This window comes from Ruegeria sp. CDSA236 (genome assembly GCF_059611285.1).
This window is the reverse complement of sequence record NZ_JBXWPG010000006.1, coordinates 226,369-282,060: the sequence shown is the minus strand read 5'-3', so window position 1 is coordinate 282,060 and position 55,692 is coordinate 226,369. Positions and strand designations below refer to the sequence as shown.

Annotated in this window: 49 protein-coding genes, 1 tRNA gene and 2 pseudogenes (1 of these 52 only partly in view); 22 read left to right on the top strand and 30 right to left on the bottom strand. The window is 56.3% G+C overall.

Annotated features, from left to right (window positions below):
* The 5 genes from AC2FLB_RS12425 to AC2FLB_RS12405 form a co-directional block, all read right to left on the bottom strand.
* The coding region (locus tag AC2FLB_RS12425) for an ABC transporter permease (RefSeq protein ID WP_496709352.1) at window positions 1–902 on the bottom strand (902 nt) is incomplete at its 3' end.
* 5 nt (window positions 903–907) lie between these two features.
* A complete protein-coding gene (locus AC2FLB_RS12420) occupies window positions 908–2,182 on the bottom strand; it encodes an ABC transporter permease (RefSeq protein WP_142634170.1) in 1,275 nt (424 codons plus the stop codon).
* A 70-nt stretch (window positions 2,183–2,252) separates the two neighbouring features.
* Window positions 2,253–3,341 carry an extracellular solute-binding protein gene (locus AC2FLB_RS12415; RefSeq protein ID WP_142634172.1) on the bottom strand — a complete coding sequence of 363 codons (1,089 nt, stop codon included), beginning with the start codon at window positions 3,339–3,341 and terminating at the stop codon, window positions 2,253–2,255.
* 100 nt (window positions 3,342–3,441) lie between these two features.
* Window positions 3,442–4,533: an ABC transporter ATP-binding protein gene (locus tag AC2FLB_RS12410; protein WP_496709351.1), complete on the bottom strand. Its 1,092-nt coding sequence runs from the start codon at window positions 4,531–4,533 to the stop codon at window positions 3,442–3,444.
* A gap of 576 nt (window positions 4,534–5,109) precedes the next feature.
* Window positions 5,110–6,153 carry a pyridoxal-phosphate dependent enzyme gene (locus AC2FLB_RS12405; protein ID WP_496690648.1) on the bottom strand — a complete coding sequence of 348 codons (1,044 nt, stop codon included), beginning with the start codon at window positions 6,151–6,153 and terminating at the stop codon, window positions 5,110–5,112.
* Window positions 6,154–6,239: 86 nt separating this feature from the next.
* Here AC2FLB_RS12405 and AC2FLB_RS12400 point away from each other — a divergent pair, with 86 nt between their 5' ends.
* The 3 genes and pseudogenes from AC2FLB_RS12400 (at window position 6,240) to argE (ending at window position 7,910) form a co-directional block, all read left to right on the top strand.
* Entirely contained in the window at window positions 6,240–6,440 is a 201-nt protein-coding gene (locus AC2FLB_RS12400; RefSeq protein ID WP_465160558.1) for an aminopeptidase P family N-terminal domain-containing protein, read from the top strand.
* A gap of 70 nt (window positions 6,441–6,510) precedes the next feature.
* A pseudogene (locus AC2FLB_RS12395) lies at window positions 6,511–6,756 on the top strand (ectoine hydrolase DoeA); the annotation flags it as partial.
* Window positions 6,753–7,910: pseudogene (argE, locus tag AC2FLB_RS12390) on the top strand (acetylornithine deacetylase). The pseudogenes AC2FLB_RS12395 and argE, both read left to right, overlap by 4 nt.
* Here argE and AC2FLB_RS12385 read toward each other — a convergent pair.
* The 6 genes from AC2FLB_RS12385 to AC2FLB_RS12360 are packed head-to-tail and all read right to left on the bottom strand — an operon-like array spanning window position 7,907 to window position 13,595.
* Entirely contained in the window at window positions 7,907–8,773 is an 867-nt protein-coding gene (locus AC2FLB_RS12385; RefSeq protein ID WP_496704751.1) for an urea carboxylase-associated family protein, read from the bottom strand. The pseudogene argE and the gene AC2FLB_RS12385 sit on opposite strands and share 4 nt — an antisense overlap.
* Before the next feature lie 32 nt (window positions 8,774–8,805).
* On the bottom strand, window positions 8,806–10,284 hold the full coding sequence (locus AC2FLB_RS12380) for an aldehyde dehydrogenase (RefSeq protein ID WP_496709350.1): 1,479 nt from the start codon (window positions 10,282–10,284) through the stop codon (window positions 8,806–8,808).
* An 8-nt stretch (window positions 10,285–10,292) separates the two neighbouring features.
* Window positions 10,293–11,327, bottom strand: coding sequence for an LLM class flavin-dependent oxidoreductase (locus AC2FLB_RS12375; protein ID WP_496709349.1), 1,035 nt, complete (start codon window positions 11,325–11,327; stop codon window positions 10,293–10,295).
* A 12-nt stretch (window positions 11,328–11,339) separates the two neighbouring features.
* Window positions 11,340–12,248: a flavin reductase family protein gene (locus tag AC2FLB_RS12370; RefSeq protein ID WP_496709348.1), complete on the bottom strand. Its 909-nt coding sequence runs from the start codon at window positions 12,246–12,248 to the stop codon at window positions 11,340–11,342.
* Window positions 12,245–13,024, bottom strand: coding sequence for an alpha/beta fold hydrolase (locus tag AC2FLB_RS12365; RefSeq protein ID WP_496709347.1), 780 nt, complete (start codon window positions 13,022–13,024; stop codon window positions 12,245–12,247). Before AC2FLB_RS12365 ends, AC2FLB_RS12370 begins: the two co-directional genes overlap by 4 nt.
* Window positions 12,996–13,595: an amino acid synthesis family protein gene (locus AC2FLB_RS12360; protein ID WP_496690654.1), complete on the bottom strand. Its 600-nt coding sequence runs from the start codon at window positions 13,593–13,595 to the stop codon at window positions 12,996–12,998. The genes AC2FLB_RS12365 and AC2FLB_RS12360 overlap by 29 nt, the downstream gene beginning before the upstream one ends.
* Window positions 13,596–13,703: 108 nt before the next feature.
* Here AC2FLB_RS12360 and AC2FLB_RS12355 point away from each other — a divergent pair, with 108 nt between their 5' ends.
* From AC2FLB_RS12355 to AC2FLB_RS12335, 5 genes are all read left to right on the top strand, one after another.
* Window positions 13,704–14,552, top strand: a complete 849-nt coding sequence (locus AC2FLB_RS12355; protein ID WP_496704758.1) for a LysR family transcriptional regulator — start codon at window positions 13,704–13,706, stop codon at window positions 14,550–14,552.
* Window positions 14,553–14,637: 85 nt separating this feature from the next.
* Window positions 14,638–15,888 carry a sarcosine oxidase subunit beta family protein gene (locus AC2FLB_RS12350; protein ID WP_496695231.1) on the top strand — a complete coding sequence of 417 codons (1,251 nt, stop codon included), beginning with the start codon at window positions 14,638–14,640 and terminating at the stop codon, window positions 15,886–15,888.
* Window positions 15,889–15,902: 14 nt separating this feature from the next.
* The gene (locus AC2FLB_RS12345; protein ID WP_496690657.1) at window positions 15,903–16,190 is read left to right on the top strand and encodes a sarcosine oxidase subunit delta; all 288 of its coding nucleotides are present in this window, start codon (window positions 15,903–15,905) and stop codon (window positions 16,188–16,190) included.
* Window positions 16,187–19,132 carry a sarcosine oxidase subunit alpha family protein gene (locus AC2FLB_RS12340; RefSeq protein ID WP_496709346.1) on the top strand — a complete coding sequence of 982 codons (2,946 nt, stop codon included), beginning with the start codon at window positions 16,187–16,189 and terminating at the stop codon, window positions 19,130–19,132. The genes AC2FLB_RS12345 and AC2FLB_RS12340 overlap by 4 nt, the downstream gene beginning before the upstream one ends.
* On the top strand, window positions 19,125–19,685 hold the full coding sequence (locus tag AC2FLB_RS12335) for a sarcosine oxidase subunit gamma (protein ID WP_496690659.1): 561 nt from the start codon (window positions 19,125–19,127) through the stop codon (window positions 19,683–19,685). Before AC2FLB_RS12340 ends, AC2FLB_RS12335 begins: the two co-directional genes overlap by 8 nt.
* Before the next feature lie 7 nt (window positions 19,686–19,692).
* On the opposite strand, the gene AC2FLB_RS12330 is transcribed toward AC2FLB_RS12335, so the two are convergent.
* Window positions 19,693–20,697, bottom strand: a complete 1,005-nt coding sequence (locus AC2FLB_RS12330; RefSeq protein WP_496704763.1) for a GlxA family transcriptional regulator — start codon at window positions 20,695–20,697, stop codon at window positions 19,693–19,695.
* A 43-nt stretch (window positions 20,698–20,740) separates the two neighbouring features.
* A complete protein-coding gene (locus tag AC2FLB_RS12325; protein WP_142634203.1) occupies window positions 20,741–20,989 on the bottom strand; it encodes a hypothetical protein in 249 nt (82 codons plus the stop codon).
* Window positions 20,990–21,200: 211 nt separating this feature from the next.
* On the opposite strand from AC2FLB_RS12325, the gene AC2FLB_RS12320 reads away from it, so the two are divergent.
* Window positions 21,201–22,079, top strand: a complete 879-nt coding sequence (locus AC2FLB_RS12320; RefSeq protein WP_496690661.1) for a LysR family transcriptional regulator — start codon at window positions 21,201–21,203, stop codon at window positions 22,077–22,079.
* 3 nt (window positions 22,080–22,082) lie between these two features.
* On the opposite strand, the gene AC2FLB_RS12315 is transcribed toward AC2FLB_RS12320, so the two are convergent.
* From AC2FLB_RS12315 to pyrH, 14 genes are all read right to left on the bottom strand, one after another.
* Window positions 22,083–22,760, bottom strand: a complete 678-nt coding sequence (locus tag AC2FLB_RS12315) for a YrbL family protein (RefSeq protein WP_496709345.1) — start codon at window positions 22,758–22,760, stop codon at window positions 22,083–22,085.
* Between the two features lie 40 nt (window positions 22,761–22,800).
* A complete protein-coding gene (locus tag AC2FLB_RS12310) occupies window positions 22,801–24,210 on the bottom strand; it encodes a hypothetical protein (protein WP_496709344.1) in 1,410 nt (469 codons plus the stop codon).
* Complete coding sequence (locus AC2FLB_RS12305; protein ID WP_282021316.1) at window positions 24,207–24,956, bottom strand: methyltransferase domain-containing protein; 750 nt, start codon at window positions 24,954–24,956, stop codon at window positions 24,207–24,209. Before AC2FLB_RS12305 ends, AC2FLB_RS12310 begins: the two co-directional genes overlap by 4 nt.
* Before the next feature lie 9 nt (window positions 24,957–24,965).
* On the bottom strand, window positions 24,966–25,352 hold the full coding sequence (locus tag AC2FLB_RS12300; RefSeq protein ID WP_496709343.1) for a GtrA family protein: 387 nt from the start codon (window positions 25,350–25,352) through the stop codon (window positions 24,966–24,968).
* Complete coding sequence (locus tag AC2FLB_RS12295) at window positions 25,349–26,308, bottom strand: glycosyltransferase family 2 protein (protein WP_496709342.1); 960 nt, start codon at window positions 26,306–26,308, stop codon at window positions 25,349–25,351. The genes AC2FLB_RS12300 and AC2FLB_RS12295 overlap by 4 nt, the downstream gene beginning before the upstream one ends.
* Before the next feature lie 363 nt (window positions 26,309–26,671).
* Window positions 26,672–26,761, bottom strand: a tRNA-Ser gene (locus AC2FLB_RS12290).
* Window positions 26,762–26,849: 88 nt separating this feature from the next.
* Complete coding sequence (locus tag AC2FLB_RS12285; protein WP_496709341.1) at window positions 26,850–29,276, bottom strand: DUF3772 domain-containing protein; 2,427 nt, start codon at window positions 29,274–29,276, stop codon at window positions 26,850–26,852.
* Complete coding sequence (locus AC2FLB_RS12280; RefSeq protein WP_142634220.1) at window positions 29,276–30,310, bottom strand: cysteine synthase A; 1,035 nt, start codon at window positions 30,308–30,310, stop codon at window positions 29,276–29,278. Before AC2FLB_RS12280 ends, AC2FLB_RS12285 begins: the two co-directional genes overlap by 1 nt.
* 66 nt (window positions 30,311–30,376) lie before the next feature.
* Window positions 30,377–31,495 (bottom strand): NUDIX domain-containing protein, encoded by a 1,119-nt coding sequence (locus AC2FLB_RS12275; RefSeq protein ID WP_496709340.1) that lies wholly within the window; start codon window positions 31,493–31,495, stop codon window positions 30,377–30,379.
* Between the two features lie 28 nt (window positions 31,496–31,523).
* Window positions 31,524–31,964: a TrgA family protein gene (locus tag AC2FLB_RS12270; protein WP_142634225.1), complete on the bottom strand. Its 441-nt coding sequence runs from the start codon at window positions 31,962–31,964 to the stop codon at window positions 31,524–31,526.
* Window positions 31,965–31,980: 16 nt separating this feature from the next.
* A complete protein-coding gene (locus tag AC2FLB_RS12265) occupies window positions 31,981–33,189 on the bottom strand; it encodes a class I SAM-dependent methyltransferase (protein WP_496687748.1) in 1,209 nt (402 codons plus the stop codon).
* A gap of 69 nt (window positions 33,190–33,258) precedes the next feature.
* Entirely contained in the window at window positions 33,259–34,683 is a 1,425-nt protein-coding gene (locus AC2FLB_RS12260; RefSeq protein ID WP_496704773.1) for a cryptochrome/photolyase family protein, read from the bottom strand.
* A 48-nt stretch (window positions 34,684–34,731) separates the two neighbouring features.
* Window positions 34,732–35,958, bottom strand: a complete 1,227-nt coding sequence (locus AC2FLB_RS12255) for an aminotransferase class V-fold PLP-dependent enzyme (protein ID WP_496709339.1) — start codon at window positions 35,956–35,958, stop codon at window positions 34,732–34,734.
* 250 nt (window positions 35,959–36,208) lie between these two features.
* Entirely contained in the window at window positions 36,209–36,961 is a 753-nt protein-coding gene (pyrH, locus tag AC2FLB_RS12250) for a UMP kinase (RefSeq protein WP_142634233.1), read from the bottom strand.
* A 95-nt stretch (window positions 36,962–37,056) separates the two neighbouring features.
* On the opposite strand from pyrH, the gene miaA reads away from it, so the two are divergent.
* The 5 genes from miaA to AC2FLB_RS12225 all read left to right on the top strand — a co-directional run bounded on the left by miaA (window position 37,057) and on the right by AC2FLB_RS12225 (window position 44,761).
* The gene (gene miaA, locus AC2FLB_RS12245) at window positions 37,057–37,950 is read left to right on the top strand and encodes a tRNA (adenosine(37)-N6)-dimethylallyltransferase MiaA (protein ID WP_496709338.1); all 894 of its coding nucleotides are present in this window, start codon (window positions 37,057–37,059) and stop codon (window positions 37,948–37,950) included.
* Window positions 37,951–38,269: 319 nt separating this feature from the next.
* On the top strand, window positions 38,270–39,940 hold the full coding sequence (locus AC2FLB_RS12240) for an ABC transporter substrate-binding protein (protein ID WP_496690672.1): 1,671 nt from the start codon (window positions 38,270–38,272) through the stop codon (window positions 39,938–39,940).
* Between the two features lie 117 nt (window positions 39,941–40,057).
* Entirely contained in the window at window positions 40,058–41,104 is a 1,047-nt protein-coding gene (locus AC2FLB_RS12235; RefSeq protein WP_142634237.1) for an ABC transporter permease, read from the top strand.
* Window positions 41,105–41,117: 13 nt separating this feature from the next.
* On the top strand, window positions 41,118–42,581 hold the full coding sequence (locus AC2FLB_RS12230; RefSeq protein ID WP_142634239.1) for an ABC transporter permease: 1,464 nt from the start codon (window positions 41,118–41,120) through the stop codon (window positions 42,579–42,581).
* Between the two features lie 92 nt (window positions 42,582–42,673).
* Window positions 42,674–44,761 carry a dipeptide ABC transporter ATP-binding protein gene (locus AC2FLB_RS12225; protein WP_496709337.1) on the top strand — a complete coding sequence of 696 codons (2,088 nt, stop codon included), beginning with the start codon at window positions 42,674–42,676 and terminating at the stop codon, window positions 44,759–44,761.
* A gap of 141 nt (window positions 44,762–44,902) precedes the next feature.
* Here the strand turns inward: AC2FLB_RS12225 and AC2FLB_RS12220 are convergent, their stop codons facing one another.
* A complete protein-coding gene (locus AC2FLB_RS12220; protein ID WP_271946701.1) occupies window positions 44,903–45,481 on the bottom strand; it encodes a lytic transglycosylase domain-containing protein in 579 nt (192 codons plus the stop codon).
* A gap of 207 nt (window positions 45,482–45,688) precedes the next feature.
* Here AC2FLB_RS12220 and ssb point away from each other — a divergent pair, with 207 nt between their 5' ends.
* On the top strand, window positions 45,689–46,186 hold the full coding sequence (ssb, locus tag AC2FLB_RS12215; RefSeq protein WP_142634245.1) for a single-stranded DNA-binding protein: 498 nt from the start codon (window positions 45,689–45,691) through the stop codon (window positions 46,184–46,186).
* An 18-nt stretch (window positions 46,187–46,204) separates the two neighbouring features.
* Entirely contained in the window at window positions 46,205–47,275 is a 1,071-nt protein-coding gene (locus tag AC2FLB_RS12210) for a site-2 protease family protein (protein WP_496700173.1), read from the top strand.
* Here AC2FLB_RS12210 and aroB read toward each other — a convergent pair whose 3' ends face one another.
* Window positions 47,276–48,382, bottom strand: a complete 1,107-nt coding sequence (gene aroB, locus AC2FLB_RS12205) for a 3-dehydroquinate synthase (RefSeq protein ID WP_496700172.1) — start codon at window positions 48,380–48,382, stop codon at window positions 47,276–47,278. It abuts the gene before it with no gap.
* Entirely contained in the window at window positions 48,383–48,970 is a 588-nt protein-coding gene (locus AC2FLB_RS12200) for a shikimate kinase (RefSeq protein ID WP_281972216.1), read from the bottom strand. It abuts the gene before it with no gap.
* Between the two features lie 79 nt (window positions 48,971–49,049).
* Here AC2FLB_RS12200 and AC2FLB_RS12195 point away from each other — a divergent pair, with 79 nt between their 5' ends.
* The 6 genes from AC2FLB_RS12195 to AC2FLB_RS12170 all read left to right on the top strand — a co-directional run.
* Window positions 49,050–49,199 (top strand): hypothetical protein, encoded by a 150-nt coding sequence (locus AC2FLB_RS12195; RefSeq protein ID WP_185956616.1) that lies wholly within the window; start codon window positions 49,050–49,052, stop codon window positions 49,197–49,199.
* Window positions 49,189–50,712, top strand: a complete 1,524-nt coding sequence (locus AC2FLB_RS12190; protein WP_496709336.1) for a hypothetical protein — start codon at window positions 49,189–49,191, stop codon at window positions 50,710–50,712. The genes AC2FLB_RS12195 and AC2FLB_RS12190 overlap by 11 nt, the downstream gene beginning before the upstream one ends.
* Before the next feature lie 2 nt (window positions 50,713–50,714).
* Window positions 50,715–51,668 carry a site-specific tyrosine recombinase XerD gene (locus AC2FLB_RS12185; RefSeq protein WP_496709335.1) on the top strand — a complete coding sequence of 318 codons (954 nt, stop codon included), beginning with the start codon at window positions 50,715–50,717 and terminating at the stop codon, window positions 51,666–51,668.
* Window positions 51,669–51,731: 63 nt separating this feature from the next.
* Window positions 51,732–53,039, top strand: a complete 1,308-nt coding sequence (locus AC2FLB_RS12180; protein WP_142634257.1) for an HlyC/CorC family transporter — start codon at window positions 51,732–51,734, stop codon at window positions 53,037–53,039.
* Window positions 53,040–53,132: 93 nt separating this feature from the next.
* Window positions 53,133–55,550 carry a GcvT family protein gene (locus AC2FLB_RS12175; protein WP_496709334.1) on the top strand — a complete coding sequence of 806 codons (2,418 nt, stop codon included), beginning with the start codon at window positions 53,133–53,135 and terminating at the stop codon, window positions 55,548–55,550.
* Window positions 55,551–55,581: 31 nt separating this feature from the next.
* Window positions 55,582–55,692: the 5' portion of a nucleotidyltransferase family protein gene (locus AC2FLB_RS12170; RefSeq protein WP_496700819.1), read on the top strand. It continues 489 nt past the right edge of the window; the window shows 111 of its 600 coding nt (coding positions 1–111); its start codon is at window positions 55,582–55,584; the stop codon falls past the right edge of the window.

Here is a 55,692-nt window from a genome sequence, read left to right as displayed (position 1 = left end):
GCCGCCCGCGTCAGAGAGCGATCAAAGCCCACCAGCGTCGCAGTCACGGTGATGATGACGAAAGGGATGCCCAGAACGGCGTGGGCAAGGACAACTTTCACATAGCCCACGAAGTTCTTGTTCATGCCCAGCGTGCCTTCCATGAAGCGACCGATATCGCTGTAGAAGAAGAACATGCCGGTGGCCGAGATGATCAACGGCACGATCATCGGCGAGATCAGGACGCCCATGATGACGCGGCGGCCGGGTACGTGGCTCTGGCTGAGGCCGATGGCCGCCAACGTGCCCAGCGAGACCGAGATGATCGTCGCAATCGGCGCGATGATCAGCGAGTTCTTGAAGCTGCGCTGCCATTCATTGTTGGTGAAGAAATCGCGGTAATGCTTTAGCGAATACCCTTCGGGGTCCAGACTCAGCATCTCAGGGGTGAAGGTAAAGAAGTCCTGCGCGTTGAACGACAGCGGCAGAACCACAAGGATCGGGGTGATCAGGAACACGAAGATCGCACCGCAGATAACCCGAAACAGATAGTGATAGAACACCTGTTTTGGCGTCAGATAGCTGAGCAGTTTGCGGCGATACCGGCCTTCATAGAGCCAATAGATAAAGAAGATAAAAAACCAACCGCCCAACAGGCCCAGAATGCCACCCATCGGACCTGACAACAGGAAACCGATGACGCCGAAACCCAGGATATTGATCCAGCGCGCCAGTTTTTCGTTCTTCAGAACGTTGATGTAGACCCAGGCCAGCGCGGCGATCAGAGCTGCGCCACCCAGAATGCCCAAAAGGATCGAGCCGTTGCCCGCGCCGACAAAGACGCCGGCGAAGGCACCCGCCAAGGCGACACTGGGCAGAACCATGGAGAGCGGTTTGCGGGATATCGGTGTAAGTGCAGCCATGTCGATTATCCCAACTTCACGTTATCAATGCCCACGATCTTGTCGTAGACCCAGTAGAGCAGCATGACGACACCCAGCAGGATCGTACCCAAGGCCGCAGCCAGTCCCCAGTTCAGCGAGGACGAGATGTGATAGGCGATCCGGTTCGAGATGAAGACACCCTTTGTGCCGCCAACGATTTCAGGCGTGATGTAGTATCCGATCGACAGAATGAATACGAGGATCGAGCCCGCTCCGATACCCGGAATGGATTGTGGGAAGTAGATGCGCCAGAACGTCGTCCAGTTGGTCGCGCCCATTGATTTCGCCGCGCGCGTGTAAGTCACCGGGATCGTCTGCATCACTGAATACATCGGCAGGATCATGAACGGCAGCAGGATATGCGTCATCGCAATGATCGTGCCGATCTGGTTATTGATGATCACCAGTCGTGCATCATCGGCCACAAGTCCAAGCCAGACCAATGTTTCATTAATCACGCCCTGCTGTTGCAACATCACTTTCCACGCCGAGGTCCGCACCAGAAGTGAGGTCCAGAAAGGCAAGAGGACAAGGATCATCAGCAGGTTCGACACCCGCATCGGTAGGGTCGCCAGCAGGTAGCTAACCGGATAGGCCAGCAGGATACAGGACACTGTAATCACCAGTGACATGAACAATGTGCGGCCAAACAGCTTGATCAGAATCTGCTTGTCTTCAGGCTGCGACTGCGCGCCTTCGGGCGTGCGGCGCATATCGACCGCGTTCAGGAAATAACCATTGGTAACCGTTGGCGAATGGGTCTTGATCACGGCCCACGTCTTAGGATCGCCCCAGCCCTCGTGAATCTCGATGATCTGGTCCTTGAATGGTCCATCGGTTTCAGGGTCAAGCTTGCCCATTTTCCGGCCAGAGCGGCGGAACAAAGAAGACATGCCAGTCTCTTCGTAGTTCAGACGCGAGCCAAGGCGGGTGTGGGTTTTGCTATCAACGGCAACGACCATGTCGCGAACGAATGCATCGTATACTGCTTCGTCCGGAAGCTCACCGCTTTGGGCGTCCCAGCTTTGCAGGGCTTCCACAGTAAGCGGGAGGGTCTCTGAAACCATGCTGTTTTCAACCGAGCGGAACAGCATTGAAGCAATCGGCACGATAAAGGAAAACATGACAAATAGCAGAAGCGGAGCGACGAGCATCAATGCTCGTAACTTCTGCCGCCGCAGTGAACGTGCCAGCGATTGCTTAAGCGGCGTTCCGTCCGCTGCCAGCATCGGCCCCGCATTTTGGCTTGCGTCAGTCATCTGTGCCCCTTGACTCTGCTTGGGTCTGGGGGCGGCGCACCGCCCCCGACTGTTTCATGAAATCAAACGATTATTTCGCAAGCCAAGCCTGGAATTTCGCTTCGATGTCATCGCGGTAATCCGCCCAGAACTCGTAGTTATACAGGAACGTGTTCTTGGCGTTTTCCGGATCGGTCGGCATGTGCGGCGCCATGTCGATGCCAAGCTCGGCATGCTGACCAACCAGCGGAGCCGACGAGGCACGGGCCGGACCGTACGAGATGTACTTGGCCTGATCCGCCAGACGCTGCGTGTCCGTTGCGAACATGATGTAGTCCAGCGCACGCTGCTGACGCTCTTCGCTCAGACCGGCGGGGATGATCCAGCCATCCAGGTCAAAGATCTGCGCGTCCCACAGCATGGCAACGGGCTGCTTCTGCTCTTCGATCACGCTGAACAGACGGCCGTTATAGGTCGAGCCCATGATGATCTCGCCATCGGCCAGAAGCTGCGGCGTGTCGGCACCCGCGGACCACCAGACGACGTTGTCCTTGATGGTTCCCAGTTTCGCCAACGCCTGATCCTGACCTTCAGGGGTCGCCAGAACGTCATAAACGTCATCTTTGGCGACGCCATCACAGATCAGCGCCCATTCCATGTTGTTGATGGCACGCTTTTCCAGTGAACGCTTGCCCGGATAGGCCTCCAGATCAAATACGGCGCAGACATCAGTCGGAGGTGTGTCACCTACCAAGTCTGTACGATAGCCGAATGTAGTCGAATACACGATCTGCGGGATAAAGCACTCGCTGACCAGCAGGTCACCGAAATCATCGGCAGCCGAAGTGCCGTCGGGCGCCGGGGCCAGCATGGTGTCTGGGTCGATCTCCATCGCCAGACCTTCGTCACACAGACGAATTGCGTCCGCAGCAACAACATCCACTACATCCCAGGTGATGTTGCCCGCTTCGTTCATCGCGCGCAGCTTGGCAACCGCTTCGGCCGAGCTGTCATCGTTAAGGATAGTGATGCCGCTCTTTTCAGAATAGGGCTCGTGATACGCCTTCAGCTGTGACTTGGAATAGGCGCCGCCCCACGAGACAATCGTCATCTCCTCGGCCATGGCGCCTCCGGCCACGGCAACAATGGCGCTTGCCATCAAAGTGGTCTTAACTTTCATTGTTAACTCCCTGTTATACCCGTAAATTTCTGAACAGACCGGATCACGGGGCAACCCGGCCGCCATTTACCCCCAGCGATCCACCAGGGGACGTTCTTCATCAGGCGTCAAGTGCCCGGCAATCATGGGCCAACCAACCGATTTCAACTTCCTGGCCGGGCGACAACCGAACCGCATCGGGAGCGTTTCGGGTCTTGATGATAAAGTCTTCATTGCCCGCCACAGATAGGCGGAACCGGAAGACATCACCCATATAGATGAATTCTTTGACAGTCGCCTTTAGCGTATGCGCATCGGCATGCAGGCGATCTTTGTTGAACTCCACCCGTTCGGGGCGGATTGAAACTTTGGTCCGTTCACCAGCAGCGCTGACATTGACCGGTTTGGCGTCAATTTCTGATCCATCATCCAGTGCAACCACGCACGAGTCGCCGTCGATTGACTTAACAACGCCTTCCAAGGTGTTGTTTTCACCAATGAACTGGGCAACAAAGCTATTTTCGGGCTCTTCATAGAGCAGATCCGGCGGCGCAAGCTGCTGGATGCGTCCGTCGTCGAACACGGCCACGCGATCCGACATCGTCAGCGCTTCGGTCTGGTCGTGGGTGACGTAAACCGTCGTAATCCCCAGCTCATGCGCCAGACGGGTAATCTCGAACTGCATATGTTCGCGCAATTGCTTGTCCAGCGCGCCCAGCGGTTCGTCCATCAAAACTAGCTCAGGCTCGAACACCAAAGCACGAGCCAAGGCGATCCGCTGCTGCTGACCGCCGGACAGTTGCGCCGGACGACGGCTGCCAAAGGCGCCCATCTGGACCATATCCAGCGCACGCTTCACTTTTTCTTCCCGATCGCTTTTGCCGATGTTGCGCACTTCAAGCGGGAACGAAAGGTTTTCAGCCACAGTCATATGCGGGAACAATGCATAGTTTTGGAACACCATGCCAATCCCGCGCTTATGTGGTGGAATGTTGTTGATCGGGCGTCCGTCCAACATGATTTCGCCATGAGTAGCGGTTTCAAATCCGGCCAACATCATTAGGCAAGTTGTCTTGCCAGACCCAGAGGGGCCCAGCATTGTCAGAAACTCACCCTTTGGCATTGAGAGGTTAAGATCTTTTACGACGAGTATCTCGCCGTCATAAGATTTTTGAACACGCTGAAATTCGACGAACGCTGCGTCATTTGACATTACCAACTTGGCTCCCCTGTGCGGTCTTTGCTTGCCCGGTTCATCCGGATCTCAAAGACCAGTCCACCCTATTTAAGGACATGGGGGACCAACCACGCAACCATAAATGTGACAGCTAGGCGACAAAGAATCCTGAAATTCACTTCTGCTCAACTGATATTTCGATATCTCGTCCGCAACGCAAGACCTTGAATGGCGTAATTAACATGCTTCATTCGCCTCTACTCAACTTTCTAACCCACAACATTAATATAATATTTTTAATGGGTTATAATTACAACCTAAACCACCACATCTCACAGCCCAGACCTCGGCATCGATACTGAGGTGCTGAGAGATTCGCATGTCGAAATTCCTCGACCGATTGGAAAACGCCAAAATTTTCTGGCGCAATCCAATCTAAAAACCGCGCTTTGGGGGGCAATAAATCTCATTTTGATAGGGCGGAGGTGCGGATTTGCGCACCTCCCGTTTTCAGGCGCAATCGGATTCTGCCTTTGGGGGCAGTTGCACCCTCTCAACTTGCGGCTTCCTGCGCTTATTCCGGGGCAGGATTCAGATGTTTCTTGACCTTCTTCAATCCGGCACTTCGGATAAAATGCACAGAACTTGGGCATCGCTCCCAATGTTCAGGGCCTCGCAGACATCTGCATTCATCGCTGCTGCGACGCCCGCCCCGCCCGAAGCAGTTGTCGCCAACCCAGCCTCTGCCATAGCCGGTAAATACCGCACCACGTCGTCATCCGAGAGCGTCAGAAAACAGTCTGCATCCCGCGCCAGACCATTCAGCGCGATCAGCGAGGGTTCTTTACAGTCCAGCCGTCCCATGATGCTGTCAGGCCCATCCGCAAAGACGCAGGTACCTGCTTCGATACTGGCTTGCAACGCAGGGGCCGCTTCGGGTTCCACGACAATGATCTTGGGTCCATCACCCCAGGCATGGCGCGCATAAGCTGCAACCGCCCCTGCCAACCCACCTACCCCGGCCTGCAAAATGATATGCGTGGGCGCATTTGGGCATTGGCGCACCGCTTCTGCAGCCATCTGCAGATATCCCTCCATCAGGGTGTGCGGCAGCTCGTAATACCCGTCCCACGAACTGTCAGATAGCAATGTCCAACCGTTAGCCTGCGCCGCTTTGCCAGCAGCCTCCATACTGGCGGCATAATCCGTGCCTTGACGAACGACCCTGGCTTTTTGCGCACGAAGGCGTTCCGCGAAACTTTCAGGTACGGTTTCGGCGATATAGACCACTGCATCAGCCCCAAATATCCGTGCACCTGCTGCTACACTCATCCCGTGGTTACCCGCGCTAGCGGTGACATAGGTTTTCCCGCGTAAAGTAGACTTATCCGGTGTCTGCGCCAGATCAGCAGCGTGGCGGGCGATGACATAGGCAGCCCCCAAAGCCTTGAATGACCCGAGGTTCATGCGCCCACGCTCATCTTTGACCCATAGATCGGCGACATTGGCCAAATCCTTGGCTTCAACCAGATTGGTTTCTGCTGCTGCAGGGCATACTGTTAACAAATCAGCTACGCGAGCCGCGTTTATCGAAGGAAATGGAGCATCAGGAATCAATTTTTCCTTGCCGCGGTGTGGGTTTGAACTGAGTTTCAACAGTATTTCCTTCCTGAGTTGTCCATTGACGTGATCGGATTCGTAAAGTTCTGTCAACACGTCTCTAATCACGACACGAGGATCCGATGAGCCAAGTGAATCCGGCATTCATGCGGGGGGAATTTGACCGTCGGCTGTCCAAAACACGAAAAGCCGTGACCGAGGTCGGGCTGGACGCGCTGTTCTTCGAAGATCCTTCGAACATGACGTGGCTAACCGGATACGAGGGGTGGTCGTTCTACGTCCATCAAGGCGTTTTGGTCTTTCATGACGCAGACCCGATCTAGTGGGGACGCAATCAGGATACTAATGGGGAACGACGTACAGTGTGGATGCCTGATTGTCAGATACGTCCACATTGAAAGCCGCGCGTGCTGCGGCTATCCAGTAGGTCTGAGCTATCTCCCGGACTGGGGTGAGCGCACGGTATCTCTGCGTCCCGAGGATGAGACAATCCTGGAACCTGGCAAGACGTTTCACTTTATGCCTGGCCTCTGGTTGAATGACTGGGGGTTAGAGATCACCGTGTCGATCCTGATCACCGATACCGGTCTTGCCGAATGTTTCTGTAACCGCCCAAGAAAGCTGTTTGTAAAGCCATGACCCTGCAAAGAACCCAAGATATCCTCGCCGATCTGATCGCGTTTGAAACGGTATCTGCAGACAGCAATCTTCAGATCATCAGCTATCTAAGGGACAGGTTGCAGGCCTTGGGTGCACGCTGCATCGAAACCCGAAATGATACTGGCACCAAGGCCAATGTATTTGCGTCCTTAGGCCCAGACATTCCCGGCGGCATCCTGTTATCCGGCCACACGGACGTAGTTCCCGTCGCGGATCAGAACTAGACATCAGACCCGTTTTTGATGACCGAGAAAGATGGCAGGCTTTACGGACGTGGCACCTGTGACATGAAGGGCTTCATCGCCGCCGCACTTGCACTTGCCGAAACGCTGGATGCCAGAAAACTGACCCACCCGCTGCACTTTGCCTTCACCTATGATGAAGAAACCGGATGTTTGGGCGCGCAGAACATGGTGAACGATCTTTCCGAACGAGGAATTGTGCCAGATATCGCAATAATCGGAGAGCCCACCGAAATGTGCCTGATCGAAGGGCATAAGGGGTGCTATGAATACACGACACGATTTGTCGGGCTCGAAGGACACAGCTCGGCCCCCGATGATGGGGTTAATGCGGCGGAATACGCGGCACGCTATGTAGGAAAACTTCTGGAACTGCGCCAGATATTGAAATCCCGCGCGCCAACAAACAGCCCCTTCGAGCCACCCTGGACCACTATAAACGTGGGGTTCTTCAATAGCGGCGTCGCCCATAACGTCATTGCCAGCAAAGCCGATGTCGGGTGGGAAATGCGCCCGGTTCAAGCCAGCGATGCGGATTTCGTTAAGCAAGCCCTGTCAGACTATGTGACCCACAGCCTGCTGCCCGAAATGCAGGCCGTCCATAGTGAAGCCAGCATCACGCAGGATATCACGGCCGAGGTTGCAGGCCTTGAGCCCATGGAAGAAAACGCCGCCCGCAAACTGGTTGCCGAGCTGACCGGGGCGAACGGAACAGGTGTTGTGTCATTCGCCACTGAAGCTGGCCTGTTTCAGCAGCTTGGCACCCACGCGATTGTCTGCGGTCCCGGCTCGATCACACAGGCCCATAAAGCAGATGAGTACGTCGAGATCGAACAGCTCGACCTATGCTGTCGGATGCTGGACCGGCTTGGGCAACGCCTGACCTCTTAACCTGCCCCATGGGTGCGATCATAAGCAGATCGCTTGGGCTGAATATGCGCGTTTCGGATGTCTTCACCGGGGTCATAGGCTTCCATAACCAATGGATAACAGGCGGCTGCGTCCGAGGAATGCTCGGACGAGCAATCGCCCCCGGGACAAGCTGAAAGGCCGACGATCAGGTCAATCTCGGCGTAGAATTCCAGATAATCACCCGGACGCACCGGGCTTGCCTTCATGAAGTATTGGCCTGTGTCCTGCGTAAATCCGGTGCACATGAAGACGTTCAACACGTCGTGGACGTGCATTTCGGCCTCATGCAGCGGCAGGCCACAATGGCTGGCCAATGCCCGTGTCAGGTTGGAATGGCAGCAATAATGGTAGTCATCGCCAGACAGCAGTCGCCCGGTATATGGGTCACAGCGGGTCCCGATTACGTCATGCACGGATCCGCCGTATGAATCGAACCCATACCAATCCAGAGTATCCGTAACGATGGTCGCCATGGGTCGCATATTTGGAAAACTTGACCACATCCGATCCCCGGTCGACAGATGCGTGCCATGCAGCGCGCGGGTTTTGCCGGAATAGAACCGTTCGGTCAGGTCGTGCTTGTACCACATGTTCAGATCACCGACCTGCGCGCCATCGACCGACACCACCCGAATAAAGGCCCCCGCGGGCACTTCAATACAGGCCGCATCACGCGGGGCTGCTATGACTTCGGCGGTTTTCACCGCGCGCTGCCTCAGGTCAGTCAACGCAGCCAGATCAGGTTGCGGTATCGTTTCGGGCGGATAGCAAATGACCGGCGGGATCGCCCTCCGGTCATTTGCGTCTGCCGGAGGTTCAAAATTCGGATGTTTCAACTTCATGACCGCGCTCCGATATCTGTCTGACAACAGACCTAGCGCATCACAAACGGGTTCGCCATCGGCTCTTGCGAGGTGCTGATCCAGGTGGTCTTGGTCCGGGTGTAATCCAGGATCGCCTCAACCCCGGCTTCACGGCCATACCCTGATTGATTGAATCCGCCAAACGGCGCGATAGGAGAGATCGCGCGATAGGTATTAACCCAACAAATCCCGGACTTGATCCGCTTGGACACCCGATGCGCCCGCGCCAGGTTCTGCGTGAACACACCTGAACCCAACCCAAAGACTGTGCTATTGGCCAATGCGATGGCCTCTTCTTCGGTATCGAAGGGCAGCAGAGACATAACCGGGCCAAACATCTCAACTTTCAACGTCTCGGTCTCGGGCGATATGCACTCGACCAGTGTTGGGTTCATGTAATTGCCGGGCCGATCCGCAGGTTGCCCGCCGAAATGGACCACGGCCCCCTGCTCCGCTGACTTGGCCAGGGTCTCTTCGATCTTGTTCACTTGCGCCATGGTACATAGCGGTCCGACATGGGTACCGGCATCCAGCGGGTCACCCAGAACGATTGCACCCGCCTTTTCTTTGATGCGGCCGATCAGATCTTGCAGAACGGATCGCTGCACAAGCCCGCGCGTGCCCGCAACGCAACTTTGCCCCGACGCGCCAAAGTTTCCGGCGATCAGGCCATTTGCGGCCCCATCCAGATCCGCGTCTTCAAAAACAAGTATCGGCGATTTGCCACCAAGCTCCAGCGAAGTGACGGCGAAGTTTTCGGCGGAATTCCTGACCACATGGCGCGCTGTCTCGGGGCCACCGGTAAAGGCGATGCGATCCAGATCGGGATGGCGGGTCAATGGAATTGCACAGTTTTCCGCATCCCCGGTGATGACCGAGACAACGCCCGCGGGGAATCCTGCCTGTTCAATCAAACGCGCGAACTCCAGCATCGGGGCCGGCGCGATTTCGGATGCTTTCAGCACGACGGTACAGCCAGCCGCAAGCGCCGGGCCCAGTTTGGTCGCCGTCAGGAACATTTGCGCATTCCACGGCACAATCGCTGCGACAACACCGATGGGTTCGCGCGTGGTAAATACATGCATATCCGGCTTATCGATGGGCAGAACCGTCCCTTCAACCTTATCCGCAAGTCCCGCGAAATAGCGGTAATAATCCGCGACATACCCCGTTTGCGCCGAGGTTTCTGTCAGCAGTTTGCCGCTGTCGGTTGTCTCAAATTCCCCGAGCTTTGCGGCGTGTTCGGCAACCAGATCGGCCAAACGGTACAGAAGCTTGCCGCGCGCGGTGGCCGTCATATCGCGCCATTGCGGATCATCAAGCGCACGTTTGGCGGCGGCGACTGCCCTGTCGACATCCTCAGGTGCCGCACAGGAAAACGTAGCCCACCCCTGCCCAGTTGCGGGATTTGCAGATGTCATAACCTGAGACGTCGCCCCCTCAGACCAGGCGCCATCAATGAAAAGCTGAAAATGCGGTAGATTTCCCATAGTGTTCCTCACTGAAAGGCTGGCATGACATCGTCGATGAACCGCGCCAAAGAGGCACGTTTTCGCTCGTTCGTCATCCCGCTGTCGACCCAGAACGAAAACTCATCATAGCCCAAATCTTCATAACGTTTGATCCGGTCGATAACCTGCTGCGCTGTACCAACCGTCAGGTCGCGCGCCAGCTTATCACTTGTGTACATCTGGTTGGCATCCATCTCGTCCGGGGTGATCCGTTGGATCAACCCTTGCTCGACCGGGCGTTTGTTCATGAACCAGGCACCGAAATAGTTGTAATACCGGCGCAATTCCTGAACGCCTTGCGCAACATCGTCTGTGTCCTTGCCAACATATGTATGATGCAACAGCATGATTTTGGGGCGCGGTCCGGTATTGCTGTCGCAGGCTGCATTGAAGCGGTCCATCAGCGTTTCAATCTCTTCCATGCCCTGCCACAGGGGGGTGACCTGGATGTTAAACCCGTTGTGGACACCGAATTCATGACTATTGGGGTCCCGCGCCGCGATCCAGATCGGCGGACCGTTTTTCTGAAACGGTTTCGGCGCAGAGGTGGTGGCCGGGAAGGAATAGAACTCTCCCTCATGCGCGCAATCGCCCTGCCAGATTTGCGGAAGCAAAGGGGTTGTTTCGCGCATCCGTTGGCCCGCTTCCCAGGCATCCATCCCCGGCATCAAGCGCTCATATTCGTAGGAATATGCGCCCCGTGCGATCCCCAGTTCAATCCGGCCTTTGGTAATCTGATCTGCCGCCGCCGCCTCTCCGGCCAGTTTGATCGGATGCCAGAACGGGGCGACTACCGTACCCGTCCCCAGCCGTACATTCCGGGTGTGATGAGCCAGATCGACTAGCGAGATAAAGGGGTTGGGCGCGATGGTGAACTCCATCCCGTGATGCTCACCCGTCCAGACGGCGCGCATCCCGCCCTCGTCCGCCATTTTCACAAGGCTGACGAATTCGTCATACAGAACGTCATGCGGCTGATCTGGCGACAAACGTTCCATATGGGCAAACAGGGAAAATTCCATTGACCTGCTCCTTTATCGTAAGCTGTGAATGTCGCCTTGCGAGGCGTCACCAAGGTAGAGAGAAAAATCCCCCTCTTTGGCTTCCATCGCATAGCGGGTCATCATATGGCGGACACCGCCGGACACGTATTTCAGGTTCGGAAGGTCATCCGTTCTGATCCATTCGGCGCCCTCAAGCGGCGTTGGTCGGGAACAGCTGGCCAGAAAATAGGTGTAATGCTGCTTTGTTTCCGCATCGTCGAATGAGGAATAGACCTGTTCGACCTCTACCTTCAGTCCACGTTCTGACAAGCCCTGGGTCAATCGGTTTCGCTGCCCACCCCGCTCGACCCCGGCGATTTGAACGGGACGATAGGCACCGTTGCTCTGCTCCAGCAAAACATTGTCATCTTTGCGGATGATCGCGCCGCATATCGTCGGTACCATGGCGTCGATTTCACGTTCGAGCCCCAGGCTGAAATACGACCCGCCGACATATCCAAGACCCTGCCCGACCGAGTGCGAGAACTCTGCCACTTCACCGATCAATAAGGTATGATCACCGGCGGGAAGGACCTGATGGGTCTCGCAGCAAAACTGCGCCAGCGCACCGTCGATCAGGGGCAGATCATAAAGACCATTGCTGTGCGCGACCTTTGCAAACCGGTCCCCTTTATACCCAGCGAAAGTATTCGATATCTCTTGCTGTCCATCTGCAAGCACATTCACCGCAAACCGGGTGCAGTTGGCGAAAATATCGTGGCTGGACAGAAACTTCCCCGGACACACCAGCAGCAATGGCGGGTCAAGCGATACGGACGAAAACGAGTTTGCGGTGAACCCAACTGGCGCGCCCTGCGGATCCCGTGCCGTCACCACTGTCACCCCGGTCATAAAGCTGCCAAAGGCGTCACGCAAAGCTCGGGGGTCCATACTTGTCATGGCTGGCACCCCCCCACAAATTCCAACAGCTGTGCGTTTACTTCGGCGGGATGAGTCATCGGCAACATATGTGCGGCACCTGCGATGATTGCCGCTTGTCCCGAGGGAACCAAACGCGCCATGTCCCGAGACATTTCAGGCGTCGAATTCGGCTCATCCGCGCCGGTCATGAACAAGGCGGGACAAGCGATATGGGCCAGCTCATCATCGGAAGGACCGTCCGTTTCGGCAAAGGCGGTATAGGCGGATTTGTAAGCCGCCGGATCAACCTCGGTCAGCCAGCGCCTGCAGGCCTGTCGCTCGGCGGACGAGGCTTCGCCAAACCAACGTTGCAACGTGACCGTGGGATCATTTGGCCCCGATACGTCCAAGGCCGAGGCACGTGCGACGACGGCCTTGCGCGCGGCAGCCGGACGCCGATGGATCGCATTCAATGCCGCAACGCCAAGAACGCTATCTGGCACATCCGTCGCCAGTCGGAGCGCTATCAGGGCGCCCATTGAATGGCCGATCAAGACAGCGGGCTCTGTTAGCACGGACGCCGTGCGGTGCACGTATGCCTCCAAGCCAGTCGGATGATCAAAGCTCGACTGACCATGTCCTGACATATCCGGGCACAAGACACGATACCCCGCCGCGACCAGAGCGTCGATCTGCGCACCCCACGCCTCGGCCCGCAGGCCAACCCCATGCAGCAGAATGACCAATGGCCCTTTGCCCCGATCAATCACCGCCAGGGTGCTGAGTTCAGACCGAGGCCGGGTTGTCCACGTCATGGCCCAAATCCTTGAGGTCCTGATAACGGTCGCCGATCCGATGATGGGGACGGCCCGAGGTTGCGCCACCCAGCACGACCACAATTTCATCCGCGCGCGGTGCGTCGGGGATTGCAAACTGCAGCGTCAGATAATGCGATCTACGCCCGGCATCATTCTTGTCCATCATGGGCACCATGATCGGAGTGTTCGCCGGACCGCGGGTATTGGTGAAGGACAGATAGGACTTGGCCCCAACCGCTTGACGATAGTAATTCCCGAAATGCAGCGTGTGGATCAGGCCCGAGGCATGTTCGACCTCGCCATCCAGCCCTACAACCGCCGCTTTGCCATAGGCTTCGATCACCTCGCCGCCACCTGCAAGCGTGACCATCCGGTCAGTCAACATTTGCCCCAGCACAGGCCCATAGGCCAGAATTTCCGGTCTCAGATCCTCGACATACCGGCCAGCCCAAGGGTTCGACACAACCGCCGCAACGGCAAACATGCGCCACGGGCGGTCGGCGGCACGAAATCCTTCAACCAGAACCTCTTCGTCGAAAGTCACTATTTTTCTGATATTTGGCTGCACTACCGTCTCCCCAAATCTGCTTGAGGAAATATCACCGTTAGAAACATCTTTTGACAAACGAAAGAACTTGAGCCTTAGGTATTAACAACACTAATAGGTTGGTTACCGATGGCAAAAACACTCCCTCCCCTGACGTGGTTCCGGTCGTTCGAAGCAGCGGCGCGGCGGCTTAGTTCAACTGCTGCAGCGGATGAAATCGGGTTGACGCAATCCGCAGTCAGCCAACAAATCAAAGCCTTGGAAACCCGTCTGGGCGTCGTTCTGTTCCACCGCCACGCGCGCGGTCTTTCTTTGACGGATGAAGGGCGGAAGCTGCTGCCACAGGTCGAGGCAGCCTTGGACATGCTGCACTCCGCCGCCTCGCCCTATTTGGCCGAGGAAAAGGCACGCCATATCACGGTCGCAGCCTCTATCAGTATTATCGAATGGGTCATCTCTCCGGCTTTGCCGGAATTTCAGGCCCAGCACCCCGAAACCTCACTCCGATTTGTCAGCACGATCTGGCCTGACGAATACGCAGCATCGCGCGCCGATATTGAGGTACGCTTTGGTTCAGAAAAACAAGTCGGGAAAAATGCGAAACCGTTGAATCCCAATCGCCTTGTCCCGGTGGTGTCGCCGAATCTAAGCGGCAATTGGCTTGATCTGCCTCTGATCGAATCCGTTGGCACATCGGACAGTTGGGCGTCATGGGGTGAAATCACCGGCCAGAAACTGCGCAAGCCATCATATTTTGTGGATTCCTATGGCCTCGCCCTGCAACTTGCTGTTTCAGGCAGCGGTGTTGCGCTGGTGAATTCTATCATCGCAGAGCAAGCCCTGAAATCAGGCAAAGTCCGCCTTGCCAGCAAAGATTCCGCACCCGCCAGTGAGGGCTATTTTTTATCCGTCCTTCGCAACTCAGCCGAGGTATCGGATTTCACCGATTGGTTTTCCGGCCTTATTTCTTGTGCCTGAGGGTCTGATTCAGACACACCCATGTCGCATATGGGGATATCGCCGCGCCCGAAAATAATGAAGTTTGGAAGAAAAGGTCCGATTCATGAGATATTCCGGCTTTCGAGTTATCAAAGAGGCGCTAACCGGCCACAAAGGGTGGAAACCGGTTTGGCGTGAACCTGAACCTAAGGCCCATTACGACATCATCGTAATCGGTGGCGGCGGGCATGGTCTGGCAACCGCGCATTACCTTTCCAAAATCTACGGCCAACGAAATGTTGCCGTAATCGAGAAAGGCTGGATCGGTGGCGGAAATGTGGGCCGAAACACCACGATCATTCGCTCGAACTACCTGCTGGATGGGAATGAGCCGTTCTATGAGTTCTCGCTGAAGCTGTGGGAAGGGCTCGAGCAGGACCTGAACTATAACGCAATGGTCAGTCAGCGCGGTATCGTCAATCTGTTCCATACAGACGGACAGCGTGACGCCTATACGCGACGTGGCAATGCGATGATCCTGAACGGGGCCGATGCCGAATTGCTGGACGCAGATCAGGTGCGGCGCGAACACCCTTATCTGAATTTCGACGACGCTCGCTTTCCGATCAAGGGCGGCCTTGTTCAACGGCGCGGCGGCACCGTGCGCCATGATGCAGTGGCCTGGGGCTATGCCCGGTCAGCCGACCTGCATGGCGTCGATATTATCCAGAACTGTGAAGTTACCGGGCTGCGGATCGAAGATGGCAAATGTCTTGGGGTCGAAACGACTAAGGGCTTTATCGGCGCCTCCAAAGTCGGATGCGCAGTTGCGGGCAGTTCGGGGCGCGTTATGGGGATGGCCGGACTGCGCCTGCCTATCGAAAGCCACGTTCTACAAGCCTTTGTATCTGAGGGGCTAAAGCCTGTCCTGCCCAGTGTCATCACCTATGGCGCGGGGCATTTTTATGTCAGTCAGTCCGACAAGGGCGGGCTGGTGTTTGGTGGCGATCTTGACGGCTATAACACCTATGCCCAACGCGGCAACTTGCCCGTGGTCGAGGATGTTTGCGAAGGTGGCATGGCATTGATGCCGATGATCGGACGCGCCCGGTTGCTGCGGATGTGGGGTGGCGTGATGGACATGTCGATGGATGGCTCTCCGATCATTGACCAAACGCCGGTCGAGGGCCTCTATTTCAACGGGGGCTGGTGCTATGGCGGGTTCAAGGCAACTCCGGCTTCGGGCTATTGCTTTGCACATCTGCTTGCGAAGGACGAACCGCACCCTGTCGCAACGGCCTATCGGTTGGACCGGTTCCGCACCGGCCGGATGATCGACGAAAAAGGCGCGGGCAATCAGCCCAACCTGCATTAAAGGGGACAGCAGACATGATAATCAACCACCCCCTTCTTGGGCCTCGCGACGCATCGGAATTCACCTATCTGGGCGACGCCGCGCTGATTGACCGCCCCGATTGGCAGGCGGAAAATGCCGCCGAGGTCTTTCACGACTATGCCTATCTGCGTGACAACCCGGCAGGCGAGCACCGTGAACTTTGGTACCACGAAACAGGTGACCGATCCTGGCTGGTAGTCACGCGCAACACGCTGACCCACGAGATTTCAAAGGTGGAACTGGCCCGCGATGTGGCCCGCGAACGGGGGCGCTCCAAATGACGCAGGTGAACCGGCTGAATGGCGGACAGATCGACCGCAATACAACGCTGAACTTCCGCTTTGACGGGCGCAGCTATACCGCCCATCCCGGCGACACTTTGGCATCTGCCCTGCTGGCCAATGATGTGCGTCTGATCGGGCGGTCTTTCAAATACCACCGTCCGCGCGGATTGCTGACCGCAGGATCCGAAGAGCCGAACGGCCTGGTCGAACTACGCTCGGGTGCCCGCAAAGAGCCCAATACCCGCGCAACAACCATCGAGATGTTCGAGGGGCTTGAGGCGCGATCACAGAACCGCTGGCCCAGCCTGAAATTCGACGCGCTGGCCGTGAATGACATGTTTTCCAACTTCCTGTCTGCGGGTTTTTACTACAAGACTTTCATGTGGCCTGCAGCCTTCTGGGAAAAGCTGTACGAGCCTACAATCCGTCGCGCAGCCGGGCTTGGATCGCTTTCGATGCAAGAGGACCCGGACGAATACGACAAGGGCTTTCGCCATTGCGATCTGCTGATCATCGGTGCCGGACCAGCCGGGCTTATGGCCGCTTTGACCGCTGGTCGTGCGGGCTCGGACGTCATTCTGGCGGATGAGGATTTCGCCCTTGGCGGTCGCCTGAACAGCGAAACACTCATCATTGACGATGCTGCGGCGTCTGACTGGGCGGCGCAGGCTGTGGCCGAGCTGTCCGCGCTTCCCAATGTGCGCCTGATGCCGCGCACCACGGTCATCGGCGCGTTTGACCACGGAATTTATGGCGCAGTCGAGCGTACGGGCGATCATCTGCCCAGTCTGCCCGCAGGCAAACCCCGGCAAATCCTGTGGCGTATCTATACCCAAAAGGCGCTGCTGTGCGCAGGCGCGACCGAGCGGCCAATCGCGTTCGAAAACAATGATCGCCCCGGCATCATGACAGCCAGCGCCCTGCGGACCTATGCCAACCGGTTTGGAGCAGCGGTATCGCAGCGCGTCGCGGTCTTTACCAACAATGATGACGGTCACCGCACCGCAGCTGATCTGCACGCCAAAGGTGTGAAAATCACCGCGGTGATCGATGTACGCAAGGACGCGCCAATCAGCCACGAATACGAAGTTCTACAGGGCGCTCAGGTCACAAATACCAAGGGCCGTCTGGGGCTGAGTTTTGTCGAAGTCGCCCTGCCCGATGGCTCAACCCGGACATTGGAATGTGGTGCCTTGGGCGTTTCTGGTGGGTGGAACCCGAATGTCCACATGACCTGTCATCAGCGGGGCCGCCCCACCTGGGATGAGACGCTGGCCGCCTTTGTTCCCGGCGCGGACCTGCCGGTGGGCATGTCCGTTGCCGGCGCGGCAAACGGCGATATGTCGACCTACGGCGCGCTGCGCTCTGGCGCCGAGGCCGCAATCGCCGCTTTGGACCTGACCAGTGCCAAACCCGATCTGCCCGAGGCCGAGGACGCGCCCATCGCGCAGACACCATTCTGGTACGTCCAGGGCTGCAAACGCGCCTGGCTTGACCAACAGAACGATGTGACGGTCAAGGATGTCCGTCTCAGCTATCAGGAGGGCTTCCGTTCGGTCGAGCATCTGAAACGCTATACCACGCTGGGCATGGCCACGGACCAGGGCAAGACCTCGAATATCGGCGGGCTGGCGATCATGGCCGAGCTGGCCGGTAAGTCGATCCCCGAGACCGGTACCACCATCTTCCGCCCGCCCTATACCCCCGTCCCGATTGCTACTTTCGCAGGCCGGATGAAGGGCAAAGAGTTCCACCCTACGCGCCTGACGCCCTCACATCACTGGGCCGAAGAACGCGGCGCGGTGTTTGTCGAGGTTGGAAACTGGCTTCGTGCGCAGTGGTTCCCCCTGCCCGGCGAGACCCATTGGCGCGAGAGCGTGGACCGTGAAGTGCGTCAGACGCGTGCCTCGGTCGGGGTGTGCGACTGCACGACATTGGGCAAAATCGACGTCCAGGGCACCGATGCGGCAGCGTTCCTGAACCGCGTCTATGCCAATGCTTTCGCCAAGCTGGCAGTCGGCAAAACCCGCTATGGCCTGATGCTGCGCGAAGATGGCATAGCCATGGATGACGGCACCGCCGCGCGACTGGCCGAGGATCATTTCGTCGTAACCACAACGACCGCAAATGCCGTATTGGTCTATCGCCACATGGAGTTCGTGCGCCAGTGCCTGTGCCCGGACATGGACGTGCAGTTGATTTCCACCACCGAGGGATGGGCGCAATATGCGGTCGCCGGGCCCAATTCGCGCAAGCTGTTGCAAAAGATCGTCGACCCGGAATTCGACATCTCGAATGAGGGCTTCCCTTTCATGGCCTGCGGCACCATCACCGTGTGTGGCGGCCATCGGGCGCGGCTGTTCCGGATTTCGTTCTCTGGCGAGTTGGCATTCGAAATCGCGGTTCCCTCTCGCTATGGCGACGCGCTGATGCGGCGGCTGATGACCGAGGGCGAAGAGTTCGACGTTGTCCCCTATGGCACCGAAGCACTGGGCGTCATGCGGGTCGAAAAAGGCCATGCTGCAGGCAGCGAGTTGAACGGCACCACAACCGCCCTGAACCTAGGAATGGGCCGCATGGTGTCCAAAAAGAAGGACAGCATCGGATCAACTCTGTCGGAACGCGAGGGACTGAACCAACCCGATGCACTGATGCTGGTGGGGATCAAACCGTTGGAGCCTGAAAACAAGGTAACCGCCGGTGGCCACCTGATGAACACTGACGGCCCGGTCGATGCAGCCCATGATCAGGGCTATGTCACCTCAGCCGTCTACTCACCCATTCTGAGCAGCAATATCGGGCTGGGATTGTTGAAAAACGGCGGCGACAGGCTGGGCGAGAAAATGCGCCTTGTCTCTCCGCTGACGGACCTGACGGTCGAGGTGGAAATTGTCTCGGCCCATTTCGTTGACCCGGAAGGAGAACGTCTGCGTGGATAATCTGGTTGCGATAACCGCCCTCGGCGCGGCTGACCCTCGGGTAGACACGGTTGGGCCTGCCACCTGTTCCGAAATACCGGGCGTGGCGTTGGTATCAGTCGCGGCGCGGCTCGGTCAGGAAACAGCGGCCAAAGCCGCATTGAAGAAACTAATTGGCGCTGAGGCACCAAAGGTCCAGAGGTTTGAAGGAACCGCAATCACCGCCTTTTGGGCGGGGCCAGAGCAATGGATGGTTGAAGCACCGCATGACACGCACGAGGACCTTGCTACGCAAGTAAAATCTGCCATTGGGTCTGCGGCCTCTGTCACGGAACAGACCGATGCCTGGGTGCGTTTCGACTTGGCTGGTGCGAACATTCAAGCAGTGCTGGAGCTTTTGTGCCAGTTGGATCTGCGCATATTGACTAAGGGAACGGCGGCGCGCAGCTCGATCCACCATATTGGCTGTTTCGTGCTGTGTCGTGGTTCGGATCACTACAGCCTGTACGGTCCGCGCTCGTCCGCCAAATCTCTGCACCATGCGATCCTGACGGCGATGCGATCGGCGCTTTAGTCAGCGCCTAGACCGAGGGCAAAGGGGCGTTATCCTCAACCCGGAAACGGTTGATGCGGCGCCTGTCCTCGCTGGGGCTCAGGCCAAAAGCCGACCGGTAATGTGTCACCAAGGGCGCAACAGATCCATAGCCGACAGCGGCTGCGATCTGGGAAATGGGGTCTTTGGTATAAACCACCATCTGACGCGCCGCTTTCATCCGCATTGTGCGGTAATAATGGCTGGGGCTGTGTCCGGTTGCCTGTTTGAATGCCCGCTCGATCTGACGAGGTGTGACGCCCATTTGTTTCGCAACTTCGGCAATCGAGATCGCTTGACCAATATTGGCGGCAAACATTTCAACGCTGCGTGAAACAAGCGGTGGAAGGCGGTCTCCCGTTTTCGGCGCTGTCGCATTGGGCACCTGCTGACGCACTGCCGCACCGCGCATCATCGGATGTTGAAACCAGCACGCAACCTCATGCGCAATGTCACCGCCCAAGCGATCGTGAACCAAATGCAGTGCCAGGTCGAACCCTGCCGCTGCACCGGCGGCGGTATAGCGCGTCACGGTGCGCACGATCACTTCGCTCCGGGCGTCCATATCGGGAAACTCGGCCTCAAAAGCCGCCTCATAGCACCAGTGGACCGAGACCGGCTGACCTGCCATTGCACCGGATCGCACAAGAGGGAATACGCCACCGCTGATCCCGCCCAGAACTGTTCCGTGCCTCCCAAGACCACGCAGCAAGGCATTGCCGCTAACAGCGTTGTCAAAGACCGAAGACGGGCTGCTGAGCAGGAATAGAATGTCGATATTCCTGCAGTCCGCCAACGCGCGATCTGCTTCGAACCCAACCCCTGCGCTTGACTGAACCTTTTGACCACGTTCAGAAACCAGCGACCATCTAAACGCTTGATGACCTGCGATTTCATTGGCCGCCCGCAGGGGTTCGATCACCGATGTCAAACAAGCCATCGGAAAGCCATCAAACAGCAGAAAGCCGATATCGATTCTGTCCTGATCCGTCATAGACCCGTCCTAACAAGTTCCTGGCGGCAACCCTACACCAAGTTTATGCCCAACGGATCAGTCCAATAATGGCAGAGGTCGCATAGAACGCCTGCAACAGCAAAAACGTCCAGCGCCGATCAATCAATGCCCATGCGGCAAACAGTGCAGACGACACCAACAGTAGAGAGAATCCAAGAATCTCAGCGCCAATATTCGAAGCAATCAGCAAGGCATAAGCCATGGCCAGAACCGATCCGGTGATCTCAAACAGTGTTGTCAGGCGGCGGTTAGCTGTTCTGTCTTCCGTCATCAGTTACACTTTCCTTTGCCGAAAGAAGAAGACAGCGTCAGCGGACCAGATTTGCATGCCGACTGATGTTCGAAGTCTGTGATATCCTCCGGGTATAGATTGTTCATTTCGAAGCTCCGCGTACATTGTGTTCGCGATACCTAATCTGACATTTGCCTTTGCCGCAAATGAATGATTATCATTCAATGATCAAAATCTGTCATGGGAAATCATGAACGAACGTTTGGAAATAGACGCCTTGCGCGCGCTGCTCGCAATCGCGACCTATGGTGGTGTAACCCGTGCGGCCCGACATCTGGCGCTTTCGCAATCGGCAGTCAGCCATAAGATCGGCCGTTTAGAGCGCGCACTGAATTGCAAACTGCTGACTCGTCGCAAAGGTGCCCCCCTGTTCACCGAAGACGGGCTGCGTCTTTGTGAATACGCCCGTCGAATTACCACTCTGCATGACGAAGCGGTGGCCTCACTTGGTAACAGGCCGCTCACCGGCCATTTGCGGCTTGGCATGACCGAGGATGCGACAACCAGCGGGATCGCCCAAATTCTTGGACGTTTCACGCGGCTGTACCCCGATGTTCGCGTACGAACCCGCACTGGTCAAAGCCTGAATGTTCAGGATTGGTTGAAGGGAGGTGAATTAGACTTGGCGGTGATTCAGATATTTCGCAACGACGTGCAGCCCGAAGATCTGATCCTGTTTCAGGATTCCCTTCATTGGGTCAAATCACCCGACTATCGTCTGAATCTGTCAGAACCGGTTCCGTTTCTGTCCTTTGACACACAGTGTTTCTACCGAAGATGGGGAATGGAAGACAGTCAGCAGCAGGACCACCGTTTTGACAATATCCTGGAATGTCCAAGTGCAGCAGGAATCCAGTCGGCTGTTCGATCTGGGCTGGGCATAGCGCTATTGAACGGGATGCACATTACACCAGACATGGAAGTCATCAACGATGTCTTTCCGACCCCTCCAGAGCTTGCCTATGTCGCACGGGTTCAGATGAACAACCGCAACGCCGTGACAAAAGCCCTGATTGCGGAGATAGCAAGAGAAGTCGAACGCGCGTTTCCCTTGCGCGTAGCAGTTTAGTGGTCAGGTCTTCATTAAACCAAAGCCACTCGACATCCTCTGTCGCCGGCGGTCGATTGACTTGCGGAACGCTGTTTCGCTGACCAGTGACAGCGGAAAAAGAACCCTCTCGCCAACGCCGTCAATCACGGTCAGCTTGCCGCTTCTTTCCTGCGCACGAACGATGTTTTCGAACCCCATGTCACCCACAATGATCCGGCCGCTTTCGAGATCGTCAAACAGTTCCATCAATTCAGCATGAAGACGTTCACGTCCGGCTTGATCCTTGGCCAGCGCGACGCGTTCCGAATGCAGGGTTGGCGCAAGATCTCCGTCCGGGCCGGTCAGTTTTTCCACCACTATCGCCGGGCCCGCTGATGTTGGCGCATATCCCATGAATTGCGCCAACCTCTCGATCTCGGGGCATCCACGGTTGAGCGCCGCCAGATATTCGTTTGCTTCGCGGTTCCATTGGCGCAGATTGCCATAGCGCCATTCGGCATAACGCGGCAGAAAATGGCTACGCACAGGTTCGTCCACCCGCACTTTCAGCAGCGCCCCTTCGACCTCGGGGTGCTGATAAATCAGATAGTTGCGACTTTTTCGCAGGGGTTTGTGGTCGCTCAGGTCAATCATGTCCGGGTGTTCCAACAGGGGTTGGGGTATGTGTCCTTGAATGCCGGACAGCCCAAGTGGGCGCATTCATAGAATTTTCTCAAACCTGTTACAACTCACCTTTTGATCAGGGCCCAAGATTGGGACGCGGCAAAAGGATAAAGGCCTGGTCACCAGTTGATACGACAACAGGCGTCGAGACCCAGTCGCCTGGATCGAACGGAGGTGTAATCCCATCGCATCTATCGGGCTGCTTCCAGCACATGATGATCTCGGCCCCGGTCAGATAGTTTAACCGCAACCGCAGCCCCCGTTCGAATTGAACTCTGGCGTCTGCCGCACCATTCACGCCAAGAAAATGTCCATAAATATACACGGTTTCGGCCTGTTCAGGCAGGCTTTGCGCCAATGCGCGCGTTGCTTTTTGCCAAGGCGGGATGAACATAAACGATGTTTTGCCAATGAGCATCAAATTGATCATCAACACGCACATCAACAAGATACGCGAAACACTTAACCATCTTTTTGAAGACTGCAGAAACTGAACCCCACACGTGGTGAGCACGACCCCAAACAAGATCCAAAGCCAGTTCAATGCCCGGACAGGGACCTGCACCCCCGACATCATCGCCTTGAGGATAAGCGGTGCCAGGCCAGCAATTGCAGCCATCAGGATCGCGACGGCAAACAGCCGTCTTCGGGTAAACAGGAACCCCCAGGCGCCTGCAAATAGGGCCAAGAGCATCAAGCCATAGCTGATTGTCCCTCCGCCCATTGTATAGATGATGGATCGGAGGAATACTTTGACCTTGGTAAGGTTCAGCAGCAGGTCATCGACCGAATTTACTTCGTTCGGCCCACGCCATTCAGCAACCGGAATACCGAATATGCCATGGTAGAAGTAGTTCAGGGTGTAAACACACAGGAGCGCCAGAACCAGGCTGACAAAGAAAATGATCAACGTAACAGCGACGTTTGTATAGGTTTTTGGTGCCTTGTTTGACAGCAGGATCAGTGTCAGCAACAGGAACGGATAGGTCGTGTAGGCCATGAAGGATAAGGGCACTGCTAGAACCAACAGGGCCAGCGACACACGATGCGGAAGAAACAGAACTGCCAGGCTGTACAAGGTGATAACCCAGATCCCCGGCAGCAACGTGTTGAACCAGTATGAAATCAGGAATGCTGGAACCGAAAACGCAATGAATAGCGCAAGATAACCTTTGTACCAGATCGGGTCCGAACGCTCCATGATCGCGACTGCCGCCGCAGCCGAGAACAAGCCCCAGGCTATGTTATAGAGATACATGCTTATTTGTGAGGGCCATAGAAATGGCCGGAACTGCCACCAGTAGTTCAACCAACGACCTTCATCCAAGGCCTTGTGGTAGGCAATCTCGGTCCAGCCCAGCAGCGCCGGGAAATCATCATGACGTACGAAAGGGTCGAAAAGCTGTGGCCAGTTGATCAGGAACAACGCAGCGGTGCAAAGCAGGGACAGAAAAAGAAACTCCTGCCGAGATGTTTTTTCCGTCATGATTTGTCGCCATATGACCTTGCAATAACAGAGGCCCGGACCTGCGCGATCGCGGTGACAGCCGACCGGGGCAAGGCACGCACAACCAGCTTGCGTAGGGTCCAGCCTAAACTGCCGACCTCTTTCAACGCGCCGGGCGCGACTTTGGTATCCAGCACGTCCTGAGACAGCCGGGCTGCCCCTGATTGGTTCGCATAGAGGACAGAATTATACCGATACCAGGGTTCGATCGATTGATCCCCGAACATCTCAGGCCGCAAACAATCATAGGCCGTGTATCCCCGTTCAGCGAACAAACCCTGCCAAAAGGACAGGCGCTGTTCATTTATGTGAAACTCGCCGCCCTGCCCCGGAACGGCGGCTGAGAACAGGACCAGATCGCTATGTGTGGTCAGGCTCTGAACCAGGCTGGCCGACGCGTCATGCGGCAAGTGTTCACCGACCTCAAGCGACTGAGCCAAATCAAACTGGCGTCCAAGCTCGACCGGTTTGGACAGATCTGCACCGATAAACGCCTCAGCCGGTATCGCAAGCTTGTCACGATCCACATAGTCGCCATCGACACCGGCAATATCCTTGCAACCCGCGGCCTGCCACTCCGACAGCCACACACCCCGCCCGCAGCCAAAGTCCACGACACTGTCCGCAGAGATTTTTCCTAGAAGGCAAGCAATTAGCCTGTTTGCGGACCGCCGGGCGCCCTGGTCAATATAGTCAAAGAACTCGTTTGAATAGATATGCGACATTGCCAATCTCTAGGTTGAATTCTGCGGTTTATAGACCCACAGCCGTAGGAACGCGAAGTTGATCACAGGCAGAACAACTACAACGACAGCGGCCGAGACAACTTCGCTCAGGCCAAAACGAGGGCCGGCCAGTCCGGTAATCGCAGCTGAAACCAGCAGCCCAATTCCGACCATGCAAAGAAACCGCCCAAACTGTGCAGGAACCACCAGCGCCTGCCCGAAGGTCCAGACTGTTTGCCCAATATATTGGATCAGGATTGCGGACCCAAAAGCCAATGCATTGGCGATCCAGGGCGAATGAAACACGCGCAACAGGCCCAGATAAGCCAGCATGTAGTAACCAGCCACGCATAAGCCCACGATGGCAAACCGGATTATGCGGCGCCGTTCGCTCATTTCTGCGCGGTCTTCTCTTCTACTATGGTGTCCAAAATCTCTGAGGTCTCTTGATCTACAAAATAGAGTGGTCGGTTTTTGGCCTCGATATACAGACGTCCGAGATATTCCCCCATGATTCCAAGCGTCAACAGCTGGATACCCGAGAAGAAACTGATCACCAGAACCGTCGACGCCCAACCCGCAACTGCGTTGTAAAGGATCAAGGACCAAAAGACGTAGACCGCCATCAGCGCGGCGATAATCAGTGTCAGAAAGGCCATTCGTGTGGCGATCTGCAGCGGTTTGATCGAAAAACTCGCCAGTGCATCAAGCGCAAAGCGGATCATCTTGGACATCGGGTATTTGGTCTCGCCCGCGATCCGTGGGTCGCGGATGTATTCGATCCCGATTTGACGGAAACCAACCCAAGCGAACATGCCCCGAACGAACCGCGCGCGTTCCGGCATACTCAGAACCGCATCCAGCGCCCGACGGCTAACAAGCCGGAAATCACCCGTGTCATTTGGAATGGGTACGTCCGAAAGCCGGTTCAATATGCGGTAGAAACCATGAGCTGTTACTTTCTTAATCCAACTTTCGCCTTTTCGCTCACTCCGACGCCCATAAACCACATCATAACCCTGATCCATCATCGCCATCATGTCCGACAAAAGCTCCGGCGGGTCTTGCAGATCAGCATCCAACATGAAAATCCGCTGCCCTAGGGCTGCATTCAGCCCCGCTGTCAGAGCGATCTGGTGACCGCGGTTACCCGATAGCTTCAAACCGCGAATACGCGGGTGAAACTCGCTTTGGGCACAGATTGCGCGCCATGTTTCGTCATTAGACCCATCATCCACCAGAATAATCTCGGATTCGGCGTTCCACTGTTCAGTCGCAGCGATCAGGCGCTCCACCAGTAAGGGGATCGACTCCTCTTCGTTCATGCATGGAATGACGACAGACAGTAACATCTAACCTCCGGGCGCAATTTTGCGGCGCACCTATCGCAAAACGGACCACCCAAGGAATAGCGTTCACTTGGCGTTGTAGATGTATTGATATCCCAACAGACGCATCAGCGAACAAGCCGAGCGCCGAGTTTTCACCTGTAGTTACCCAACCGACACAGGAATAGGCCCTACCCAACAGTTTGACTGCCTCTCATCCTGAAATTCCCTTGCCTGCAAGAAACAGTAATTCTGGGCCATCTAAATTGGATGAATTCGCTCAACATGGGTTATGTGAATCGCTTACCGAGCCTTTTTTGCTGGGGGGCTCGAAAACAATGTCTGAGATGTGAAACACCTAAGCGTCCAAGACAAGAGCTGGTGTTGTGGCGGAGAGACAGGGATTCGAACCCTGGAGACGGTCTCCCGCCTACACACTTTCCAGGCGTGCGCCTTCGACCACTCGGCCACCTCTCCGTGCGGGCGTTATTTGGACTATCGCCTGAGGATTTGCAAGGCCCGATTAGCGTAAAATTCTCTGGCTCGTTTCAGGTCCGAACTTGCCTCAGGGTTCGTCACCATCTCCGTCGGAAAGATCAGCCTCGGTCAATTCGGCGGGCGAAGAGGCCGGGGGCGCTTTTGTCGCTGAAACAGGCTCAGATGGGGGCATTTGCGCATTACCTGACGATTGAAGGGCCTCGGGGTTTCGCAGCCAGACATCACGCTGAGCAAACGGAATCTCGATCCCCTCTTCGACAAAGCGGCGATTGATCTCATGGTTCATGTCGGACTTCACCGAAAGAACCCAATTCACATCCCGCAAAATGGCGCGGATTTCAAAGTCCAGAGAATCCGCACCGAACCCCTGAAACACAACGCTGGGTGCCGGATTCGCCAATACCATCGGATGTGCGTTGGCGATTTCGCCCAGGATTGTCTCAACCACGCGGGTATCGGTACCATAGGCCACCCCGACCGGGACAATGACGCGTCCGATCGTATTTCCACGGGTATAGTTGGTGACAACACCGCTGATCAGGTCCGAGTTCGGGACAATGACATCTGTTCGATCGAAGGTCTCAATCCGGGTCGAGCGTACCGAGATGTCGCGCACATAACCCATCATCCCGTTTACGTCGATCCAATCGCCTTTTGAGATCGGACGTTCGACCAAAAGGATAATGCCGGACACAAAGTTCGAGACAATGGTTTGCAGACCAAATCCGATCCCGACAGAGAGCGCCCCGGCCACGATGGCCAGAGACGACAGATCGAAACCCGCAACCATGATAGCGACCAAGGCTGCCAGAAAGATACCGACATACCCCGTCCCTGAAACAATCGCGTTTTGACCACCGGGATCAATGCTCGTCTTTGGCAACAAAGAGGTCCGCAACCCACCCTGCAGGGCGCGTGTCAGTCCGTATCCGATCAGGAAAACCACCAGAAAAGTAAAGAAATTACTGGGCGAGACGGTCACGCCCCCAATGTCGAACCCCAAAAGGAGCCGCGACCATGCCTCTAACAAATCGGTCTCGCGTGCGCCCCAGATCAGCGCCAGAACCGGCAGGGCCAAAATGGCCATGGCAAAGCCAATCAGAACCGAAAACAATGTGTCCCGGGCTGCCTCACCCTTGCGGGTTATCAATCCATAAACCGAAGTCAGGAATCGTTGAAGGATGATCAGTGCGGCAATCAGGATCAACGATTTTACCGCTGGAAAAACAATGGCCTCAGCCGCGTTGTTATAACCGATGGCAGCCAGAACTGGGCTGACAACTCCCAACAGGAACAATGCTCGGCGCAAGAATTCGACCAGCTGGATGACCCCGGTTCCACGGGCATTGCCATCAGGTTCTGCCTGCACCTCGGCAAGCCGTATCTGCCGCGCACGCAACAGAACCAGAGCAGTTGCAAGAATAACTGGGAAGCCCACAACCGCGCGCGTCGCATCCGAAGTATTCTCGATCTGTTCGAAAAGGTTCCCAAGATCATGCAAAATGAGAAAAACGGCAAGCAGATCCAGGTAGATTCGAAGCTCGGTGATCCGCTTTGGCGAGAGCTTTCTGAAACCCTGCGCCTGCTGCATTACATAGACCTGACGACCAATCCAGTCGTAGTACAGAACAATGGCCGCCCAGAACGGTACGTTTTGTATCAGAAGGGTTCCCCGCAATCCCAATATCCCCGTCAAGACGACGGCTTTTACCAGCAACAAAACACCCAGCCATGGCAGAATTATCCGAAACAGCGATGTCAGGAATGTCCATACGCCAGTTCCCTGCCCCCCTATGGTACGCAGATAGTTCCCAGCAGCCTCGGACCAACGTTTTCCATAGCCCAGCAAAACAATGGCCACGAAGACCAGCAAAAGAATTCCAAGCCCCTGTTTGCGAAGCTGCTCATGCACCACGTCTGTTTGGTAGTTCTGCACAGCCTCGTTGAAAAGGCTTCGGCCCGCTTCAGTCAGGTCAACCCAGGCTGGTCGCCAATAGCTGGGGTTCAGTGGCGATGGGCCGCGCTCCAACAGCTCTTTTTTCTGCCTATTTCGCAGGATCTGGTCAATTTCTGCGATCAGTCCGTTGGCGCGACTGAAGGCCTCGTCGGAAATGATATGCGGCACCCGCAGCGCGTTCAGTTGGTTTTCAAGATGTGAACGCAGCGTAGCAATGTCTTCCGGTTCGGTTGCATCACCTTCCGGTCCGGGACCCAAAGCCTTGATCTGGCTTTCAAGGGTCTGAATACGCTCGGTATTTGCACCACGCGCGCTGTTGAAAACATCTCGATAGGTATGAATTTCCGATCGCAGATTTTCCAGCGAAGCGTTCGAGGCCCGATTGGCCTCGATCACATCTTCGGCCCGATCCGCCGTTTTTACCCAACCCTGATAGTAGTCACTTTGCCGATCCGAAAGCTGGGCCGTTGCAGGGCCAGACAGAACTGCAAACAAAAGTGAAACAAGGGCCAGAAACAGGCGGACCTGCCGCAACATCATACGTCCTCGAAAACGCCCGGAATGCTACGCGGCGCCTCGGTCATCCAATCAGGAACAGGCAATTCTTTTTCGCGCAGGAACTCCGGGTTGAACAGCTTGGATTGATAGCGCGTGCCATAATCACACAGAATCGTAACAATGGTATGGCCCGGACCCAGATCCTTGGCCAGGCGCACGGCGCCAGCCATGTTGATGGCGGTCGATCCGCCCATGACCAGACCTTCGTCGCGCAGAAGGTCAAAAATATATGGCAACGCTTCGTTATCCGTCATCTGATAGGCGAAATCCGGTTTGAACCCCTCAAGGTTCTTGGTGATCCGCACCTGCCCGATACCTTCCGCGATCGAGCTTCCCTCCATCGCGATCTCACCGGTTTTGTAATAGGAATACAACCCGGCCCCCATCGGATCGACCAATGCGATCTTGACGCCTTTGGGCTGCAGGGCCTCGGCCACACCGGCCAACGTGCCACCTGAACCAACCGCACTGACAAAGCCGTCGACCTTACCGCCGGTTTGCTCCCAGATCTCGGGGCCGGTGGTCTCGACATGGCTCTGACGGTTGGCGACGTTGTCGAACTGATTGGCCCAGATTGCGCCATTGGGTTCCGTCTGCGCCAGTTCTTCAGCCAGACGGCGAGAGTAATGTACAAAGTTGTTCGGGTTGCGATACGGCGCTGCCGGGACCTGAACCAACTGTGCACCCGCAAGACGCAGCATGTCTTTCTTTTCTTCGGACTGGGTCTCCGGGATCACGATCACGGTCTTGAAGCCCATCGACGCCCCGACAAGCGCCAGACCGATACCGGTGTTTCCAGCGGTGCCTTCAACGATGGTGCCCCCAGGTTTCAGGTCGCCCCGTGCTATGGCATCGCGAATGATATAAAGAGCGGCACGGTCCTTGACCGATTGACCAGGATTCATGAACTCGGCCTTGCCAAGAATTTCACACCCGGTTTCCTCACTGATACGGCGCAGCCGGATCAACGGAGTTTTCCCTACTGCGTCGGCAAGGTCTTTCGCAATGCGCATGGCGCCCTCATTTCTTTACGTATCAACGAAGATTTACAGATGCTGCGCAACAACCACAAGCCGCGATCACGCCCCACGCAGCCTGTCTCTGTGCCGAGCCAGCCAATGCGCCAGTGACAATAGCGGCAAATCCTTGAACCCATGCCCGTCGACTTGATCCATGAACTGAGCAAAGGGAATGATTTTGGTGCGGATATCCTCACCTTCCGAGGCAAGCCCGCCATCGTCTATCGTTTTCTCAAGATCGGCCAACCCTACGTAAAGATAGACGTATTCGGTGGACGATCCGCTGGACGAATAGGCCTCTCCGGCAAATTCAAGCGACTTGAGGCTGATCTGGGCCTCTTCCATCGCCTCACGCCGCGCTGCCTGTTGCGGCGTTTCACCCGGGTCAATCATGCCTGCAACGGGTTCCCACATCCACGGCTCGGGGTCTTCGATCAGGAAAACCGGTGTCCGAAATTGTTCAACCAAAAGCACCGCATCACGCCTCGGATCATATGGCAGAACCACCACAGCACTGCCCTGCATCAATCCGTTGCGGTTCAGCACCGACCCCATCGTGCCGTCATTCCTTCGGTGTTGAAGCTGAACCTCCTGCATGCCGAAATAGTCAATATAGGCATGGGTATGCTCGTGTACGATCACATCCTTCTTCGGATCACGCGCGTCACCGGTTCCGCGTTTGCGTGCAGCCAGCTTGGCCCAGGCGCGGGTTCGGATCGATGGAAAACTGCGCGCGATCTTGAGGGCATCGGCCTTGCCGTAATAGCCCATGACCTCTTGCGCGGCGGTTAGGGTCAAATCCGCCCACGCGTCTGCCCAGTCCTGCAAGGACCATAGCTCACCGGGCGACCACAGGTCAGGCTCGGGAAAGAACACGCTGACTTCGACAACAGAGCCATCGGGCAATTCAATGGGCTGCCGCTGCAGATCATAATCAAACCCCCCTTCATAGAAAATCAGTCGCTTGAAATCCTCGGGTTCGAGGCCCTGAACCAGAAGGCCATCCGCAACGCCCCCACGTTCTGGCTGGATCATCGGAAATGCCTCGTCGCGCACGCTGTAAACCGCGTGATCCTTCAGCTTGGCCTCTGACAAAGTCAAGCGTGACAGCGGACGGCCAAGCACCAGTTGCAGCAGTGGCAGATGCCGAAGCGTGCCATAGAAAAACAGATCGTTCACAAGGGTATCTCGCGTTGGTATTTGGGTGCTAGCGCCAGCGGCGGCTTGCTTCTTCCGTCGCCAAACCGGCGATAAGAGCGCCAATAGCCAAAGTCCACAGAATTTCCGGAGCTAACAACTGTTCGCCATAGCCAACGCCAATCTTGAATATCGCCATAAGGGCCTCGAACGGGCCGTCATAGCGGTGGCGCATGGCCAAGCGGAACATCTCATAGGTGCCCTGAACGAAAAGACCCCAAAACACCAGCGAGGCAATGCCTGTCAGTCCGTTATTGACGGCAGCGGTCCACCCTTTGCCGGTTCGCTTACCCATGATTTTCCAACCACACGCGACCCCAAGGGCCATGTTGACGACAGTGAAGTAGCCATAGCTTTTGCCTTCTTCACCATTTGCTATGATCATGCTGGAAACCAGAAATGCCACCACCGCCAGACAAAGGGCTGCGACAAGACGTGAGGCGCTGGGCATTCTAAAGGTCCGTTTACTAAGTAGGTTTCGCTATGGTGATCTGTGTCACATCACAGTTGCCGGTGTCAAAGGCCGCGCCGCAAGCGGTCAAATAATAATTCCACATGCGGCGAAAACGCTCATCAAACCCCATTCCCGAAATCTCGTCCCATTTGTCATTGAACGTCTCGTACCAGCGGCGCAGTGTCAGATCATAGCTTTTGCCGAATTCTTTTGACTTCACCACGGTCAGACCCGCATTCTCCACCTGCTCCTGCAGAATTGTCGGAGCCGGAAGCATCCCACCCGGAAAGATATATTTCTGAATGAAATCAACACCATTCTTATACACATCCCAGCGATGATCGCCGACGGTAATGATTTGCAAGGTTGCCTGTGCGCCAGGTTTTAAGCGATCACGGATAGTGTCGAAATAGACCGGCCAATATTTCTGACCAACCGCCTCGAACATCTCAATAGAGGCGATCCCGTCATATTGGCCCCGTTCGTCACGATAATCCTGCAGCTTCAGATCAACTAAATCTGTAAGTCCTTCTTTTTCAATGCGTTGACGGGCAAAGCTCAACTGTTCCTTGCTGATCGTCAAGCCTGTGACCCGCAGGCCACGCTCTTTTGCTGCATATTCGGCGAAACCACCCCATCCGCAGCCAATTTCCAGAATATGGTCACCGGGTTTGGCACCCATTTCATCAACCAGACTGGCGTATTTAGCGGTTTGTGCCTTTTCCAAGCTTTCCTGTCCGGTTTCGAACAAGGCACTGGAATAGGTCATGGTATCATCTAGCCATAACCCATAGAATTCATTACCTAAATCGTAATGATAAGAGATATTCTTTTTAGCCTGTCGACGGTTGTTTCGATGCAGCCAAAAGCGCAAGCGTTCATAGGCCTGTACCAGAAATTTCCCGGTGAAATCGTCGTACACGGTCTCGGTACCCAGATGCACTAGATCCATGAAGGCACGCAGATCTGGTGTGCTCCAATCGCCTTCCAGATATCCGTCTGAAAACCCCAGCTCACCCTCCCGGATAAGTCGTGCAAATACGTCCGGATTGTGAATATCGACCCGTGCGACAGGCCCAGGGCGTTTGCCTTCGGTTCGAAATACACGACCGTCTGGCAAGGCAATATCAAGCTGCCCCTGCTCCATCTGGTTCAGCATATTCAGAACATGTGCAAAATATCTTGGCAGGTCTGTCTGCCCTTCGATTGTAGTTAGAACCATCCGCTCTCCCCTGTGCGGTTGTTGTAGAAGGCTAAAACGAGTTTGTGTTTCTGGCAAGTTTTCAGTTCTTTACCGGCTTTTTCGGCCCTCGTAGGCCGACAAGGCGCGCGCGCGCCCTTCGGCCAAACCCACAACAGGGTTTGGGTATGGCGCGGACGGATCAAGACCCCACTTGCAGGGAATGGCTTCAAAATAATCAAGTGCGCTTGAGGGCGGGTTTGATTGTCCTTCGGCCACCCATTTCCGCACATAGTCGCAATAGGGATCATATTTTTTTTGCTGCGCCTCGGGGTTAAAAATACGGAAAAACGGGGACGCATCTGGGCCGGACCCAGCAACCCATTGCCAACCCATCGCATTTGAGGCCGGATCCCAATCGGTCAGGCAATCGGAAAACCAGCCCATACCGATTTTCCAGTGCGCCATCAGATGTTTGGTCAAATAACTGGCGACAATCATCCGTGCGCGATTGTGCATGCGACCTGTGACGTACATCTGTCGCAACCCAGCATCGACCACGGGAATGCCTGTCCTTGCCTGCTTCCAAGCAATGATCTCGGGGCTAGAGACGTTCTGGCCCCAAGGGAACTGATCCCATTCCGGTTTCCAGTTGTTGCTTAACAAATGAGGCGTATGGAACATCAAATGATAGGCAAATTCACGCCAAACCAACTGCCGCAAATAGGCTTCGGTACCGGACATGCCGAACATCTCTGCGCCCTGGAGGGCGTGCCAGACGCTACGCGGTCCAATCTCACCCAGCGATAAATATTCGGAAATGCCCGACGTTCCATCCTCGGCCAGTTGATCCCGGGCTTCGGGATACCCTGAAAGCCGTTCCAAGAACCGATGGAGCGTTTTGAACGCTGCGTCTTCCCCTGGCTGTACATAGCGGGCGCAAACTGATGCCCCGCGGTTCATTCCCGCGGCCAATCCCCACGACTCCAGAGTATCTGTATGCGGCCATTCCTTCGGCGGGGCCAGCGCGGCGGGTCGCGCATGTGGAAATGGAACCTCGCGTCTCTGTACCGATCGCCACATTGGTGTAAACACGCGAAAAGGCGTTCCGGTCTTGGTCTGGACGGTCCAGGGCTCAAAAAGCAGGTGCCCGGAAAACGATTTGGGCTGTACGCCCAGTTTGGTCAGAGCCGTCTTGATCCTTGTATCTCGGGCAATCGTGTCCGGATCGTAAGCCCGAGACCAATAGACCTCGGTGGATCCGGTTTCCTTGATCAGGTTTTGCATAACCTCCAACGCATCCCCGCGCCGCAAGATCAGACGGCTTCCCAACTGCGCCAACGCGCGGTCAAACACCTCAAGGCCCTTGCCGAGGCGCCATTTAGGAGCCGCACCCAAGGCCTGCCCGAGATCGTCGAAAATATAGACCGGAATGATTGGCCGCCCCGTTGCCGAAGCAGCGCTGAGTGCAGGATGGTCCGACAGTCGCAAATCCTGTCGGAACCACATAATTATCGGCGGGCTCTTGGGTCCCATGACTGCTCCGTATTGTTTACCTTTCTACGCAGCAGTGCCAGAACTGGATCACAAAACAGCGTCCAACGCATTCAAAAGCTGATCAATTTCCCGTTTCGATGTGTAATGCGTAAAGCTGACTCGCAAAACACCTTGATCCAGATCCACACCCATGGCCTGTAAAGGACGCACGGCATAGAAATCTCCGCCACCGGCCATAACCCCATGCGATGCAAGACTGGCAGCAACAGATTCAGCATTTCGGTTCAGCGCCAGCGCGACCGTTGGCGCACGCCGCGAGGCATCAGAGGTTCCGATCAGACGGACTGCATTGCGATCTTTAACCGCATCCAGAACCGGTTGTAGCAGGGCGATCTCGTGCCCGCGCATCAGGTCGTGGACAAACGCCCCCCGCGCTGCAGCACCAGTTCCGGGTCCGTCATGATGTTCGCATAAAAGATCGACGTAATCCGCCATCCCCGCACTGGCGGCGATCTGTGCGTGATCCGGCCCTGCAGGGGTAAAGCGTTGATAAAGAACATCGCCGTTGAAATAGTGCCCCTGATTGGGCAACAGCTCACCCAATGCCCGGCGGATCACCATGCATCCCTGATGAGGGCCATAGGTTTTATACGCCGAAAACAGATAGATATCCGGACCCAGATCACCGACATTCGGAAATCCATGCGGCGCGTAAGAGACACCGTCGACGCAGACAAACGCGCCTGCCGCATGTGCAATCGCAGTTATCTCGGTAACCGGATTGATTTCCCCGACCACGTTCGAACAATGCGGAAAACAGACCAGACGCACCTTTTCGTCCAGAATGTCCTCAAGATCCTGCGGGTTCAGAGACCCGGATTCGGGGTCTATCTGCCATTCGCGAACCTCTATGCCTTCATCAGCAAGACGGCGCCAAGGCCCCGAATTGGCCTCATGATCTTGATTTGTCACGACAATCGCATCACCCGGCTGCATCCACTGTCGGAATGCTTGCGCCAGAACATAGGTGTTCTGCGTGGTCGACGGGCCAAAGCTCAGTTCATCTGCATCCACACCCATGATCGCAGCCATTCGGGCGCGGGCCTCGTCCATTTCCTCTCCGGCCAGACGGCTGGCATCATAAGGGGCATAGGGCTGTACCTTGCGCTGGGTGTAATAGCGCGTCAAACGATCAAGCACCGGCTTGCAAGTATATGATCCACCAGCATTTTCGAAAAATGCCTGTCCCTGCAGGCTGGGTTCGGAAAAAGCCGGGAACTGCGACCGAACAAAATTGATATCCAGAGTGCTCATGGCACGTGCCTCCTTGATCATGCTTGCCTATCCAAGAGGTGCCCGAGCATGATTTCGGAACCCTCAGAAATCATGGCAGGTCTTCCAGCCCAGCCGACACGTTCAGGTGCCCGCAGAACCTGCGCCTTTGCCGCGCAAGTACGCCGACAAATTGCCCACAGCTTTTGCCATCGTCAAGAACACTGTGCCCTGAACCAAAGAAAAAGCCGGGCAATTATGCCCGGCCTTGAAAATGAGTACCGTTCGGGTGTCAGCCCTGAACTTTTGTGTAGGTTCCCTCACCGGCCAAGATACCGCGGAAACCGCCCGGCTCATCCAATCCGAATACGATCAGAGGCAGGTTATTGTCGCGCGCTAGCGCAATGGCCGATGCATCCATGACTTTCAGCCGCTTTGCCAACACGTCATCGTAGCTGACCGAGTCATAACGCACCGCGTCCGAATGTTCTTTGGGGTCTTTGTCATAGACACCGTCCACGCCGTTCTTACCCATAAAGATCGCCTCGCAAGCCATCTCATTGGCGCGCAGTGTCGCTGCGGTATCTGTGGTGAAATACGGATTCCCTGTTCCAGCGGCAAAGATGCAGACCCGTTTCTTTTCCAGATGCCGCACAGCGCGGCGGCGGATGTAAGGCTCGCAAACCTCATCCATACGAATGGCCGAGATCACACGAGTAAACACGCCAACCTCCTCAAGCGCCGATTGCATGCCAAGCGCATTCATGACCGTAGCCAGCATACCCATGTAATCCGCCGTCGTCCGTTCCATCCCCTGAGCTGAACCGCTGAGACCGCGAAAGATGTTGCCACCACCAATGACCATACAAATCTCGACCCCTAGATCGTGAACTGACTTTACCTCTTGCGCGATGCGCTGAACGGTGGGCGGATGCAGGCCAAAACCCTGATCTCCCATCAGCGCCTCGCCCGAAATCTTCAGCATCACTCGGCTGTATTTCGCCTTGGTTGTATCGACAGTGTCGGTTGTGGGGGAAAGGGTCATGTTGCGCTCCGGGCTGGCACGGGTTTAATTCCGGCGCAAAATGAAGCAAAAGCTCCGCGGGTTCAATGCGGATGATGAGGAATGAGGCAACCTGAATGGCCAATGCCAAGATGACGCAGTTTTGGGACCGCCTTCCCCCTATTCCTGACGACAAACCCGTCTTGATCGCCGGGCCCACCGCATCGGGGAAATCAGCATTGGCGCTGAAGATCGCCGAAACGTTCGGCGGCGTGATCGTCAATGCAGACGCAAGCCAGGTTTATGATTGCTGGCGCGTGATCTCGGCGCGTCCCTCCGCCGAGGAAGAAGCCCGCGCGCCGCATCTGCTTTATGGTCATGTGCCTTATGATCAGAACTATTCGACTGGCCACTGGTTGCGCGAGGTCAAGCCATTGCTGTCCGGCGGAAAGCGCCCCATCATTGTGGGCGGTACAGGTTTGTATTTTTCTGCCCTGACCGAAGGTATGGCCGATATCCCGGCGACTCCGACCAAAGTTCGGGCTGCCGCGGATCAACTGGACCTAGCTACACTGATTGATGGGGTCGATGCCAAAACCCTGGCCGGGATTGACACCCGGAATCGCGCCCGCGTTCAACGTGCGTGGGAAGTTCAGCAAGCCACCGGGCGCAGCTTGCGGGACTGGCAAGCTGACACCCCTCCTCCGGTTCTGAACCCGCAAGACGCCGTGCCCATTGTGTTTGATGTCGACAAAGAGTGGCTATTGGATCGGATCAGGCGCCGGTTTGACCTGATGCTGGAAAGTGGTGCTTTGGAAGAAGTTGAGGCGATGCGAAACCGGTATGACGCCTCGCTGCCGTCTTTCAAGGCCATCGGCGTTCCCGAGTTGGTAGCCTATCTTGAAGGCCGTATCACACTGGATGACGCGCGCGAGCGTGCCACAATCTCGACCCGTCAATTTGCCAAACGTCAGCGCACGTGGTTTCGCGCACGCATGAAAAACTGGATTCGCGCTGATTTATCAAAGTGATACTTAACGTAGTTACAAACCCATTTTCAGGACACCAACCGCAGATTCGAAGTGATCGAATCTGATTGGCGGTCACTATTCGAATTACCTAGAGCACAGATTAAGCATCCGCGATGACGGAAAGTTCGGCCGCAACATGTCGCTTTTGTGCAGTTGATGACGATTTCCGACATTGACCTCATGGGAAATCTGGTGCCGAATGACGCCATGGGGATGCTGCTTATCCAAAAAAGAACACACGAACCTGCTGCCTGGCACCAACTGGTCTGAGCGGTTCAGAGCTACTTCATCAAAATCGATGTCACAGGGAGAGACATTAATGAAACACCAAACCATTACCGGAGCGCCGATCCATCGTGCCGCGGAAATGCACGCGCAAGAGTACCGCGACGGGCAACTAAGCCGCCGCGAGTTTTTGGCGCGCGTGACGGCATTGGGGGTTACCGTCCCCGCCGCCTATGGAATGATCGGCCTGGCGTCTCCGGCACAAGCACAAGAGCCACCGCGCGGTGGAACTATCCGCTATCAGATGGAAGTGCGCGGCCTGAAAGATCCACGGACATATGACTGGACGCAAATTGCGACCTTCACGGCTGGCTGGCTGGAATATCTGGTCGAATACAACAATGACGGTTCGTTCAAGCCGATGTTGCTGGAAAGCTGGGAATCCAACGATGACGCGACTGAGCACACGCTGAACGTTCGCAAAGGCGTCAAGTGGAACAATGGTGATGACTTCACCGCAGCGGATGTCGCCCGCAACATCGAAATGTGGTGTGACGCGGCAGTCGAGGGGAACTCGATGGCATCGCGCATGTCATCCCTGGTTGACGAGGCAACCCAGAAAGCGGGTGAAGGTGCAATCACCGTGGTCGATGATCACACGGTCAAGCTGACCTGCAACACGCCCGATATCACGATCATTCCAGGTATGGCCGACTATCCGGCAGCCATCGTGCACAGCAGCCACGATCCCAACAATATGCTGGCCAATCCGATTGGCACTGGCTTCATGATCCCTGAAAGCCACGAAGTGGGCGTAAAGGGTGTACTGGTCCGCAATGAAGAGCACGACTGGTGGGGATATGCTGCGGGCAAGGGTGGCTATATCGATCGGATCGAATTCATCGACTACGGCACCGACCCTGCGGCCTTCCTGGCTGCTTATGAGGCCGAAGAGATCGACATGAACTGGGAGTCGGTCGGCGAATTCGTAGACATCTTTGACAGCATCGGTCTGACACGGTCCGAGATCCCATCGGGCTTTACCATCGTCATCCGCCCGAACCAGCTGGCCGAAGATGCCGACGGCAACAAGATCTACGCCGACAAACGTGTGCGGCAGGCCCTGGCCATGGCCGTCGACAACGCCGTCTGCCTGGAGCTGGGCATGTCAGGATACGGCATTCCTGCCGACAACTGCCATGTTGGCCCGATGCACCCGGAATATGACTCGGCTGTGACCCGCCTGCCCTTTGATCCCGCAGCGGCCAAAGCGCTGATGGACGAGGCCGGAATGGGTGACTTCGAGCATGAGGTTCAGTCCATCGACGACGACTGGCGCCGCAACACGACCGCGGCCGTGGTCGCTCAGTTGAACGATGCTGGCATCAAGGCACGTCATACAGTTCTTCCGGGTTCGACCTTCTGGAACGACTGGACGAAATACGCCTTCTCGTCGACCAACTGGAACCACCGCCCGCTGGGCACGCAGGTTCTGGCGCTGGCCTACAAATCGGGCGTAGCCTGGAACGAGGCTGGTTTCGCCAATGACGAGTTCGACGCGCTTCTGGCCGAGGCAAACTCGATCGCGGATGTCGACAAACGTCGCGAAGTCATGGCCAAGCTGCAGGCGATCATGATCGAAGAAGGCGTGACCATCCAACCCTATTGGCGGACGGCGATGCGTCACCACCGGGACAATATGGTTGGGGTTGAAAAGCACATCGCCGACCTGCCACAAATCTATAAGTTCGGCATTCTTTCCTAAGCCGACATATACAAGCCGCGCCGATTGGGCGCGGCTTTTTCGTCCGTATCGTGGCGACCAAAAAACAGCGAAGTGTGGGGCTTTTGACACCTGCACTGGCCACCAACAGGGGCTAATATGGGACTATTCATTCTAAAGCGTGTCGGCATCATGCTCATCACAGCTTTGTGCCTGACATTCTTGGTCTTCTTCCTCACCAACCTGTATCCAAACCTCGAAAAGCTTGCGAAAACGCAGGGCAATTTTCGGATGTCCGACGAACAGGTTGAAAGCTATCTTCTGAAAAACGGGTATCTGCAGCCGACGCCGATCAAATACGGCGAGTGGTTGGGCGTGCTGCCATCCTATCGGCACACCAACGAAGACGGCAGCGTACAAGGAAGATGTATCCTGCCCGGTGAAACCGCAGAAAGCTCGCCAAGCTTCTGTGGCATCCTGCAGGGATACTGGGGATACTCGTCCGTTTTCAAAGAGGAAGTTTCGAAAGTTGTTGGCACCCGGTTGGCTCTGACCGGTCGGTTGATGCTTTGGGTTATGTTGCTGATGGTCCCTTCGGCGCTGATCCTTGGGGTGCTTGCGGGTATGAAAGAAGGATCGGCCACCGACCGGACCCTTTCAACATTCGCCATCACGACGACAGCGACCCCGGAATATGTCTCGGGCGTGATCTTTATCGCGATCTTCACTTCGTCCGCCGTTGGCCTGAAATGGTTCAAAGGCACCGCGACACAGGCGATGGAGAACCCAACCTTTGAAAACTTCTTCCTACCGGTACTGACTATTGCTCTCTACGGGATGGGCTATATCGCTCGTATGACCCGCGCCTCGATGACCGAGGTGATGACGGCGCAATATATCCGTACCGCGCGGCTCAAAGGTGTTTCCTTCCCGAATATCGTTATGAAGCACGCGCTGCGAAACGCGCTGATCGCACCGTTCACAGTCATCATGCTGCAGTTTCCCTGGCTGCTGAACGGCGTGGTGATCGTCGAGACCCTGTTTAACTATAAAGGTTTCGGCTGGGCGCTGGTTCAGGCAGCAGGCAATAACGACATCCAGCTTCTGCTGGCGATTTCGGTAGTGTCGGTCTTTGTGGTGCTAGTAACGCAGCTGATCTCGGATATCGGCTATGTCTACCTCAACCCACGCATCCGAATTTCGTAAGGAGGGACAGAACATGGAACCACTTACCTGGACCGGCTCTATCGCCATTCTGAACCCCTTGCTGATGATCGCATTGGTTGCACTAGGGGTATCAATCATCGTCTGGATCTTGGGCAGCATCGTGTTGCCCGAAACGCCGGTCGTCGTGAATATCGACGGCACAATCAATGCAGATACCGGCCTGCGCGGCCTTACGCAGATCGCGCTGAGATACAGCTTTTTCGCCTGCGTTGCACTGTGTCTGGCCTATGTAGTGCTTGGCATTTTGATGGGGACAAGCGCCGGGATTATCGGAGCGATCTCTCGGCAGTTTTTACCTGTCTGGATGTCGCTGATCATCCTGTTTGCAATGTCGATCGCCTTCAAGCGCAAGCTGGGCCTTTACGGCAAACTGTTTGACAGCCCCATCGGCATGATCGGTTTTGGCCTTGTGATGTTCTGGGTCTTTACCGGCATTTTTGGTGCGTTGGACCTGATCGTCACGCATGATCCGCTGGCGCAAGTTTCAGGTATGAAGAACAAGTTGCCCGGAACTCCAATGCCCAGCACTGAGGACGGAACATATTCCTGGTATCTACTGGGTGGGGACAATCTGGCCCGCGATGTGTTCAGCCGGATGGTCAAAGGGGCATGGATCGTGGTGCAGATCGCACCGATGGCAACCATATTTGCCTTCATGGTCGGGATTACTCTGGGCCTGCCTGCGGGGTTTTATGGCGGACGTCTGGACACGTTCCTGTCCTTCCTGGCAAACCTGATCCTGGCCTTCCCGGTAATCCTGCTGTTCTATCTGCTGGTCACGCCCGAGATCGTGGCAACCGGTGTGCCAAACTATATGGCAGCTGTGTTGTTCGTCTTTCCGATCCTGTTTCTTTGCGTCCTGCTGAATTCGCGGTTCTATACGCGGCCCAATTTCCGCACACCTCTGCTGATCGGAGTGTTGGGCATCGCGATGTGGCTCTATCTATCTCTGATTTCAACAGACGGCTACATCATCGAAACCAACAGCTACAACATCTGGGGACTGCCCACCTATCTGGACCTGTTCAATATCCCTGGCGGCATTCTGGTCGTGTTCGTTTCGGTGGTTTTCGTAAACTCACCCACGGTATTCCGTATCGTGCGTGGCCTGGCGTTGGACATCAAAACCCGCGATTATGTTGCCGCAGCGCAAACCCGTGGTGAAGGTCCATGGTACATCATGCTTTGGGAAATCCTGCCCAATGCGCGCGGGCCGCTGATCGTCGATTTCTGTCTGCGCATTGGCTATACGACCATCCTTTTGGGAACCTTGGGATTCTTTGGCCTCGGGCTACCACCCGAAAGTCCCGATTGGGGGTCGACGATCAATGAAGGGCGCAAGCTCTTGTCGATCTATCTGCACCCTGCCCTGCCACCTGCGCTGGCGCTGTTGACACTGGTTCTTGGGTTGAACCTGTTGGCTGATGGCCTGCGCGAAGAAAGTCTGAAGGACTGATGTATGAGCGGCCGGGGGCCCTGCCCCCGGACCCCCGAGGTATTTTTGGCCAGATGAAGGGAATCCCCGGGATCTGGTGAGGAGCAACACAGATGACCAAACTTGCGTCCTATGAGGGCCCGATATTGGAGATCGACAAGCTGTCGATTTCGTTTTTCACGCGGTTGCGCGAGATCCCTGCAGTGATGGATTTTTCGGTCAGCGTGCAGCCTGGTGAAGCTGTGGGGCTGGTTGGGGAATCGGGGTGCGGGAAATCCACCGTTGCGTTGGGCGTCATGCAGGATCTGGGCAAGAACGGGCGTGTTGTTGGCGGATCCATCAAGTTCAAGGGTCGTGACCTATCCGAGATGACGGCCGAGGAGCTGCGCGATATTCGCGGCAATGAAATAGCCATGATCTATCAGGAACCTATGGCCAGCCTGAACCCCGCGATGAAGATCGGTCGGCAGCTGATGGAAGTACCGATGATCCACGAGGGCGTCAGCAAGGACGAGGCCTATGCCCGTGCGCTGGAAGTGGTCACCGATGTACGCCTGCCCGACCCTGAACGGATGCTGAATTCTTTCCCCCACCAGCTGTCGGGAGGCCAGCAACAGCGCATCGTGATCGCGATGGCGCTGATGTCCAAGCCATCGTTGCTGATCCTGGACGAGCCCACCACCGCGCTTGACGTGACCGTCGAGGCCGCGGTGGTCGAGCTGGTCAAGGATCTGGGCAAGAAATACGGCACCTCTATGCTGTTCATCAGCCACAATCTGGGGCTGGTGCTGGAAACCTGCGACCGGCTGTGCGTGATGTATTCCGGCGAAGCGGTCGAGCGCGGCTCGATCAAGGATGTGTTCGACGAAATGCAGCACCCCTATACGCAGGCGCTCTTCCGGTCGATTCCACTGCCGGGTGCGGACAAGAACGCGCGCCCGCTGGTGGCCATTCCGGGCAATTTCCCCCTGCCCCATGAGCGCCCTCCGGGCTGCAACTTTGGCCCACGCTGCGACTATTTCGAGGAAGGTCGCTGTGACGCGCAGAACATTCTGATGGAGGCCGTGCCAGGCAATGACCGGCATCATACCCGCTGTCTGAAATTTCAGGAGATCGACTGGAACGCGCCCATCACCCTGGCCGAGCAAAAGGAAAAAGGTGAGATTGGCCGCGTTGTTCTGAAGATGGAAAATCTCAAGAAATACTATGAGGTTGCGGCAAATGCACTGTTCGGCGGCGGCGAAGCGAAGGTAGTCAAAGCCAACGAAACTCTGAGCTTTGAGGCGCATGAATCCGAGACACTCGCCATTGTGGGCGAATCCGGCTGCGGCAAATCCACCTTTGCCAAAGTTCTTATGGGGTTGGAGACGGCCACGGACGGGCAGATCCTGCTGGACAACCGCAATATCGATGACGTGCCCATCGAAGAGCGCGACGCCAAGACGGTGGGCGAGGTTCAGATGGTGTTCCAGAATCCATTCGACACATTGAATCCTTCGATGACCGTGGGCCGTCAGATCATCCGCGCTCTGGAAATCTTTGGCGTCGGTAAGTCCGAGGCCGAGCGCAAGAAGCGGATGCTCGAACTGTTGGACTTGGTGAAACTGCCCCGCGCCTTTGCCGAGCGGATGCCGCGACAGCTTTCGGGTGGTCAGAAACAGCGTGTCGGCATCGCCCGCGCCTTTGCCGGGGATGCACGGATCGTGGTGGCGGATGAGCCGGTCTCGGCGCTGGATGTATCGGTGCAGGCGGCGGTAACCGACCTGCTGATGGAGATCCAACGCGAGCACAAAACCACACTGCTGTTCATCAGCCACGACCTGTCGATCGTACGCTATCTCAGCGACCGGGTGATGGTGATGTATCTGGGCCATGTGGTCGAACTAGGCACCACTGATCAGGTGTTTGCGCCGCCCTATCATCCCTATACAGAAGCCCTGCTGAGCGCGGTCCCCATCGCCGATACATCGGTCGAGAAGCAGCACATCGTCTTGGAAGGCGACATCCCATCAGCGATGAACCCGCCTCCTGGCTGTCCGTTTCAGACCCGCTGTCGCTGGAAATCCGAAGTCCCCAACGGTCTTTGCGAAAGAGATGTCCCACCCGTGAAAACCCTGGCAGACGGTCATCAGGTCAAATGCCATCTGGCAGACGACATCCTGGCACGTATGGAACCCGTCATAAAAATCGCCGCTGAGTAATGGGATTGGGTACGCAACAAGGGCGTCGGTGAGGTGGTTCCGGCACCCTAGTTAAGCGACACGACCGCAAGCAGCCTGTCACTGAACGCGCTGATTTGGCCAAGCCGCATCACCTGTTGATCCGGCAATTCATCGGGCGGCCTAACCGCCCCAAATCACCTTCACGTAATTCTGGGTTTCCTTGTAGGGTGGTACGCCACCGTGTTTTTCAACAGCCTGAGGTCCGGCATTATAGGCGGCCAGCGCAAGCCGCCAGGATTTGAACTTGCGGTATTGCCAGGACAGATACCGGGCCCCACCTTCAAGATTCTGTTTCGGGTCGCGCGGGTTCACGCCCAATAATTGCGCGGTCCCGGGCATCAACTGGGCCAGACCCAACGCGCCTTTATGTGACACGGCATGCGGATTCCATCCACTTTCCTGCTGAACAAGGCGCAGGAACAGCTCTTCGGGAACATCGTGTTTACGAGCCGCTTGCCGCGCCATCGTCAGGTACTCACCCCGATAGTTGCCGGAATATCGTTTACTGAATTGTGGTTGAGGCGTCTTAGGTTTCAACCGATCTGAATCGCGGTACTGGGTGGCCGCACGGCCGTCCAAATATTTGGATTGCTTCAGAAAGATGTCCTTACGGCTTTTGGTAGACAGCGTATCCGCCGCAGCGAGTCCACAGGTCAACGCAAAGCAAAGAACCGATAAAAAACCAAATCTGAAACGCATTAATGCCTGTCCCGCACTGTCACGAACCCGAGTGAGTATATGTATTTCAGCCAATAATGAAAGCATGGTAAATTTTCTCTGTGCAAACTCCCGACCAGTTCATTTCTCATGATCCATGTTCCAACCATGGTTCAGGGCGTATAGGGTCTCAGAAATACACAGCGCCAGATTCGGGCGCACTCAAGTCAGTTAAGAACGGGGAAATACATGGCGGGTTCTGTCAACAAGGTCATTCTGGTAGGAAATCTGGGGCGCGATCCCGAGGTACGGTCGTTCCAGAACGGTGGCAAGGTTTGCAATCTGCGCATCGCCACTTCCGAGACCTGGAAAGACCGCAACACCGGCGAACGCCGCGAGCGGACAGAATGGCACTCGGTCGCGATTTTTTCAGAACCATTGGCCCGCATTGCCGAGCAATATCTGCGCAAGGGCAGCAAAGTTTATATCGAAGGTCAGCTGGAAACCCGCAAGTGGCAGGATCAGTCCGGTCAGGACCGCTATAGCACTGAGGTGGTTTTGCGCCCCTATCGCGGCGAGCTGACTTTGCTGGATGCGCGTGGAGAAGGCGGCGGCGGTGGCGGTGGTCAATCCGGCGGTTACGGTGGCGGCCAGGCAGGTGGTGGCTATGGTGACCCCTATGGCGGACAATCCAGCGCCCCGGCACCCGCATCTGGTGGAATAGACGACGACGAGATTCCGTTCTAGGCACACCGGAGACACATCATGACATGGTCCTTCTCGCTCGGCCGACTATTGGGGTCGGAACTGAAGGTCCATGTCACTTTTTTCCTCTTGTTGGCATGGGTTGGATTCGCTGCCTATTCTACCGGAGGGATGCAGGCCGCGATCGGGAACCTGATTTTCGTGCTTGCCCTTTTTGCATGTGTGGTCGCGCATGAGTTTGGTCATGCGCTGATGGCGCGGCGCTATGGCATAAAAACTCCGGACATTACTTTATTGCCGATCGGCGGTCTTGCCCGATTGGAACGGATGCCAGAGAACCCCATGCAAGAGGTATCGGTGGCTTTGGCCGGTCCTGCGGTAAACGTCGTCATCTGGATCACCCTCGTCTTTTTGGGCGCAGGAATGCCATTTGAAACACTCGCCAATATTGATTCACCCGAGACCGGGCTTTTGAACCGCCTCGCCTATGTGAACCTTCTTCTGGCTGCCTTTAATCTCATCCCCGCATTCCCGATGGATGGTGGACGCGTTTTTCGCGCACTGCTCTGCCTGAGGATGGATCGGGTCAAGGCCACGCGCATTGCCGCATTTGCCGGTCAGATAGTGGCGGTAGGATTGGGGTTTCTGGGGCTAAGCACAGGCAATCCGTTGTTGGTTCTGATCGCGGTTTTTGTATTCGTTGCCGCCAATGCAGAAAGCCAGGACGTCGCAATGCGATCAGTGGCGCGTCAGGTTCTGGCCCGCGACGCCATGATCACCGAGTTTCACGCCCTATCGCCAACCGACACGCTTGCGACCGCCGCTCAAGCAGTTATTCACACCACTCAGCATGAATTTCCATTGCTGGATGCAACAGGGAAACTGCAGGGCTTTGTCACGCGCGACCGGCTGTTTGCTGCTCTCGCCAAAGATATTCCCCGGTCAGAATTGGCCAGTTCAATCATGGTTGAGGATATCCCGACAGTGACCCTGAGCAGCGGGTTGGAAGCGGTTCTGAAACAGTTCCACGGGGGTGCCCCCGCAGTTGCCGTCTGCACGCGGTCAGATCAAATGGTCGGCTATATTACCCGTGAAAATATTGGCGAGTTAATGATCATTCGCGGGCGTTGATCAACCCAGCGCGTCCTTGAGGACACTCAAAACCGCATCCCGCGGAACATCCGACGTGACAAATGCCTGCCCGATGCCTCGGGCCAGAATGAAACGCAGTTGGCCATCGATAACCTTCTTGTCTTGCGCCATCAGCTCGACCAGCGCTTCGGCGTCGGGCAAATCCCCGTGGATATCGGAAATGTCGGTTTTCATGCCCATCGCACGCAGATGTGCCCGAACCCGGCTTGGGTCCTCTTGCGAACATAATCCAAGTCGCGCCGACAGTTCGAATGCCAGTGCGCATCCAATCGCAACGCCTTCTCCATGCAGCAAACGATCAGAATACCCGGTAGCAGCCTCAAGCGCATGACAGAACGTATGCCCGAGATTCAGCAGGGCGCGATCCCCTTGCTCGGTCTCATCACGAGCGACGATGTCGGCTTTCATCTGAACGGATCGGGTGACGGCCCGAACCCGCGCGGCCATATCCCCGCCCGAGACATCGGGGCCATGGCCCTCGAGCCATTCAAAGAATGCCGCATCCCCCAACAGCCCGTATTTTACGACCTCACCATAACCGGACAGGAAATCCCTGTCGGTCATTGTGCCCAGAACCGAAGTATCCGCCAGCACCAGTGAGGGTTGATGAAATGCGCCAATCAGGTTCTTGCCCTGCGGTGCGTTGATCCCGGTTTTGCCGCCGACCGAACTGTCGACCTGCGCAAGCAGCGAAGTTGGTATCTGAACAAACCGTACGCCCCGGCGCAAAACGGCCGCGGCAAATCCGGCGAGATCACCTATAACCCCACCTCCGAACGCAACCACCACGTCACGCCGCTCGATTTTCTCGGCCAACAGCCATTCGACCGCACGCTCAAAATGCGGCCAGCTTTTGGTCGCTTCGCCCGCGGGCAGCGCCAATGCGGACATTTCGATCCCTGCGCTTGCCAACCCATCCCGCAACGCGTCAAGATGCAGGCTCGCCACGTTTTCATCGGTTAGAACCGCTACTTTGGGTCGCGGCAGCAAAGGCGCTATGCGCTGACCGGCCTGCGTAAGCAGATCGGGGCCGATCTCGACATCATAGGACCGATCCCCAAGCTCAACATGTACGGTTTGGTGCATCTAATTCCGTTCCAAAACATCAGGTCGCGTCATCAGAGCTTTGACGACACGCTCTACCATATCTTCAATCGAGACATCCCCGTCGGACGAAACCGCCAGATCGGCGCGTTCATAGATCGGAACACGCTGATCGTACAATGCACGAAGGGTCGCAAACGGGTTTTCGGTGCGCAAAAGCGGGCGCGTATCCTTGTGACGAACGCGGTTCCACAACACACCCAAATCGGCGCGCAACCAAACGGACACCCCGCGTTGAGTGATCATGTCGCGGTTTTGTTCGGTCATAAAGGCACCGCCGCCGGTAGAAAGGATACCTTTTTCCTCGACCAAAAGCCGCCCGATGACCTGGCTTTCCTTGCTGCGAAAAAAGGCTTCGCCATCACGCTCGAATATCTCGGGGATGGTCATGTTGGCCGCTGATTCGATTTCGGCATCGCTATCGAGGAAAGGAACCCGTAACCGAGCGGCCAAAGCGCGGCCTACGGCGGTCTTTCCGGCCCCCATCATACCTACAAGCACCACTGTTTTGTGCAGTGTATAGTCCGAAACGGCAGATGCCGCATGGGTGTTATGCTTAATTTCGCTCATTTCATCGTGAATGACGTGATCTTAGGAAAAATGCCAGTTATAACTTGGTCAAAAGAGAAAATTGAGGCAGCGTTTGACCATGGGCCGTCTGATCAAGTTCCTGATATATCTGATTTGCCTGTGTTTCATCGGGCTGGTGGGATATGTCTACCTGGGTGAGTTTTTTGGTGCAGATTTCTCTGCGCCGCAAAGCGAGGTCAGGGAGCCGGTAATACTGAATGTCGAATAAAGTGGCGGTGGTTGCACTGTTTCTTGCAGGAACAGCGCAGGCGCAGCAGGAACCCCTTTCTGTTATTGAATGGCTGGCCAATCCTCCGGAAAACCTTCCGGGGACGGTTTTGCTTGAGCCACCCGTGGCGCAGCCCGGCGGTCAGCCCGATGTTCTTGTGACCCCGCTTCAGGCATTGTCACAACCCCTGGGCCTGGTTGCTTCGACTGTCACAGGATTGCCTGTCGACATGTGGCAGAACAGCGATCCCCAACGCTTGTCCGAACTGATCGAAAGCGTCCCGGTCAAGTACAACCCTGCAATGCAGCGTTTGCTGTTCACGTTGCTTTTAACCGAAGCTCGGGCACCGACGTCCAGTAAAGGGGAAGAGATTTTGCTTTTGGCGCGGCTCGACCGCCTCATGCATCTTGGCGCTGCGGACCCCACGCAATCATTGGTACAGCTGGCAGGCCCGACGAACAGTCTTGACCGGTTTCAACGCTGGTTCGACGCCACCCTTCTGACCGGGGATGAAGATCGCAGTTGCACGGCGCTGATTGCTCAGCCGCATTTGTCACGGGACTATGCCGCTCAGATTTTCTGCAAGGCCCGGCGTGGGGATTGGGACTCGGCCGCTCTCACGCTTGAGGCAGCCCATGCCCTACAGGTTCTGGCACCACAAGAGCTGGAGGTTCTGGACAGGTTTCTAAGCCCCGAACTGTACGAAGATGCCGAGTATCTGCCGCAACCGGACGACCCGTCGCCCCTGATGTTCCGCTTGTTCGAAGCTATTGGCGAACGTTTGCCCTCGGCTGCTTTGCCTCGCGTCTTCGCAAATGCGGATCTGCGGGATGTTGCGGGCTGGAAGGCTCAGGTCGAAGCCGCAGAACGGTTGACCCGCGTTGGGGCGCTTACGCCAAATCAACTGCTGGGGCTCTATACAGAACGGTCTCCGGCTGCGTCTGGAGCCGTATGGGACCGGGTATCGTCGATACAGCGGTTCGAAAAAGCACTGGATTCTGGCAATTCGGCAAAGATCGCCAAAGCTCTGCCGGTGGTTTGGAACCAGATGCGCAATATCGGTCTGGAAGTGCCATTCGCTGAACTTTTCGCCGGGCGCCTCTCTCAGGTCAAACTACAGAAACCCGCGGCCGAGGATCTGCGGTGGCGCATTCTGTTGCTGTCAGATCTATATGAAACAGCGGCGTTGTCGGCTCCGGACAATTCTGAAGAAAGTCAGTTTCTGGCTGCGCTGGCTCAGGGTGATCCGGGGCGCGCGCCCTCCCCTTCGCCGCTGGCGGATGCCATCGCAGAGGGGTTTGCATGGGCGGCGCCGGTGCCAACCGATATCAGCAACATGCTGGACGAAGGCCGCCTCGGTGAGGCGCTTCTGGAGACGATGGTCCTGTTTGCCCATGGATCGCGGGGAAATCTGGTCGACCTGACAGCAGCCACGGCAACCCTGCGCCGGGTCGGTCTAGAAGATACCGCGCGCCGCGCCGCGCTGAACCTGCTGATCCTGCAGGGCAAGTGATCATGACGTCTCCGGGCTCTGACGAAATCTGGATTTCGACCTTTCTGGAAGCACAGGCCGCCGAGTTAGGCGCTGCCCAAAATACGCTTGTTGCCTATGGCCGCGATCTCAAGGATTTTGCGGCCTGGCTGCGGCGCCGGAAAATTGGGTTTGCCGAGGCCGACGCCAAGCAGGTTGAGGATTACCTGATCAGTTGCGACGCACAGGGATTGGCTCAATCCACCCGCGCCCGCCGTTTGTCTGCCATAAAACAGATTTATCGGTTCGCATTCGAGGAAGGCTGGCGTTCGACAAACCCCGCGATCAAGATCAAAGGCCCAGGACGGCCAAAGCGGCTGCCGAAAACTCTGGATGTATCCGAGGTGGACCGGTTATTGGTTGCTGCGCGCGAAAGCGGGCGAAACGACATCGAAAAGCTGCGCAATACCTGCCTGATGGAAATCCTGTATGCCACCGGGATGCGTGTCACTGAACTGGTATCGTTGCCGGTGTCATCGGCGCGCGGCGATCCAAGGATGCTCTTGGTATTGGGAAAAGGCGGCAAAGAGCGGATGGTTCCACTGTCCCCTCCGGCTCGACAGGCGCTTTCGGCATGGTTGGCGGCTCGGGATGAGACTGAGGAAAAGCGTGTTACAAAGGGTGGGCAGAGTTCCCGATTTCTTTTTCCCTCACGTGGCAAGGCCGGGCATCTGACTCGGCATATGTTCTATCATCTGATCAAGGAACTGGCGGTTCACGGTGGGGTCTCGCCCAAAAAGGTTACACCGCACACCTTGCGTCACGCTTTTGCGACACATCTTCTTGCCAACGGTGCCGATTTGCGATCGATCCAAACATTGCTTGGTCACGCGGATGTGGCGACCACAGAAATCTATACTCATGTCCTGGAAGAACGGCTGGCTGAGCTGGTGTTGCAGCATCACCCATTAGCTAAAGATCCAGTTGAAAAGGGCTAACTCCTTGATCCAGTCAAGCCGCGCCCCCATAACAGACGCAGAAACACAAGCAGCTAAGGACCGATGGAACCCTCAACTTCTCTGATCGACGGCACATTCTGGCTTACGTCCGGTGCCATATTGCTATTGCTCTTCTTATCGGGGTTTTTCTCGGGTTCTGAAACGGCTCTGACGGCCTCGTCACGCGGCAAGCTGCGGGCGCAGGCGGACAAAGGGTCGCGCGGGGCGCAGAAGGCTCTGGACATCACCGACGATAACGAACGGCTGATCGGATCGGTTTTGCTGGGCAACAACCTGGTCAACATTCTTGCGGCCTCGTTGGCCACAGCGATGTTCACGCGCCTCTTTGGCGAAAGCGGCGTAGCATTGGCAACCCTGGTCATGACCTTGCTGGTTCTGATCTTTGCTGAAGTTTTGCCCAAGACCTATGCCATAACCAATTCGGAAAAAGCGGCATCCGCCGTTGCTCCGATCATCAGCGTGGTTGTCACCTTATTCTCACCGGTCGTTTCGGCCGTACGCCTATTGGTACGGGGAGTTTTACGCCTGTTCGGTGTACAGATCGACCCGGACAGCAACATTCTGGCCGTGCGCGACGAAATCGTTGGGGCCCTGCATCTGGGCCATTCCGAAGGCGTGGTCGAGAAGGAAGACCGTGACCGTATTCTGGGCGCCTTGGATCTGGGTGAACGTGCGGTTGAAGAGATCATGCTCCATCGTTCGAATATCGAGATGGTTGATGCGGATGACGCTCCCGAGGCGATCCTGAAACAATGCCTTGAAAGCCCCCATACACGCCTGCCTGTCTTTAGGGACGAACCAGAAAACATCGTTGGGGTTGTTCACGCCAAAGACCTGTTCCGCGCTATGTATGCTCATGCAGGAAGCAGCGAACGTGAAAACAACCGACTGAAAGAGTTCGATGTCTCAAAGGTAGCGAACGCCCCTTATTTTGTGCCTGAAACGACCACTCTGGACGATCAGATGCGGGAATTCCTGCGGATGCATAGCCATTTTGCGCTGGTGGTCGACGAATATGGTTCACTCAGGGGTCTAATCACGCTTGAAGATATCCTCGAAGAAATCGTCGGCGAGATTGCTGATGAGTTTGACATTGATGAGGACGTCCCGGTAACGCGAACCGAAGACGGCCAGTACCTTGTTGAAGGCGCCATGACGATCCGCGATGTAAACCGCGCGATGGAATGGTCTTTGCCCGACGAAGAGGCCAATACCGTGGCCGGTCTGGTCATCCACGAAGCGCAGATGATCCCGATCACGGGTCAGGTATTCTCGTTCCACGGTTTCAGATTCGAAGTCGTCGCGCGCGAAGGCAACAGGATCACAGAGCTGAAGATCCGTCCCCTCTGATCCTCTCGCTGCGACAGCCTTTGTCGTGAACGGAACAGTATCCCTGGTTCTGCGATTGCAGGCTTTGACTATATCGCAAGGGGAGTCCGTGACGTGAAGACAACAACTCAGGTAGCTGTAATCGGTGGCGGCGTTGTCGGGTGTTCGGTTCTTTATCACCTGACCAAGCTGGGCTGGTCGGATGTGATGCTGCTGGAGCGGTCCGAATTGACCAGTGGCTCGACCTGGCACGCGGCGGGTGGTTTCCACACGTTGAACGGCGACACCAATATGGCCGCACTGCAAGGCTATACGATCCGGCTGTATAAAGAGCTGGAAGAGATCACCGGCATGTCCTGTGGCCTGCACCACGTTGGCGGCATAACGTTGGCCGACGACCGCGACCGGTTTGACATGCTCCTGGCCGAACGTGCCAAGCACCGCTTTATGGGGTTAGAGACCGAAATCGTAGGCCCTGAAGAGATAAGGAAAATCGCACCGATCACCAATACCGACGACATCATCGGCGCGCTCTATGATCCGCTGGACGGGCATCTTGATCCGTCCGGAACCACCCATGCCTATGCCAAAGCGGCGCGGATGGGCGGCGCAACAATCGAAACCCATTGCATGGTGCACGAAACAAATCAGCGCGCCGATGGCACCTGGGATGTGGTCACCAACAAGGGCACGATTCATGCTGAACATGTGGTCAACGCTGGTGGGCTCTGGGCGCGCGAGGTTGGCGCCATGGCCGGTGTCTATTTCCCGCTGCATCCGATGGAACATCAGTACCTGGTCACCGACTCGATCCCCCAAATTGAGGCAATTATCGACGCAGGTGGCGAACATCCCCATGTCATGGATCCCGCCGGCGAAAGCTATCTGCGGCAAGAGGGACGCGGTCTGTGCATCGGCTTTTATGAACAAACCTGCAGGCCCTGGGCTGTCGACGGCACCCCGTGGGATTTCGGTCACGAGCTTCTTCCCGATGATTTCGACAAGATCACCGATAGTATTGAATTCGCTTATCGCCGCTTTCCTGTTCTGGCCGAGGCTGGTGTGAAATCGGTGATCCACGGGCCGTTTACCTTTGCACCGGACGGCAATCCTCTGGTCGGGCCGGTTCCGGGGTTGCGCAACTATTGGTCGGCCTGCGGCGTGATGGCCGGGTTCAGCCAGGGCGGCGGCGTTGGTCTGACACTGGCGCAATGGATGATTGAGGGTGAGCCAGAGCGCGACGTCTTTGCGATGGACGTGGCGCGGTTCGGGGATTGGATCAGCCCGGGCTATACCCGTCCAAAGGTCATCGAGAACTATCAGAAACGGTTCAGCGTCTCTTATCCGAACGAGGAATTGCCGGCAGCCCGCCCAGCCCGCACAACGCCGATGTATGATATCTTTACCGATCTTGGTGCTGTGTGGGGTCAGCAATACGGGCTTGAGGTGCCCAATTACTTCGCCCAGGGGGATGAACCAGGCTATGAAACGCCCTCGTTCCGCCGATCCAACGCATTCGATGCCACCGGGCGCGAGGTTCGGGCCGTGCGATCAAGTGTTGGCATCAACGAAGTGCACAATTTTGGTAAATACCGCATTGTTGGACCTGCTGCCCGTGATTGGCTGGATCGGATCATGGCGGGCCGAATCCCGAAACCGGGCCGCGTGTCGCTAACCCCGATGCTATCACCAAAGGGCAAGCTGATCGGTGATTTTACCGTTTCCTGTCTTGATGAGACCGAGTTCCGCCTGACCGCCTCCTACGGCTCTCAGGCGTTTCACATGCGCTGGTTCCTGCGAAATGCGCAGAATGGCGTGACTGTCGAAAACACCAGCGATCGGCAGAACGGGTTCCAGATCGCCGGCCCAAAAGCCACGCAGGTTTTGGCGGCCTGCACCCGTGATGACCTGAGCGGATTTCGGTTCCTCGATCTGCGCCGCATGACCGTTGGGATGACCGACTGTATCGTCCAGCGCGTCAGCTATACCGGCGATTTGGGGTACGAGCTCTACTGCGATCCCATGGCACAAAGGCAGTTGTGGTGGACATTATGGCAGGCCGGGCAAGAACACGGCATCGTCCCCTTTGGTATGCGCGCGATGATGAGCCTGCGACTGGACAAATTCTTTGGCTCCTGGATGCGAGAATTCTCGCCTGATTACACAGCCGCGGAAACCGGTCTGGATCGGTTCATTTCATTCTCTAAGAACGCCGATTTCATTGGCCGCGCAGCTGCCGAGGCGGAACGCACCTCAGGCCCTGCCCGCCGGCTGGTCGCGTTCGAGGTCGATGCCGAGGACGCTGATGTCAACGCGTATGAGCCGATTTGGCTGGACGGAAAAGTCGCCGGGTTCTGCACTTCGGGTGGCTATTCACACTATGCAGGCAAGTCCATTGCCATGGGGTTTCTGCCAACAGACCGCGCTGTGGACGGGCTGGAAGTAAAAATCGAAATACTTGGCCATTTGTGCAAGGCACGTGTGATCTCAGAACCGTTATTCGACGCCGATGGCGCGCGTATGAGGGGATGACACTGCTTTCATACGTCTGCATTGTCGGCGCATGACGCGAATACCCATCATCCTTCTGGCCGCCGGACAATCCCGGCGTATGCGAGGCGCAGATAAGCTGCTGCAAGAGATTGATGGCTGCCCGCTGCTGCTCCGTTCCGCC

Bases quoted from the DNA above. Each gene is read 5' to 3' on its own strand.
- AC2FLB_RS12365 (WP_496709347.1), bottom strand. From the start codon at position 13,024: ATGACGTGGACAACCCGGCCTCGGTCTGAACTCAGCACCCTGGCGGTG.
- AC2FLB_RS12330 (WP_496704763.1), bottom strand. From the start codon at position 20,697: ATGACGGATCAGGACAGAATCGATATCGGCTTTCTGCTGTTTGATGGC.
- pyrH (WP_142634233.1), bottom strand. From the start codon at position 36,961: ATGACCCTTTCCCCCACAACCGACACTGTCGATACAACCAAGGCGAAA.
- AC2FLB_RS12400 (WP_465160558.1), top strand. From the start codon at position 6,240: ATGAGCCAAGTGAATCCGGCATTCATGCGGGGGGAATTTGACCGTCGG.
- AC2FLB_RS12195 (WP_185956616.1), top strand. From the start codon at position 49,050: ATGGGCCGTCTGATCAAGTTCCTGATATATCTGATTTGCCTGTGTTTC.
- AC2FLB_RS12370 (WP_496709348.1), bottom strand. From the start codon at position 12,248: ATGACAAGTATGGACCCCCGAGCTTTGCGTGACGCCTTTGGCAGCTTT.
- AC2FLB_RS12185 (WP_496709335.1), top strand. From the start codon at position 50,715: ATGACGTCTCCGGGCTCTGACGAAATCTGGATTTCGACCTTTCTGGAA.
- AC2FLB_RS12230 (WP_142634239.1), top strand. From the start codon at position 41,118: ATGGAACCACTTACCTGGACCGGCTCTATCGCCATTCTGAACCCCTTG.
- miaA (WP_496709338.1), top strand. From the start codon at position 37,057: ATGGCCAATGCCAAGATGACGCAGTTTTGGGACCGCCTTCCCCCTATT.
- AC2FLB_RS12315 (WP_496709345.1), bottom strand. From the start codon at position 22,760: ATGCGCCCACTTGGGCTGTCCGGCATTCAAGGACACATACCCCAACCC.
- AC2FLB_RS12340 (WP_496709346.1), top strand. From the start codon at position 16,187: ATGACGCAGGTGAACCGGCTGAATGGCGGACAGATCGACCGCAATACA.
- AC2FLB_RS12255 (WP_496709339.1), bottom strand. From the start codon at position 35,958: ATGAGCACTCTGGATATCAATTTTGTTCGGTCGCAGTTCCCGGCTTTT.
- AC2FLB_RS12310 (WP_496709344.1), bottom strand. From the start codon at position 24,210: ATGACGGAAAAAACATCTCGGCAGGAGTTTCTTTTTCTGTCCCTGCTT.
- AC2FLB_RS12210 (WP_496700173.1), top strand. From the start codon at position 46,205: ATGACATGGTCCTTCTCGCTCGGCCGACTATTGGGGTCGGAACTGAAG.
- AC2FLB_RS12180 (WP_142634257.1), top strand. From the start codon at position 51,732: ATGGAACCCTCAACTTCTCTGATCGACGGCACATTCTGGCTTACGTCC.
- AC2FLB_RS12355 (WP_496704758.1), top strand. From the start codon at position 13,704: ATGGCAAAAACACTCCCTCCCCTGACGTGGTTCCGGTCGTTCGAAGCA.
- AC2FLB_RS12260 (WP_496704773.1), bottom strand. From the start codon at position 34,683: ATGGGACCCAAGAGCCCGCCGATAATTATGTGGTTCCGACAGGATTTG.
- AC2FLB_RS12265 (WP_496687748.1), bottom strand. From the start codon at position 33,189: ATGGTTCTAACTACAATCGAAGGGCAGACAGACCTGCCAAGATATTTT.
- AC2FLB_RS12320 (WP_496690661.1), top strand. From the start codon at position 21,201: ATGAACGAACGTTTGGAAATAGACGCCTTGCGCGCGCTGCTCGCAATC.
- AC2FLB_RS12415 (WP_142634172.1), bottom strand. From the start codon at position 3,341: ATGAAAGTTAAGACCACTTTGATGGCAAGCGCCATTGTTGCCGTGGCC.
- AC2FLB_RS12235 (WP_142634237.1), top strand. From the start codon at position 40,058: ATGGGACTATTCATTCTAAAGCGTGTCGGCATCATGCTCATCACAGCT.
- AC2FLB_RS12285 (WP_496709341.1), bottom strand. From the start codon at position 29,276: ATGTTGCGGCAGGTCCGCCTGTTTCTGGCCCTTGTTTCACTTTTGTTT.
- AC2FLB_RS12350 (WP_496695231.1), top strand. From the start codon at position 14,638: ATGAGATATTCCGGCTTTCGAGTTATCAAAGAGGCGCTAACCGGCCAC.
- AC2FLB_RS12380 (WP_496709350.1), bottom strand. From the start codon at position 10,284: ATGGGAAATCTACCGCATTTTCAGCTTTTCATTGATGGCGCCTGGTCT.
- AC2FLB_RS12375 (WP_496709349.1), bottom strand. From the start codon at position 11,327: ATGGAATTTTCCCTGTTTGCCCATATGGAACGTTTGTCGCCAGATCAG.
- AC2FLB_RS12325 (WP_142634203.1), bottom strand. From the start codon at position 20,989: ATGACGGAAGACAGAACAGCTAACCGCCGCCTGACAACACTGTTTGAG.
- AC2FLB_RS12225 (WP_496709337.1), top strand. From the start codon at position 42,674: ATGACCAAACTTGCGTCCTATGAGGGCCCGATATTGGAGATCGACAAG.
- AC2FLB_RS12200 (WP_281972216.1), bottom strand. From the start codon at position 48,970: ATGAGCGAAATTAAGCATAACACCCATGCGGCATCTGCCGTTTCGGAC.
- AC2FLB_RS12305 (WP_282021316.1), bottom strand. From the start codon at position 24,956: ATGTCGCATATCTATTCAAACGAGTTCTTTGACTATATTGACCAGGGC.
- AC2FLB_RS12190 (WP_496709336.1), top strand. From the start codon at position 49,189: ATGTCGAATAAAGTGGCGGTGGTTGCACTGTTTCTTGCAGGAACAGCG.
- AC2FLB_RS12295 (WP_496709342.1), bottom strand. From the start codon at position 26,308: ATGTTACTGTCTGTCGTCATTCCATGCATGAACGAAGAGGAGTCGATC.
- AC2FLB_RS12240 (WP_496690672.1), top strand. From the start codon at position 38,270: ATGAAACACCAAACCATTACCGGAGCGCCGATCCATCGTGCCGCGGAA.
- aroB (WP_496700172.1), bottom strand. From the start codon at position 48,382: ATGCACCAAACCGTACATGTTGAGCTTGGGGATCGGTCCTATGATGTC.
- AC2FLB_RS12220 (WP_271946701.1), bottom strand. From the start codon at position 45,481: ATGCGTTTCAGATTTGGTTTTTTATCGGTTCTTTGCTTTGCGTTGACC.
- AC2FLB_RS12345 (WP_496690657.1), top strand. From the start codon at position 15,903: ATGATAATCAACCACCCCCTTCTTGGGCCTCGCGACGCATCGGAATTC.
- AC2FLB_RS12300 (WP_496709343.1), bottom strand. From the start codon at position 25,352: ATGAGCGAACGGCGCCGCATAATCCGGTTTGCCATCGTGGGCTTATGC.
- AC2FLB_RS12280 (WP_142634220.1), bottom strand. From the start codon at position 30,310: ATGCGCATTGCGAAAGACCTTGCCGACGCAGTAGGGAAAACTCCGTTG.
- AC2FLB_RS12270 (WP_142634225.1), bottom strand. From the start codon at position 31,964: ATGCCCAGCGCCTCACGTCTTGTCGCAGCCCTTTGTCTGGCGGTGGTG.
- AC2FLB_RS12420 (WP_142634170.1), bottom strand. From the start codon at position 2,182: ATGACTGACGCAAGCCAAAATGCGGGGCCGATGCTGGCAGCGGACGGA.
- AC2FLB_RS12385 (WP_496704751.1), bottom strand. From the start codon at position 8,773: ATGAAGTTGAAACATCCGAATTTTGAACCTCCGGCAGACGCAAATGAC.
- ssb (WP_142634245.1), top strand. From the start codon at position 45,689: ATGGCGGGTTCTGTCAACAAGGTCATTCTGGTAGGAAATCTGGGGCGC.
- AC2FLB_RS12410 (WP_496709351.1), bottom strand. From the start codon at position 4,533: ATGTCAAATGACGCAGCGTTCGTCGAATTTCAGCGTGTTCAAAAATCT.